We start from the raw sequence: 40,817 nt of genomic DNA on the forward strand, positions 1-40,817 counted from the left end.
CAGTTTTGGTGCGCGCGTTGGCCGACCAAGCGCAAGCGCTGATCAACCCCGGCAACGGGCTGCACAACCGCAGCCAACTGAACCTGGTGGACCGCCTGTGCCACAGCACCGGCAGCGACCAGGCCTACCTGCTCAACAGCGGTACGGAAGCCTGCGAGGCGGCGATCAAGCTGGCGCGCAAGTGGGGCCAGCTGCACCGTGGTGGCGCCTATCGCATCATTACCGCTGGCAACGCCAGCCACGGGCGCAGCCTGGCGACGCTGGCGGCCTCTGGCGACAATCGCTTCGAGCCACAACTGCCAGGCTTCTGCCACGTACCGTTCAATGACCTGCCCGCCCTGCATGCCGCGGTCGACGCACAAACCGTCGCGATCATGCTGGAACCGATCCAGGGCGAAGCCGGCGTCATCCCGGCCACCGAGCATTACCTCAAGGGTGTGGAGCGGTTGTGCCGGGAGTTGGGCATTCTGCTGATTCTTGATGAAGTACAGACGGGGATGGGCCGTTGCGGCACCTTGCTGGCCGAACAGCGCTACGGCGTGCGCGCCGATATCGTCGCCTTGGGTAAAGGCCTGGGTGGCGGAGTGCCATTGGCTGCGCTGCTGGCTCGCGGCAAAGCCTGCTGTTTTGAAATCGGTGAGTTGGAAGGCACCCATCACGGCAATGCCCTGATGGCGGCCGCCGGCGTCGCTGTGCTCGATAACGTGCTGGGGCACGGCTTTCTCGAACACGTACGTGATACCAGCCAGTACCTGGGCGAAGGCCTGGCGCGGCTTGCCCACCGCTATGGCCAGGGCGAACTGCGGGGCCAGGGCCTGTTGTTGGGCCTGAGCTTGTCAGAAGATTCGGCAGATGCAGTGGTAAAAGCGGCGCTTTATGAGGGCCTGATCCTCAATGCCCCACAACCCAACTGCCTGCGCTTTACCCCGGCGTTGACGGTAAGCAAGAGCAATATCGACGAAATGCTACTGCGCCTGGCCCGTGCGTTTTCCCGTGTGCACACCGCCCAACTGCAATGCCGCAAGGGCATCGCTGTTTAACCCCCTATTCCTGAACCGTCTCGCGGTATACGCAGCGCCTCCAGCTTGATTCTTTTGGCTGGGGGCGTTTTTTTGTGTGTAATTTCTGGATTGAAAAGGACGCTTGAGGCTCATCGAGAAAAATGGCTTTTTAGCGGGCACCGGCAGGGAGTGCCGGAAGGGCGCAAAGATTTTTTGTGACCCCTATTTTTAATCTGTACCACCAGGTGGTATGTTTATGGGGAAGGGATGCCTATGAAGCTGCGACTGTTCAAAAGCCGGCATTTTGCTGATGCCGCCAGCAAGGCCTGGATCTGCGATTCGCAATTAAGAGAGGCATTTGGTGAGATGCTCAGGGGCCAGGCGGACAATCTGGGTGGTGGAGTCTGGAAGAAACGCCTCAATCACAACCGGCATCGCTCCATCGTCCTGGCGAAGGGCAGGCATTACTGGGTTTATCAGTTTCTGTTCGCCAAGCAAGAACAAAGCAATATCAGTCACAAGGAATTGACTGGGTTTCGGGCGTTGGCAAAGGCCTATGAAGGCTTAAACGAAATACAGATCCAGCAGTTGCTGGATCTCAGGGAGTTTGTGGAGATACATCATGACCAAAAAATATGAAAGCCAAGCGCTGGAGTCCATTCACCAATCGGCCAGCGCGCTGCATTCGATTGGCGCCATCAGCAAGACCACCCTTCGTGAATTCGATGAGCTGTGCATTGCGCCTGTGCCGGCACAGATACCTGCCGACCAGATCAAGCAACTGCGCGAGCGCAGTCATGTCAGCCAACCGGTGTTCGCCCGCTACCTGAACACCAGTGCGTCGACAATCAAGCAATGGGAGTCCGGCGAGAAGCAACCCAGCGGCATGGCGCTCAAGCTGCTGAGCATCGTGCAAAAGCACGGATTGGAGATCCTTGCCTGAGGAGGATGGCCCGGTGCCAGATTCCACTGAACCCTCACGCGCGGCCAGGGTCGATTAGCTGTACGGCTCACACGAGCCGATTATTCGGAGCTGACCCATGGATTTCATTCGTATCATCATCGCCATTCTGCTGCCGCCACTGGGTGTGTTCCTGCAAGTGGGTTTCGCCGGCGCGTTCTGGCTGAATATCCTGTTGACCCTGTGCGGCTACATCCCTGGCATCGTGCATGCGGTCTACATCATCGCCAAGCGTTGATCGGTCAGCCTTTGGCGATCAGCCTGGAGTTTCGCTCATTGCGAAAAGCCAGGTGCTCGATGGTCTGCGTCGCGTGCTCGGCTTCGAGCCGGGCATTGAGGATGATGCCGTGATCGGCGGACTTGCTGCACACCGGGTCAGCATTGCTGGCGTCGCCGGTTAGCATGAACGCCTGGCAGCGGCAGCCGCCGAAGTCCTTTTCCTTCTCGTCGCACGAGCGGCATGGCTCTGGCATCCAGTCGTAACCACGAAAGCGGTTGAAGCCAAACGAGTCGTACCAGATGTGCTGCATGCTGTGGTCGCGCACATTGGGAAACTGCACCGGCATCTGTCGGGCGCCGTGACAAGGTAGGGCAGTGCCGTCTGGTGTCACTGTCAGAAAGATACTGCCCCAGCCATTCATACAGGCCTTAGGGCGTTCCTCGTAGTAGTCCGGCGTGACAAAGATCAGCTTGCACGGATGCCCTTCGGCTTCCAGCTTGGCGCGGTATTCGTTGGTGATGCGTTCGGCACGGGTCAGTTGTTCCTGGGTCGGCAGCAGGCCAACACGGTTGAGCTGGGCCCAGCCATAGAACTGGCAGGTGGCGAGTTCGACAAAGTCTGCCTCCAGCGCAATGCACAGTTCGATGATGCGGTCGATCTTGTCGATATTGTGCCGATGGGTGACGAAGTTCAGCACCATCGGATAGCCATGGGCTTTGACCGCCCGGGCCATTTCCAGCTTCTGCGCGAAAGCCTTTTTGGACCCGGCCAGCAGGTTGTTCACCTGTTCATCGCTGGCCTGGAAGCTGATCTGGATATGGTCCAGGCCGGCTTTCTTGAAGTCGCTGATCTTCTGCTCGGTCAAGCCGATGCCGGAGGTGATCAGGTTGGTATAAAACCCCAGCTTGCGCGCCTCGGCGATCAGCTCGGCGAGATCCTGGCGCACCAGTGGCTCACCGCCGGAAAACCCCAGTTGTGCCGCGCCCATTTCCCGGGCTTCGCGAAACACCTTGATCCATTGCTCGGTACTCAACTCCTTGCCCTGCTCGGCGAAATCCAGCGGGTTGGAGCAGTACGGGCACTGCAGCGGGCAGCGATAGGTCAGCTCGGCGAGCAACCATAGCGGCAGGCCGATCTCGGGCTTTTCAGGCAAGTTCGATCCAGTGCTGTGCACGCGCCACCTCCATGAATTGCTCGATGTCTTCACCGAGTTCGGGTACGCCGGGGAATTGCTGCTCCAGCTCGCCAATGATGGCCGCCACACTGCGCTCGCCGTCGATCAAACCGCCAATCAAGGCGGCGCTGTCGTTGAGCTTGATCATGCCTTCGGGGTACAGCAACACATGGCCCTTCTGCGCTGGCTCGTACTGGTAGCGGTAACCCTGGCGCCAGGTCGGCTTTTTGCTGCGGTCGAAACTCATAGCGTGATCCCTTTATGCCAGACCCGTTGCGCGGTCACGCTGTGATAAGGCGGGCGGTTCAGTTCGTAGGCCATGCTCATGGCATCGAGCATGCTCCAAAGGATGTCGAGTTTGAACTGGAGAATCTCCAGCATCCGCTCCTGACCGGCGCGGCTGGTGTAGTGCGCAAGCGTGATCGCCAGTCCGTGCTCGACATCACGCCGGGCCTGGCCCAGGCGGGTACGGAAATACTCGTAGCCGGCAGGGTCGATCCATGGGTAATGCTGGGGCCAGCTGTCGAGGCGCGACTGGTGGATCTGCGGGGCGAACAACTCGGTCAGCGAGCTGCTGGCGGCTTCCTGCCAACTGGCCCGGCGGGCGAAATTGACGTAGGCATCCACGGCAAACCGCACGCCGGGCAACACCAGTTCCTGGGAACGCAGTTGATCCGGGTCCAGGCCCACCGCCTGGCCCAGGCGCAGCCAGGCTTCGATGCCGCCGTCTTCGCCGGGTGCGCCGTCATGATCGAGCAGGCGCTGGATCCACTCGCGACGGATTTCCCGGTCCGGGCAGTTGGCCAGGATCGCGGCGTCCTTCAGCGGGATGTTCACCTGGTAGTAGAACCGGTTGGCGACCCAGCCCTGGATCTGCTCGCGGGTGGCCCGGCCTTCATACATCGCCACGTGGTACGGGTGATGGATATGGTAGAACGCGCCCTTGGCCCGCAAGGCCTGTTCAAATTCGGCGGGGGTCAGCGGTGTGTCGGTCATTGGGGCTCTCCTACAATTCAATGCTCATGCCGTCGTAGGCTACTTCTACATTGCGCCGCGCCAACTCGGCCCGTTCAGGCGAGTCTTCGTCGAGGATCGGGTTGGTGTTGTTGATATGGATAAGTACCTTGCGCTGCTTGGGCAATTGCTCCAGCACTTGCAGCATGCCGCCGGGGCCGTTCTGCGCCAGGTGGCCCATTTCGCGGCCCGTGCGGGTGCCGACGCCACGGCGCTGCATTTCGTCGTCATCCCACATCGTGCCGTCCACCAGCAGGCAGTCGCTTTGCGCCATGATTTGAAGCAGCGGCGCGTCGACTTTGCCCAGCCCGGGGGCGTAGAACAGTTTGCCGCCGGTGCGCAGGTCTTCGACGATCAAGCCGATATTGTCACCCGGGTGCGGGTCGAACCGATGGGGCGAGTAGGGCGGCGCGGCGCTGCGCAGGGGCAACGGGGTAAAGCGCAGGTTGGAGCAGGCAGGAATGCTGAAACTGGCGTCCAGCTCGATACGGTTCCACGCCAGGCCGCCATTCCAGTGGGTCAACATGGTGAACAGCGGGAAGCCGGTGCTCAGGTCTTCATGGACCATGTCGGTGCACCACACCTGGTGCGGGCAGCCCTCGCGCAGGCTGAGCAGGCCGGTGGTGTGGTCGATCTGGCTGTCCATCAGGATGATTGCGCTGATACCGGTATCGCGTAGCGCGCGGCCAGGTTGCATCGGCGCAAAATTTTGCAGTTGGGCGCGGATATCCGGCGAGGCGTTGCACAGCACCCAGTTCACGCCATCGTCGGACAGGGCGATGGACGATTGGGTGCGCGCCTGGGCCCGCAGGCTGCCGTCGCGAAAACCGGCGCAGTTCACGCAGTTGCAGTTCCACTGCGGGAAACCGCCACCGGCCGCCGAACCTAGAATCTGGACGAACATCGCTGCTCCTTTACACAAGACTCAAAATAAAAACGCCCCGGCGAGCCGAGGCGTTGCATTGCAATACAAAAGCAATCAGCGGCTGGCGAAGTACATGGTGACTTCAAAACCAATACGCAGATCAGTGTAAGCAGGTTTGGACCAAGTCATATTCATACTCCTACGAAGGGATGGGACGTTTACTACCAAGTAATACATATAGTCCACCTCCAGTCGGAGATGTTCAGATGCGTGGCGCGATTTTACTCATTTCTGGTCAAGCTAGCGCTGTCTTGGTGGAAAAAGCCTGTTGCAGCATCGGCAACGATCAACGTCATATCTGCCAGTGATCGCCCGCTGCCGCGCCATTGGCCAGGCAGCGCCAGCCGCCTGCGGCTTGGCTGAGTTGCGCCGCCGCCTCCACCAGATGCTGGCGTGTACGGGTCTGGATCAACTCGCGTAATTGTTCAAGATAGTTCGCGCCATGCCCGGCCAACCTGGCCTGCCAGAGCAGCTCGGCGGCTTGGGATGTGGGCAGCGCCTGCGGCGAAAATTGCCGGGCCAGGGCCGCGTTGCCCAGCTCGTCGCTCCCATTGATCAAGGCCGGCAATTGCTTGATGAAGGCCTGGATGTGGTCGAGCAGGTCCGCCAGCGCCACATCGGGCGACTGCACGCCAAACAACAGACCGGTTTGCCCATTGAACTGTCGGATACCGCTGAATACGGCGTAGCCCACCTGCAATTCGCCCCGTAGACGCTGGTAGAACGGAGTCTGGGCCAAGTGAGCGAGCAATCGCCAGTCGGCCTCGTCGGCCAGGGATTGGCTCGGGGCCGGGCACAGCAGCAGCAAGGCGGCTTCGGTGGAAGCGGTGTCTAGCTGATGCCAGCGATACAGTCCATTGATGGGGTGAGCGATGCGTGCAATCTCGGCACATTGCCCGGGCAGGCGTGCGGCCGCATGTTTGATCGCCGTTTCGCACGCAGCCGGCAGACCCATGCCCAGGCCTTGCCACGTGGCAGTGGTCCATCCGTTGGGCAATGGATGGAGGTGCCCAGTGGAGGCAATGTCGGCAGCGCAGGCTGGCAATGCCTTGAGCAGTTCGCGGATGGCCATCTGTGGCGTCGGGCTGGCGGGCGCGTCTTGTTCAAGGTTGGCGTCGGCCTGGGTCAGTTCGCGAGCCAGTTGCTCGACGATAGCGGGCATGGGGTCATGCAGCCCGCTCATTTTCAGCAGCCAACAATTGCCTACAGCTTCGCAGGACATTTCCACGCCGGCCTGGCGGGCGTTGGTCTGCAAAGTTTGCAGGCTGTTGCCTATGCCATGGGCGGCCGAATCCAGTTGCCAGCACAAGTAAAGGGCGCCCTCATCGTAATCGGCGGGCAACGCTTGGCTGAATGAAAGGCCTGGCAGTTCGCGCCGGCCACGGGAGCGATCCTGGGCAAAGGTGCGCAAGCCACGATGGGCGCTGGTCTGGCCGCGAATCAGTCCGGGGCGTGGTTCTTGGGTTTGCGGTCGCAAGAATGGGTTGCCCGGCGGCAACTGCCAGGCCTGTTGCGCAGGAGCCGATTGCAGCAGGTTCAGCAGGGTCTTGAGCGCTTGGCAATGCTGCTCGGACAACGGCGCTTCGCGGTTCTCACTGTGATGGCGGGCCAGGGCCAAGGCGCCATTGATCTGCTGTTGGCGGCTGATTAGCAGCGCGTACTCTTCGCGCAACGCAGTCCAATCGCTGTGGGCGAAAAAGCTCAACCAGTCGTTCAACAGGGCTTCGATTGCCAGGGACTGTTGTGAGCCCTGTGGCCCCAGGGTGAATTCGATATCCAGCAGCGCCTGCCCGGCGAACGAGTACAGCACCCTGGCGTGCAGCGCGCTTGCCCAGCCCCGGGTTTTCAATTCTGCCAGCAGACCACCGGGTGCCGTGGCATTCAGCCAGGTGCAGAGGAAATCCAGGGCTTCGCGGGGCGCGTTACAGGCGATGAGGTGATGCAGGTGCTGGTTGTCGAGGTATTGATAGCGATATTTATCGCCGTCCATCAAGGCCGGTGGTGGCTGCTGCGGTCGTAGCGGGCCCGGGCGCAGGCACTCGCCAAAGCGCTCGGCCAAGGCTTGCAGTTCTTCCAGCGATTGCGGGCCGGCAAGGCTCAAGGTCAGCTGTCCTGCTTGATAGAAGTCTTGATAAAACCCCAGCAAGCCTTGTTGGAAATCCTCCTGTGGCACCGGCAGGCTCTCGCGGTTGCCCGCATGAAAACCCCGCAGCGGATGCCCGGCAGCGAGGCCTTCAAGGATCGCGACTTGATGCTGTGCCTCGGCATCCTGGGACCAGGCGATAAACTCGGCCTGCAGCACTTCGCGCTCGCGCAGTTGATCGTCCATGGCCAGGCGCGGATGAGCGAGCATATCGGCCAGGCGCTGCAGTGCGCCGTCAAACACCGTGGCAGGTACTTCAAAGAAGAAGTCCGTGGTGCGCTCACGGGTGCTGGCGTTGACCTGTCCGCCATGGCGCTGCACGTAGGCCATCAAACCGTCCGGTGCAGGAAAAGCCTCGGTGCCAAGAAACAGCAGGTGTTCCAGAAAGTGCGCCAGCCCCGGCCAGGCCAACGGCACGTCATGGCTGCCCGCCGCTACCCGCAGGACAGCTGCACAGCGCTTGAGACGTGGGGCATGACGCAGGGAAACCCGCAGGCCATTGGCCAGGGTCAGTTGCAGGTGATGAGGGTGGGCCGGCACAGGCATGAGCACTTCCAGAACGTAGGAAGTGCCTATGCTAGCGCAAAGCGCAGTGGTCAGTGTTTATGCAGCGCGGCATAGAGTTCGGGGCGACGGTCCGCCAGGTAGTGGTTGGCCGCTTGCGCGGCGTGTATCACCTGGCGGTCGAGGGTCGCGACGATCAGCGCCTCATCCAGCCCCGCCAGGGCAACGCGTTGCCCATCCGGCGCGGCGATGCTGCTTTGCCCACAATAGTGGATCTGGTCTTCATGCCCGCAATAGTTGGCGTAGGCCACATAGCACTGGTTTTCAAAGGCCCGGGCGCGCACGGTGACGTCCGCGACGAAGTCGAAGGGCACCATGTTGGCCGTCGGTACCAGGATCAACTCGGCACCTGCCAGGGCCAGGCGCCGAGTGTTTTCCGGGAACTCCAGGTCGTAGCAGATGAGAAACCCCAGCTTCCAGCCGTTCAGTTCGACGACAGGGAACTCGTCGCCGCCTGGGCTGAACATCGAGTGATCGAGGTCGCCGAACAGATGGGTCTTGCGGTAGTTGCACAGGCGCTGGCCATTGGCGTCGATCAGCTGCACGGCATTGTAGATCTGGCCGTCCTCGGCCCGTTCCGGATAGCCATAGAGAATCGCCAGGCCCGTGTTGCGCGCCAGTTCGGCAATGGTCTGGGCCGACTGCCCGTCCTGCGCTTCGGCCAGGGCGCCGACTGCTTCAGCACCGATGTTGTAGCCGGTGAGGAACATCTCCGGCAGCACCAGCACGTCGGCATCGCATGCTTCATGCGCAACGCTGTGCAGACGCTTGAGATTGCCAGCGACATCCAGCGGCAATGGTGGGCATTGGTACAGGGCAACACGCATGGCTTGGCTCCTTATTCGGCCAGGGCGATAGGGCCGATCTCGTCGAACACATCCCCCGGCCCCGGGTTTTGTGGGTGGGTACTGCCACCGAAGTGGGTCATGATGCCCCAAACCGCGTTCAACGAGGTCTGCACTGCGCCTTCGACCCAGGCTGGGGTCCAGGACACATCGTCGCCGGCGATGAAAATCCCGCGCTGCTCGGCCGGCATATCCTTTTGCATGAAGTGCGCGTACATGCGCTGGTTGTAGCGGTAGTGGCCCGGCAAAGCGCCCTTGAACGCGCCGAGGAAGTGCGGATCGGCTTCCCAGGAAACGGTGATCGGGTCGCCAATGATGCGCGCCTTGATATCGAATTTCGGGTAGATTTTTTTCAGCGCATCGAGGGCCAGCTTCACCCGTTTATCGATGGGCTGCGGGAGCATTTTCAGGGCGTCGCTCATCCACGAGTAAGACAGGCAAATAACCCCCGGCTTGTCGTCGCCATTGTCGAACAGGTAGGTGCCACGGGTCAGGCGATCAGTGAGGGTCATGCTCATCAGGTCGCGGCCGGTCTCCGGGTCCTTGTCCTTCCAGAAAGGCCGGTCGACCATGACAAAGGTTTTCGACGACTGCATATAGCGCGTGCGGTCCAGGGCCATCCACATTTTTTGCGAGAACAGGCTTTCGTCGCATTCGATCTGGGTGGTCAGCAGCCAGCTCTGGCAAGTGGTCAGCACGGCGGCGTATTCCCGGGTGTCGCCATAGTTGTCGGTTACCGCAAAACGCCCATCGGCGGCGTGGGCAATGCGCTTGACCCCTGCCCGTGGCGCGCCGTGATGCAGGGAGCTGAGGCTGGTGCCGGCCGGCCAATGGGCGCATCGCTCTGGCACATGGCGCCAGATCCCCATGGGCACTTGCGCCACGCCACCGACCACCAGGTGTTGGTGATCGTCGCAGTTGGTCATCACCACGCGGAAGATTTCCAGCATCGAGTTGGGGAAGTCCGAGTCCCAGCCACCGGTGCCGAAACCTACCTGGCCAAACACTTCGCGGTGATGGAACGACAACTTGGCGAATGCCTTGGACGTGGCGACGAAGTCGTAGAACGTGCGGTCGTCCCACAGCGGCACCAGCTTGTTCCACAGCTCCTTGAGCCGTGGCACGTCACGGTCGCGAATCGCTTGCTGGATATCACCGAACTGCGAGCCGGCCTCCAGGGCGTCGGCCCAGGCGTCAGCCACTTCCTGGAATAGCGCAGGAAGGTCGGAGATTTTCTGTGCGTAGTGAGTCTGGCCTTCCAGGTCGATCACGGTGCTGCCCGAGGCCGGTGTCAGCGGGTTGGGGAATGGCTTGGTTTCAAGGCCCAGCTTGTCCACATAGTGGTAGAACGCCGTCGATGACACCGGGAAGCGCATCCCGCCCAGCTCCGCGATGATGCCTTCGGCCCCTTCAAAAGCCTGGGAACGCAGGCGCCCGCCCATTTTCGAGGCTTCGTACACCACCGGCTTGAGGCCCAGCTTCATCAACTCGTAGGCGGCTACCAGGCCGGCGATACCCGCACCGACAATCGCCACTTCGGCGCCATGGTTGGCGGCGGGAATACTGCCCAGCCCGGCGGGGTGTTCGATCCAGTCATCAAAGGCGAACGGAAAATCCGGGCCAAAGATAGTGATGGGTTTTTTACCGTCTGCAGGGTGGCGATTGTTCTTGTAGGTGGCGTTCATGGCTGACCTTGCTGGCACTCGACGGGGCACGACCCGTGAAGTATAGGAAAAGATGGCAGCCATTCTAGGGAGCGTAGCGCTCGTTAATAAGACGCAATGTGTCGTCGTATTGAATTGTTTTTAGTCGAAGTGACGAGGTTGGCGGTCAGATTGGCTGGCCGCGATCCAATTTGTTACTGAGGATGATCGAGGTGGTGGTCTTTTCTACCCCGTCGACACTGCCGATCTGGTCCAGCAGTTGATCCAACTGCTCCGGCGAATCGGTACGCAGCCAGGCCACATAATCAAACTCACCACTGACCGCACACAACTGCTGAACCTGGGCCATGGCGCTGAGGCGACGCAGCACTTCCTTGCCGGAGCGCGGTTGCACGGTAATCCCCACATACGCCTGCAACCCACCATCCACCACGCGCTGGCCAAGGCGCACGCCATAGCCGGTAATCACCTGGGTCTTTTCCAGGCGCGCCAGGCGCGAGGTCACGGTGGTGCGGGCAATCCCCAGCTGGCGAGCGAGCATGGCCACGCTTTCACGGGCATTGATCTGCAAGGCGGCGATCAACTTGCGGTCGATCTCATCGAGAACGGGAGGGCGGGGGGCGGACAAGATGGGCTCCGGCGTGGGTGGCAATGGGGGAGCATGTTACAGGCTCGTGTTCGCGGGTGGCGATTGCGGTGACCTTTCATGTGCGCTAGATCCGGACTGCCTAGGATCAGAATTAGGCCGCGCCCGCAGAGTTGGCGAGGCTGGTCAATGTGGCATTACACATTTGCGATGCACCTGGCCTGCGTGACAGCCGCCACCCGTCATTTAGCAGTGATTTTGGCGGCATCTAACCTACGTTAGGCGTTACCAGTATGTTCAAAGTAACCCCCCAGTCCGCCGGCAAGGTCCAACGCTAAGATCATCGAGCAACGCGCTGTTGATCGACTGTTGTCCCATCTGATTTTGGGGCAGAGACGGCACCGAGAAATCGTGCCAGGGCTTCAGTCCCCCTCCGTGAACCGCCGCCGCGTCAGGAAAAGTACCACGCCCAGCGGCACGGCCAGCAGTGCTAGCAGCTCCAGGTCAAAGCCCAGCACCTGCTGCTCACCCACCTTGAAGAGGCTGACCAAGCCCGTTGCCAGCAGCGCCAAACCCAGCCACTTGCGCAACGGGTATGGTTTCAGAAACTGAACGAGAATCGCGCCCAGCACCAGAAGGACGACAGTTTGCATGATGTAGGGCATGTGCAGTTCCTCAGACCTTGATGACAAGCGTCACGACAGAGCGCTGTGGGCCAATCCCGCCATGGACCTCTCCCTCGATGCTGACCAGCACGTCACCTGCATGCAGGGTCGGCAGGGCTCCTTTGAGGTACCAGTTGACACCTGTCGTCACGACTGCACCTGAAGCCCAGCCAATGAGCGGCCCGCCCAACGCACCTACCCTCCCGGCAACACCACCTGAGGCCGCAGCAATTCCCTTGGCGACGTTGCCACGCATAGTGTTGATAGCATCGGCCTGCTGACGGGTGAGGGGATTGGAAATGCAGACTGTCAGCAGGCATGGCAGGTTTCGAGCCTGCATTCGGTCGTACATATCGACGACCATGCTGTTGACTTGGTAATGGGCGCGTTTCGCTTCGCCAAAGTGCAGCTCGCGCAGGCGACCTCGGTCGTTTTCCATGAGGGTGATTTGAGACAGATTGAAGACGATCCCTTCCTCGGACCTGTACTGCGTGGTCTTCTCGAACTTCATGCGCGTATCCATTCGTGCAAAAAGACGACGATTTTCTACAAGCGGTGACTAAGATGCAAACAGTCTTTGATGTGAGGCCCCGGGGAATTTGACGTCTGCATGGGTCTCATCGCCAGCAAGCCAACTCCCCGATAACAACACATCGAATGCGTCGGTTTTGGAGACGTTAGGCCCAGGCGCCTGCGCACGAGGCACTGGCCGGGGCGATTCAGACTGTATCTGCGGTGGTCCATCCAGAAACACGAAAGCCGCGCAATGCGCGGCTTTGAGTATGGTGGGCCCAGTAGGACTCGAACCTACGACCAAGGGATTATGAGTCCCCTGCTCTAACCAACTGAGCTATAGGCCCTCAGTAGGTCGCGGATTATAACGATGGTTTCTCCACTGTGCTATCCGAAAAATCTGAATGGGTCATGTGAAGGAAGGTCGCGGCGAAGATGTCGGCGGGTAGGGGCAGGCTGACGATGTAGCCTTGCATTTGTTCGCAGCCCTCGTCGGCAAGGAAGGCTTGCTGGGCGGGGGTTTCGACGCCTTCGGCGATGATGGTGAATTGCATGCTGTGGCCCAGGGCGATGATGGCGCGCACGATGGCGGCATCGTGGGGGTCGTCTGGCAGGCCGCGGACGAAGGACTGGTCGATTTTCAGGAAGTCCAGGGGCAGGCGCTTGAGGTAACTCAAGGACGAGTAGCCGGTACCAAAGTCGTCGATGGCCAGTTGGACGCCCAGGCGTTTGAGTTTATGCAGCACTTCAAGAGCCTCTTCGGCCTGGCTCATGATGAAGTTTTCGGTGATCTCCAGTTGCAGGCAGTCCGGCTCCAGGCGGTTGTCCCGCAGCAGTTGCTCGATGCGCCCCAGCAGGTTGGGGTGGCGCAGTTGGGCACCGGCAAGGTTGACGGAGAGCGGGCCAAAGTCGTCATAGGTTTTGCGCCACAGGTGCAGTTGGCGGCAAGCCTGTTCCAGGACCCAGTCGCCGATTTGCAGGATCATGCCGTTCTCTTCGGCCAGGGCGATGAAGTGCTCAGGTGGCACGTCGCCAAAGGTGGGGTGGCGCCAGCGGATCAGGGCTTCGGCGCCGATCAGTTGCTGGGTTTCCAGGCTCAGCTTTGGCTGGTAATACAGAAACAGTTCGTCGCGCTCTATGGCGCGGCGTAGTTCGTGTTCGAGGGCAACGCGCTCGTTGGCCTGGGCGGTGAGGTCCTGGGTGTAACGTTCGACCCGATTGCGGCCCTTGGCTTTGGAACGGTACATGGCGGCATCGGCGTTTTTGACCAGGGTGGCGACGTCGATGCCGTCCTGCGGGTAGAGGCTGGTGCCGATGCTGGCGCTGATAAAAAACTCGTGCTCGCCCGCCTGAAAGGGCAGGGTGAAGCAGGCCAGCAGTTTATTGGCCAGGTGCTGCGCGTCGCTGGCTTGTTGCAGGCCGGGCAGCAGGATGATGAATTCGTCACCGCCCAGGCGGGCCACGGTGTCGATGTCGCGCAGTTGCTCCTTGAGGCGCACCGCGATGTCCTTGAGCAGCAGGTCGCCAATCGGGTGGCCGAGGCTGTCGTTGATGTGTTTGAAGCGGTCGAGGTCGAGAAACAGCACCGCACCCTGGCTGCCGGTTTCCTGTTGGCCGGTGAGGGCTGTCTGCAGGCGGCTCTCAAACAGGGTGCGGTTGGGCAGCCCGGTAAGCGGATCGTGATGCGCCTGGTAGTCGAGCCGCGCCTGGGCGTGCTTGAGGCTGGAGATGTCGGCAAATACCGCCACGAAGTGGGTGATTGACTGCTCGTGGTTGCGCACGGCACTGATGGTCAGCCAACTGGGGTACAACTCGCCGTTCTTGCGTCGGTTGGAGATCTCGCCTTGCCAATGGCCGTTGGCGGTCAGTTGATGCCACATGGCGGCGTAGAACGCGCTGTCATGCAGGCCGGAGGCCAGCAGGCGCGGGGTGTGGCCGAGGGCTTCGGCTTCGCTGTAGCCGGTGATTTCGCTGAAGGCACGGTTGACGGCGCTGATGTTTTGCCGGGTATCGGTGATCAGTACGCCTTCGGCCGTGCTTTCAAAAACCGTCGCGGCCTGTTGCAGTTTTTCCTGCATCAACTGGCGTTCGGTAATGTCGCGGGCGATGGTCAGCATACAGTCGTCATCCCCGATCGGCAGTGGACGACTGGACACTTCGCACAGGCGAATCTGGCCGTCACTGCGCCGGATATGACAGACAAAATCACGCACCAGGCCGTCGCGGTGCAGCAGGTCGAGCATGTGTCTGCGTTCGTTCAAGTCCACCCAGATGCCCAGGTCCAGGGTCGACTGGTCCAGGGACATTGCACTGTTGAAACCGGTGATACGGCTGAAGCCTTCATTGACCTCCAGCAGCAGGCCATCATGCTGGCGTGTCAGCAGCAAGCCGTCGGGCGAGGCATGGAAGGCCTTGGCGAATTTTTCTTCGGAAGTCTGCAGTAGTTGCTGGGTTTCCTTCAGTTGGGTGATGTCCCGCACCACCACGACAAGCGCTTCGGTTGCATCGAGCTGGAAGGGTTCGGCGGAGATCAGCCCGGTAAACGCCTGGCCATTACTGCGCAGGAACGGCATCTCCAGGTTGCGGATGCTGGTGGTCTGCACGCGCTTGAGCAGGTTGGGGCCTACGCCCTGGATGCCCCAGATGTTCAGCTCGGTGGCGGTCTTGCCGATGACGTCTGCAGCACTTAGGCCTATCTGGTCCTCGAATGCCTTGTTGACCTCCAGCAGGCAACCATCGGACAGGCGAGCGATCACCAGTATGTCCGGGCATTGCTGGAACACCGAGGCGAACTTCTCCTCTGAGAGCTGCAATGCTTCCTCGGTGCGCTTGGCCTCGCTGATATCGATCATCAGGCCTCGCATGACGGGCTCATGCCCATGCTTGATCAGGCTGACAATGTCCCTGACCCATAGGCAGCGGCCGTCGGCGGTGATTACCCGGTAATCGATGCTGTGGTCGCGGTTGGCGCGGGTTTCCCGTTGGCAGAAGGTGTCGGCGCGGGTCAGGTCGGCGGGGTGGATGATATTGCGCCAGAAGCCTGGGATCAGCCAGTGCGCCCTTGGATAGCCCAGCAGTTCCTCGGCGTGGGGCGACACATAGCTGTAGGTGAAGTCATGGATGTCAGCTTCCCAGGCGATGGCTGACAGGCTTTCTACCAGCCCGCGGTAATGGTATTCGCTGCTGCGCAACTCCTGCTCCAAGGCCACCCTGCGGGAAATCTCCGAACTGAGCCGACGATTGATCCGAATCACGATGGCCAGCACGGTACTCAACAGCAGCACCGCAGGCAGGCCGTAGAGCAGCAAGTCGGTCCAGAAGGCGCGGTGATCGATGACATTGCCGACCCAATGTTCCTGGATCTCGTCAATTTCCCGGGGGCTGAGGTCGGCGAGGACTTTATCCAGGATGCCGATCAGCATTTTGTTTTCGCGGGGCACGCCCATCGCCAGTTGATAGCGATAAGGCGTTTCGCCACTGACATATAAACCATCGAGCTTGAGTTGGCGCAGGCTCCAGACACTGGAGGCCAGGTCCCCGACGACGGCGTCCACCTCATCGGTGGCCAGGGCCTGTAACGTCGAGCTGACGTTGGGCATCGCCACCAGGTTCAAGTCGGGATGGTGGGTGCGCAGCAACTCGTGGGGGGCATAGTTCTCCACCACGGCAATCTTCAACCCGTACAGGTCCTTGAGGGAGCGGGGTTGGGCGCCGCCTTCGTGGGCGAGGATGACTATCGGGAAGTCGAGGTAAGGCCGGGAAAATGCCAGGAAACCCTGACGCTCCGGGGTGGACATAATGCCCGGCAAGAGGTCGAGCTGGTTGTTCCTGGCCTGCTCCAGCAGTGCGCTCCAGTTGGCGGGCTCGATCAACTTGACCTTGATACCCAGGCGATCCTGGATCAGTCGAACATAGTCAGCCGCCAGGCCCTGGTAGCGGCCTTCTTCATCGCGATATTCAAATGGCGGCCACGACGCATCAACGCCCAGGCGCAGCTCCGGGTGGTCCGCCAACCAGCCATGCTCTTCATCAGTGAGAGTCAACGCGCCAGCCGTTGCGGTCCAGGTCAGCAGCGACAGCAGTAGCACGGTCGGCAGTCTGGGCATAACGGTCTCGTTATGGCACGGGGAATATTTCGAGTGTAGACGGGCATTGCGAGGGGAGGTAAAGCGGGGGGAGATTTAATCTGCACAAAGCAAAACCCCCAGGCCTGGGCCTGGGGGTTTTGTGATCACTCGTCGAGGAAGGAGCGCAAATGCTCGCTTCTCGTCGGGTGGCGCAACTTGCGCAGCGCCTTGGCTTCGATCTGACGGATCCGCTCGCGGGTCACGTCAAACTGCTTACCGACTTCCTCAAGGGTGTGGTCGGTATTCATGTCGATGCCGAAACGCATGCGCAGTACCTTGGCTTCACGGGCAGTGAGGCCGGACAGTACGTCGCGTGTCGCTTCTTTGAGGCTCTCAACGGTGGCGACATCGATTGGCGACTGCATGGTCGAGTCTTCGATGAAGTCACCCAGGTGGGAGTCTTCGTCATCACCAATCGGGGTTTCCATGGAGATCGGCTCTTTAGCGATCTTCAATACCTTGCGGATTTTATCCTCAGGCATTTCCATGCGTTCACCCAGCTCTTCCGGGGTCGGTTCGCGACCCATTTCCTGCAACATCTGCCGGGAAATACGGTTGAGCTTGTTGATGGTCTCGATCATGTGCACCGGAATACGGATGGTGCGGGCCTGGTCGGCGATCGAGCGAGTGATCGCCTGACGGATCCACCAGGTGGCATAAGTCGAGAACTTGTAGCCGCGACGGTATTCGAACTTGTCCACAGCCTTCATCAAGCCGATGTTGCCTTCCTGGATCAGGTCGAGGAATTGCAAGCCACGGTTGGTGTACTTCTTGGCGATGGAGATCACCAGACGCAAGTTCGCTTCAACCATCTCTTTCTTCGCGCGACGGGCCTTGGCCTCGCCGATCGACATGCGACGGTTGATGTCCTTGATCTCGGCAATCGTCAGACCGGTTTCGGTCTGCAATGCAGTCAGCTTCTGCTGGCAACGAACGATGTCGGCCTGGAAGCGACCAATGGCTTCAGCGTATTTGCTTTTGCCCTTGGCCAGTGCATCGGTCCAGCTTTCGTCAACTTCATTGCCCGGAAACTGGCGCAGGAAGTCGGTACGCGGCATGCGCGCATCACGGACACAGAGCTGCATGATCGCACGCTCTTGTGCACGCAGACGCTCAAGGGCGCTACGAACCCGCTCAACCAGGCCTTCGAATTGCTTCGGCACCAGTTTGATCGGCATGAACAGCTCAGCCAGGGCCAGCAGCTCGGCGGTTGCCTGCTTGCTGCCACGACCGTGCTTCTTCAGGGCCTTGCGCGCCAGTTCCATCTGATCGGAGACCGCGCCAAAGCGCTGGGCTGCGATGATCGGATCCGGGCCGCTTTCGACTTCTTCTTCGTCGTCGGTGCTGGCTTCAGCCTCGTCGTCGTCGGTTTCGTCGTCCGCTTTCACGGCCTTCGGGTCGACAGGCGGCGGAATTTCGGCGGCAGGCGGCGTAATGCCGTCGTCCGGGTCGATATAACCGCTCAGGACGTCGGACAGGCGGCCACCTTCGGTGGTAACGCGGGTGTACTCGGAGAGAATGTGGTCAACCGTGCCAGGGAAGTGCGCAATTGCGCCCATCACTTCGCGGATGCCCTCTTCGATACGCTTGGCGATTTCGATTTCGCCTTCGCGTGTCAGCAGCTCGACGGTACCCATTTCGCGCATATACATGCGCACAGGGTCCGTCGTGCGGCCTATATCGGTCTCGACTGCAGCCAGCGCGGCAGCAGCTTCTTCAGCGGCGGCCTCGTCGGTATCAGCGTCGGCCAGCATAAGGGAATCCTTATCTGGCGCGACTTCGAATACGTTGATCCCCATGTCGTTAATCATGCGGATGATGTCTTCCACCTGCTCTGGATCTGAAATATCTTCAGGCAGGTGGTCGTTGACCTCCGCGTAAGTCAGGTAACCCTGCTCACGACCGAGTGTGATCAACTCTTTGATACGAGACTGCTGTTGCGCTTTTCCGGACATAACACCCTATCCACTGAAGGTCTTGGCGGGCAAAAAACAAGCCGAGGATTATACCCGAGCTATGACCTCACACGCCAGCTGAGGTCGGGTTTGATGCGGAAACATTCTGTTTTAAGAGGTCGCGCATCTGCTTTGCTATCTGAATTTGCTCTTCAGCCGACAATCCTGGCTGCCTTGCTTTCTTGATAAGTTCATCGAGGGTCTGCGTGTGCTGACCCGCGGATAACCTAGTAATGGTGTCTAAAAACTGTTGTTCAAGGTTATCGCCGTCAATTAACCACTCCTTTTCTGCGAGCGCTTTCAACAAACGTCCTTGCTCCGTGCCATGCCAGCGGGCCATCAACTGGATTGAGTTTAGCTTAGGATTTTTCTGCACGGCCTCGATCAGGGCAATCAGCACCTGGGCGTAGGTGTTGCTTTCGTTGGCAAAATGTTCGGCGCTTTCCACCCGGCCCGCCAGTTGCGGGTGGTGGATCAGGGTGCGCAGGGCAATCAGCGTCGGCGCTTCTACGGCCACCGGCGTGCGCGGGGCGTACGGTTCGTCGCGGTCGCCGCGCTTGCCGTTTTTGTTCCAGGGCTTCTTGTCCCATTTCTTGCCGCCGGCGCCGGGTTTTTTCGGTGTCCAGTCCTGTTGCGGCACAAAGGCTTCTTGAGGCTGGTGAAAATCCCCATAGTCCGGCATGGCGTCGTAGTCGAAGCCCGGGTCGTAGGCCGGTGGCGCATCCTGGGGTGCGCTGTGCACCAGCTGGCTGACCGCCTCGCCGCTCAGCCCGGTGATTTCCAGCAAGCGCTGGCGCATCAGGGCCTTGAGGTTGGCGCCGGGAACCTTGTCGATCAGCGGTGCCGCGAGGGTGGCCATGTGGGCCTTGCCTTCGAGGGAGCGCGGGTCGGCTTCTTCGGTCAATTGCTGGAAGAAATAATCGGCCAGCGGCTGTGCGTGCTGATGAATGCGCGCGCGAAACGCATCGGTACCTTCGGAGCGCACCAGGGTATCCGGGTCTTCACCTTCGGGCAGGAACAGAAAGCGCGCGCGGCGCCCGTCCTGCAGGCTCGACAGGGTGGCTTCGAGGGCGCGCCAGGCGGCATTGCGGCCGGCCTGGTCACCGTCGAAGCAGAACAGCACGCTGGGCACCACGCGAAACAGGCGTTTCATGTGTTCTTCGCTGGTGGCGGTGCCGAGGGTGGCCACGGCATTGCGCAAGCCTTGCTGGGCCAGGGCGATAACGTCCATATAGCCTTCAACCACGATGATTTCATCGAGGTTGCGGTTGTTCTTGCGCGCTTCGAACAGGCCGTAGAGTTCCTGGCCCTTGTGAAACACCGGGGTTTCCGGGGAGTTCAGGTATTTGGGCTTGTCGTCGCCCAATACCCGGCCGCCGAAGGCGATGATGCGGCCACGGCTGTCGCGGATCGGGAACATCACTCGGTCGCGGAAGCGGTCATAACGCTTGCCGGTCTCGGCATTTTCCACCAGCAAGCCAGCGTCGATCATGGCTTTTTGCTGCAGGGTATCGCTGCTCAGATGCTTGTACAGGTTGTCCCAACCCGGCGGGGCGAAGCCCAGGCCGAAGTCGCGGGCGATTTCCCCGGTCAGGCCGCGGCCCTTGAGGTAATCCACGGCGGCTTTGCGCTGTGGATGGCTTTTAAGGGCCTGGCGGTAGAACTCGGCGGCGGCGGTGAGCAGCGGATACAGCGGCGAATCCGTGGGCTGGCGTGGTTTGTGCGGTCGGCCACTTTCTTCGCGGGGGATTTCCATGCCGGCGGCTTTTGCCAGTTCCTCGACGGCCTGGGGGAAGTCCAGGTTGTCGTGGTCCATGATAAAGCCAAGGGCATTGCCGCCCGCGCCGCAACCGAAGCAGTAGTAGAACTGCTTGTCGGGGCTGACGCTGAACGATGGAGTCTTTTCTTTGTGGAACGGGCAGCAGGCGGTGTAGTTCTTGCCGGCTTTTTTCATTTGCACGCGCGAGCTGACAACATCGACGATGTCGGTGCGGTTCAGAAGGTCGTCAATAAAGCTCTGGGGAATTAGCCCGGCCATGGCGTTCTCGTCATCACTGCGTGTAAATGAGGGCCCGTGACGCACTCAAGTCGCGCATGTCGGCGGCTTGATCATCGATTGTCTGTTTGGGCTGTCAGGAAGTCTATCTGTCGAGCGTTCACTGACGTTAGTTCCAATCAGTCTTCGACGTATCTGAAAGTGTTGCCCTGGAGTCCGGTCACGGCCAATGGCGGCCTCGGAAGCTCATCGTGGGGCACAGCCGACCTATTGATCGCCTGTTTGGAAAATAAGTGTGCTCGTCAGTAGCCTTGTTAGGCTCGTCAGAAGAGACGTGCACCGCTGGCAAAAGAGCCAGTCCTGACGTTTGAAACAGTGAAGCTTTGTCTCGGTCGCATGGGCGGCGTCGACGGTGAAGCATCAAGCGATATCCGCAAATGCCAACAGCCCGGCTGAGGGCCGGGCTTGGCAGAAGCTTGCTACGAACGTCTGTGTATTAGTACAGACGAACGGCGCGGCGCTGTTCGCGCTGAACTTTCTTGGCGTGACGCTTAACAGCGGCTGCTGCTTTACGTTTACGCTCAGAAGTTGGCTTCTCATAAAATTCGCGGCTACGAACTTCAGCCAGAACACCGGCTTTTTCGCAGGAGCGCTTGAAACGACGCAGAGCTACGTCGAAGGGTTCGTTCTCTTTTACTTTGACGGCTGGCATCCAGAGCTACCTTCTTTCATTACCGGGAATCAACGTTCTCGTCGCAAAAAATTCGCGGCTGAGGTCGTCGGTTTTTAAGGGTTGCGGATGTTAACCCCTCATTGCCCGGAATGCAAAGCCTCTGATCGAAAACCGCTAGTCGGGAGGGGGCATGGCGACTATTATGCGCGCCTTCGAATTCAGCCTCTACAAGGCGCAAACCCATGTTAGTACTGGGCTTAGAAACCTCCTGCGACGAGACCGGCGTCGCGCTTTACGACAGTGAACGCGGGCTTTTGGCCGATGCACTGTTCAGTCAGATAGACCTGCATCGCGCCTATGGTGGCGTGGTGCCGGAGCTGGCCAGCCGTGATCACGTCAAACGCATGTTGCCATTGATCCGCCAGGTGTTGGACGAGGCCGATTGTGTCGCGACCGAGATCGATGCCATTGCCTACACCGCCGGCCCTGGATTGGTCGGGGCCCTGCTGGTTGGGGCTTCCTGCGCCCAGGCGCTGGCATTTGCCTGGGGTATTCCAGCCCTTGGCGTGCACCACATGGAAGGCCATTTACTGGCGCCCATGCTGGAAGAAAACCCACCCGAGTTCCCGTTCGTCGCTTTGTTGGTTTCGGGCGGCCATACGCAGCTGGTTCAGGTCGATGCAATCGGTCAGTACACGCTTCTGGGGGAAACCCTGGACGATGCCGCCGGTGAAGCGTTCGACAAGACCGCCAAGATGATGGGCCTCAATTACCCCGGCGGTCCGGAAATTGCGCGCCTGGCGCAAAAAGGTGTGGCTGGGCGCTATACCTTCCCCCGCCCCATGTGTGATCGCCCAGGCTTGATGTTCAGCTTCAGTGGCTTGAAAACCTCGGCCTTGAACACCTGGCAGCAAAGCGTCAGCGCCGGGGACGACAGTGAGCAAGCCCGTTGCGACATCTCTCTGGCGTTCCAGCAGGCGGTGGTGGAGACTTTGACCATCAAGTGCAAGCGCGCCTTGAAGCAGGCCGGGATGAAGCGCCTGGTGATTGCGGGCGGCGTCAGCGCCAACAAGGCCTTGCGTCTGTCCCTGGAGAAAATGCTCGGCGACATGAAGGGCAATGTGTTTTACGCGCGCCCCGAGTTCTGTACCGATAACGGCGCGATGATTGCCTTTGCCGGGTGCCAGCGCTTGCAGGCAGGCCAGCACGAGAGCCTGGCCATCAGCGTGCAGGCGCGCTGGCCGATGGAGCAGTTGCCGCCCTTGTGAGCAGACGAACATGAGCCGGGCTCACCGGGCATATTTAAAAATGCCGTTCGCGCCCGGCAAACAGGTCGCGTAAATTGCCGCGATGGCGCCAGACGATCAGCAGGGTGAGCACGCTCATCGGCAGCAGCGCTGCCGGCTCCTGCCAGGCCAGTAGTGGCAGGGTCAGGGGGGTGGCGATCAACGCTGCGAGGGAGCTGGTGCGGGTCAGGTAGAACGTCAGCAACCAGGCGGCAATGGCCAGCAACGCCGCTGGCGGGTAGATTCCCAGCAGCATGCCGGCCGCCGTCGCGACGCCCTTGCCGCCGCGAAAGCGAAAGTACAGTGGGAACAGATGGCCGAGCACGGCGCATACGCCAATCCAGGCCTGTTGTTGCAAGGGGAGGCCAGCCAGATCGGCTATCAGTACCGGCAGCAGGCCTTTGCAGACGTCGCCGAACAAAGTCAGCACGGCGAGTTTTTTGCCGGCCAGGCGCAACATATTGGTGGCGCCGGCATTGCCTGAGCCACTCATTCGCGGGTCGGGATTTCCCGTCAGGCGGCTGAGCAAGATGGCAAAGGACAGCGAGCCGAGCAGGTAGGCGAGGGTCGCCAGTAACCAAGACATGCTAACTATTCCGGGCGAGGACGCCTTGATTCTAACGGGGCATTGCGCCCTTGTCGTGCTGTGGAGAAGAGTGCTTGGACAGAGTGTTTATCGAAGGCCTGGAAGTCGACACCGTGATCGGGGCCTACGACTGGGAGCGAGGTATCCGTCAGTGCCTGCGCCTGGACCTGAGTTTCGCCTGGGACAATCGCCCCGCCGCGGCCGGTGATGACCTGACCCTGGCGCTCGATTACGCCAGTGTTTCCGCACGTATCCAGGCCTTCGCTGCGCAGGCGCAATTCCAACTGGTGGAAACGTTTGCCGAGCGCCTGGCGCAAGTCCTGATGGAAGAATTCCAGATTCCCTGGCTGCACCTCAAGTTGACCAAGCCCGGTGCCGTCCCGGCCGCCAAGGGTGTGGGCGTGGAGATCGAGCGCGGATGTCGCTAACTCAGGTTTACCTTGGTCTTGGTAGCAATATCGAGCGCGAGTCCCATCTGTGTGCGGGCCTCGACGCGTTGGCGGGCTTTTTGACGGACTTGCGCTGTTCGGCGGTGTTCGAAAGCCAGCCAGTGGGAATCAAGAGCGGGCCGTTTTTCAACCTAGTGGTGTCGGCATACACCGATTTGCCCCTGATGGAATTGGATCGCCGCTTGAAGTTCATCGAGGCCGAAAATGGTCGCTATGCGCCGGATCGCAAGGGTCTGCCTTTGGATATCGATGTGCTGCTGTATGGCGACCTGAGCGGTAACTTCGATGGATTGGTGTTGCCGCGGGCAGAAATCCTGAAGAACGCCTTTGTGTTGTGGCCGCTGTCGTTGATGGCGCCAGAGCGCGTGCATCCGGAGGTGGGCAAAACGTTCGCCGCGTTGTGGCGCGACGCGCAGATCGATCAGGTGCTGGCCCCTGTTGCCTTCAAGTGGCGCGACCAGCAGCTCACCCAGGGCCTGTAGGGGGCGGCCTGCCGGCGACGGCGCCCTCTGGTTTGAGGGGATGCAGCTGACGCCATCGCGGGCAAGCCCGCTCCTACACTGAATGCTGTTCTTTGTAGGCTTTCAGGGCATTGAGCCGTTCACGCTTGAGTGCCTCGCCCAGTTGCGGGCCCTTGAAGCCTTTCTCCAGCAGTGGCGCCACTGCAACACCTCGCGCCACCTGCGCAGCACCCCGTAGATAATCCGCCTGTGGATAACTTCTCTGCTCAAGGCCCTTGCGGCCCCGCGCGTCCATTTCGCAGGCGACGACAAACTCCTCAAAGCGCTGTGGCCGGCGGAACACGTCAAAACTCTGCAACAACTCCAGCAGGGTCGAGGCCTTGAGCTCCAGTGCCCGATGCCCATGGGTGTGATACTCGCCGACCAGCAGCGCCAATTCCTGGCAGTCCTTTGGCACTTTGAAGCGCTCATTGACCGCTTTGATTAGCTTCAGGCCTCTCTGCTCGTGAGCGATATGCCTGGGTAACTTATCCACAGGTGTCAGGCCCTTGCCCAAGTCGTGCAGCAGGCAGGCCCAGCGCACAGTCAGGGGTTGGGCGTGCAGGGCGGCTTGCTCCAGCACGCTCAGGGTATGGATGCCGGTATCGATCTCGGGGTGGTGGGCCTCGGGCTGGGGCACACCGAACAGCGCATCCACTTCTGGCAGCAGGGTTTTCAAGGCGTGGCAGTCGCGCAGTACCTGGATAAACACCTGTGGCTGATCTTCCATCAGGGCTCGGGAGATTTCCTTCCAGCTGCGCTCTGGCGTCAGGGCTTCCAGTTCACCGGAGTCACTGAGTTGGCGCATCAATTCCAGGGTTTCGGGGGCGATAGTAAAACCGAGGCCGGCATAACGGGCGGCAAACCGTGCGACGCGTAGCACGCGCAGCGGGTCTTCGGCGAACGCCGGGGAGACGTGGCGCAATACCCGCGCTTGCAGGTCGCGCTGGCCGTTATACGGGTCGGTCAGGTTGCCGTCGTCGTCTTCGGCCATGGCATTGATGGTCAGGTCGCGGCGGATCAAGTCTTGTTCGAGCGTGACTTCGGGGCTGGCATGAAACACAAAGCCGCCATAGCCCCGGCCACTTTTGCGCTCTGTACGGGCGAGGGCGTACTCCTCGTTGTTCTTCGGATCAAGGAACACCGGAAAGTCAGAGCCTACGGGCCGATAGCCCTTGGCGAGCATTTGTTCGGTGGTGGCGCCAACAACGACCCGATCTATATCGGTAACGGCAATGCCCAGCAAGCGATCACGCACTGCTCCGCCGACTTTGTAGATTTGCATGAAAAAGCCTCCATTAGCCCTACAGGATAACGCCTGTGCCAGGCCAATGGAGGCATTGCTGCGTCAAAGGTGAACCACGGCCAGGTCCAGGCGGCCGTAGTCGTTGTCGTTGTGGTCGTTGCGCGGCGGAACATGGTGGGTCTTCATGACCTGATCGCCTTGCAGCGTCTCCAGATGGATGTCGAACCCCCACAGCCGGTGCAGGTGCTTGAGCACTTCATCGGTGGATTCACCCAGGGGTTTGCGATCATGCTGCTGGTGACGCAGGGTCAGGGAGCGATCACCGCGCATGTCGATGCTGTAGATCTGCACGTTGGGTTCGCGGTTGCCCAGGTTGTATTGGGCCGCCAGGGTTTCGCGGATCGTGCGGTAACCGGCCTCGTCGTGGATCGCGGGTACCAGCAGGTCGTCCTTGAGGTCGTCATCCATGATGCTGAACAGCTTGAGGTCGCGAATCACTTGGGGCGACAGGTACTGCAGGATAAAGCTCTCGTCCTTGAAGCTGCTCATGGCGAACTTGATGGTTGATAGCCAGTCACTGCCGGCGATCTCCGGGAACCAGCGGCGGTCCTCTTCGGTAGGGTGTTCGCACATGCGTCGGATATCCCGGTACATGGCGAAGCCCAGGGCATAGGGGTTGATGCCGCTGTAGTAGGGGCTGTCGAAGCCCGGTTGGAAGACCACGCTGGTGTGTGAGGTGAGGAACTCCATCATGAAGCCGTCGGTCACCAGCCCTTCGTCGTAGAGGTCGTTCATCAGCGTGTAGTGCCAGAACGTGGCCCAGCCCTCGTTCATCACCTGGGTCTGGCGCTGTGGATAGAAGTACTGCGCGATCTTGCGCACGATCCGTACGATCTCCCGTTGCCATGGCTCCAGCAGTGGCGCGTGTTTTTCCAGAAAATACAGGATGTTTTCCTGGGGTTCGACGGGGAAGCGCGCATTGTCCTTGTCGCTGTTCTTGTCGGCGCGTTTGGGGATGGTGCGCCACAGATCGTTGATCTGTTTCTGCAAATGCTCTTCACGATCCTTCTGGCGAAGCCGTTCTTCTTCGGCGGAGATAGGGTAGGGGCGTTTGTAGCGGTCCACACCGTAGTTCATCAGGGCATGGCAGGAGTCCAGCAGATCCTCCACGGCGTCGATCCCGTGGCGTTCCTCGCACTGCATGATGTACTGCTTGGCGAACACCAGGTAGTCGATGATCGAACTGGCGTCGGTCCAGGTACGGAACAGATAGTTGCCCTTGAAAAAGCTGTTGTGACCGTAGCAAGCGTGGGCAACTACCAATGCCTGCATGCAGATGGTGTTTTCTTCCATCAGGTAGGCGATGCACGGGTCGGAGTTGATCACGATCTCGTAGGCCAGGCCCATCTGGCCACGGGTGTAGGATTTCTCTGTGCTGAGGAAGTGCTTGCCGTAGGACCAGTGGTGATAGCCCAGGGGCATGCCCACCGAGGCATACGCGTCCATCATCTGCTCGGCGGTGATCACTTCGATCTGGTTGGGGTAGGTGTCCAGGGCATATCCGGCCGCAATACGGCTGATTTCCCGGTCATAGGCCTGGATCAGTTCGAAGGTCCATTCGGACCCCGTGGAAATGGGTTGGCGCTTATGCTCTTTGGCGGTCATGTCACTAACCTGCGCTGGAAGAGTTCACGGAAGACCGGATAGATATCGCCGGCCGAGACCAGTTGTTGCTGGGCGAAGGTATCGGCGAAGGCTTCACCGATGCGCTCGTATTCGAACCACAGGGCCTGGTGCTCGCGGGGGGTAATCTCCACATAAGTGTAGTACTGCACGAACGGCATGATCTGGTTGACCAGGATGTCGCGGCAGATGGGCGAGTCGTCGTTCCAGTTGTCGCCGTCGGAAGCCTGGGCGGCGTAGATGTTCCACTCGTTGGCCGGGTAGCGCTCGGCCATGATTTCCTGCATCAATTTCAGCGCGCTGGACACGATGGTGCCGCCGGTCTCCCGTGAATAGAAAAACTCTTCTTCGTCGACCTCACGGGCACTGGTGTGATGGCGGATAAACACCACGTCGATCTTGTCGTAGTTACGCTTGAGAAACAGGTACAGCAAGATAAAAAAGCGCTTGGCGATGTCCTTGGTCGCCTGGGTCATCGAGCCGGAAACGTCCATCAGGCAAAACATCACTGCCTTGGAACTGGGGTTGGGTTGCTTGACCAACAGGTTGTACTTCAAGTCGAAGGTATCGAGGAATGGCACGCGGTGAATGCGCGCGCTGAGTTTTTCGATTTCTGCCTCGATTTCCTGGATATCGCCGAAGTTGTCCGGTTCTTCGCGCTTCAAGCGCGCCAACTCTTCCTTGGCCTCCTTGAGTTTGGCGCGGCTGCTGCCGGACAGGGCAATACGCCGGGCATGGGCCGAGCGCAGGGTGCGGATGATATTGATGCGTGAGGGGTTACCCTCGTTGCTGATGCCCGCGCGTACGGTCTTGAACGTGTCGGTGCCGGTCAGGTTGCGCTTGACCAGGTTGGGCAGTTCCAGGTCTTCGAACATGAACTCGAGGAATTCTTCCTGGGTAATCTGGAACACGAACTCGTCCATGCCTTCGCCGGAATTGCCGGCCTTGCCTGGACCTTTACCACCGCCACCGCCTTGAGGGCGCTGGATATGCTCGCCGGTGGTGAATTCCTTGTTTCCCGGGTGAACCACAGTCTGTTTGCCGCCACGGCCGTGATGCAGCACCGGTTCGTCGATATCCCGGCCGGGGATGCTGATCTGCTCGCCGTGTTCCATATCGGTGATGGAACGACGACTCACCGCCTCTTCGACGGCCTTTTTGATGTGGTCACGGTAGCGCCGCAGGAAACGCTGGCGGTTTACCGTGCTCTTGTTCTTGCCATTGAGGCGTCGGTCGATCACATAGCTCATAGGGAGCCCTCCGGGCAGCTTCACGTTACAAGCTTCAAGCCGCGAGCTGGAAGCTTAGAGACAAGCGGTCAGCTGCCAGGCCTGGGGCCCGGCAGCGCGCGCCTGTCGCTGCCTTACTGCGATTTGCGAACCCGCAGGTACCACTCGGAAAGCAGCCGTACCTGTTTGTCGGTGTAGCCACGCTCGACCATTCGTGTGACGAAGTCGTTGTGTTTTTGCTGGTCCTCCTTGCTGGCCTTGGCGTTGAAGCTGATGACTGGCAGCAGGTCCTCGGTGTTGGAGAACATTTTCTTCTCGATGACCACCCGCAGCTTCTCGTAGCTGAGCCAGGTAGGGTTCTTGCCGTTGTTGTTGGCCCGGGCGCGCAGTACGAAGTTGACGATTTCGTTGCGGAAATCCTTCGGATTGCTGATGCCGGCCGGTTTTTCGATCTTCTCCAGTTCCTCGTTGAGGGCTACGCGGTTGAGGATCTCGCCGGTTTCCGGGTCGCGGTATTCCTGGTCCTGGATCCAGAAATCTGCGTAAAGCACATAGCGATCGAAGATGTTCTGCCCATATTCGCTGTAGGACTCCAGGTAAGCAGTCTGGATTTCCTTGCCGATGAACTCGATATAACGCGGCGCCAGGTACTCCTTGAGGAAGCGCAGGTAGCGCTCGCGGGTTTCGGCCTGGAATTGCTCCTGTTCGATCTGCTGCTCCAGTACATAGAGCAGGTGTACCGGGTTGGCAGCGATCTCATGGGGGTCGAAGTTGAAGACTTTGGACAGGATCTTGAACGCGAAGCGGGTCGACAGGCCGTTCATGCCTTCATCCACGCCCGCCGTATCGCGGTATTCCTGGATCGACTTGGCCTTGGGGTCGGTGTCCTTGAGGTTTTCCCCGTCGTAGACGCGCATTTTCGAGTAGATATTCGAGTTTTCCGGCTCCTTGAGGCGCGACAGCACGGTGAACTGGGCGAGCATCTTCAGGGTGTCTGGCGCGCAATGGGCCTTGGCCAGGGAGCTGTTGAACAGCAGCTTGTCGTAGATCTTGATTTCATCGCTGACCCGCAGGCAGTACGGCACCTTGACGATATAGATCCGGTCGATGAAGGCTTCGTTGTTCTTGTTGTTGCGGAACGTGTGCCATTCCGATTCGTTGGAGTGGGCCAGCAGGATACCGGTGAACGGAATCGCCCCCAGGCCTTCGGTGCTGTTGTAGTTGCCTTCCTGGGTCGCGGTGAGCAGTGGGTGCAGCACCTTGATCGGCGCCTTGAACATCTCCACGAACTCCATCAGGCCCTGGTTCGCCCGGCACAGTGCGCCTGAGTAGCTGTAGGCATCGGCGTCGTTCTGCGGGAATTCTTCCAGCTTGCGGATATCGACCTTGCCCACCAGCGCCGAAATGTCCTGGTTGTTTTCATCCCCTGGTTCGGTCTTGGCCACGCCGATCTGGTTGAGGATCGACGGATAGAGTTTGACCACCCGGAACTGGCTGATATCGCCGCCAAACTCGGCCAGGCGCTTGGTGGCCCAGGGCGACATGATGGTATTGAGATAGCGGCGCGGGATGCCGAAGTCTTCCTCGAGGATCGCGCCATCTTCCGTGGCGTTGAACAGGCCCAGGGGTGACTCGAACACCGGGGAGCCCTTGATCGCGTAGAACGGCACCTTTTCGATCAGTTGCTTGAGTTTTTCGGCCAGGGAAGATTTACCGCCGCCCACCGGGCCGAGCAGGTAGAGGATCTGTTTCTTCTCTTCCAGGCCTTGGGCGGCATGGCGGAAGTAGGAGACGATCTGGTCGATGCATTCTTCCATGCCATGGAAGTCTTCAAAGGCCGGGTAGCGGCGGATCACCTTGTTGGAAAATATTCGCGACAGTCGCGAATTGTTGGAGGTGTCTACCAGCTCCGGCTCGCCAATCGCCAGTAGCAGGCGTTCGGCGGCAGACGCGTAGGTGCTGCGGTCCTTTTTGCACAGCTCAAGATACTCTTGCAGCGTGAGCTCTTCCTGCTGTGTGGACTCGAAGCGTTGTTGGAAGTGGCTAAAAATACTCATGACGTCGTCACCTCGCTCGATACGTGGAGCCGACGCCGGATCAATCAGTCGATGCTGGCAGCCAGTGGCGCTTGCCGTGGCCATTTCCCCCCAGAACACCCTGAAACGCTACCGATGACCCGCACGCCGGTGTACCGGCTCTCCCCTGTTTTGGATGGCCTGCGCTTAATGATAGTTGGGAATCCGGGAGGTCAAGGCGAGATGCCGAATTAGTTTGGGCGCACCGTTCGTCAGAATCGGCGCGAGCCCAAGCGTCACGCGGGGTAGCGGGGTTTGAAAAAAATTATTGCGAATCGCCTGTGACAATTTCCGCAGGATACGTCGCACGCCATAGCTCAAAGCCACCGTCCAGGCTGTAGACATCGGAGAAGCCCTGGCTGACCAGATAGGCGGCAGCACTCTGGCTGGAGTTACCGTGATAACAGGCCACTATCAGCGGCGCGTCGAGGTCGGCTGCGCGGATGAAGTCGGCGATATTGACGTTGTCCAAATGCTTGGCCCCGCTGATGTGGGCAGCAGCGTAAGTAGGCTGGTCACGGATATCCACCACCACGGCGCCCTGCTCGCGCAGGGCCTGGGCTTGTTCGGGGGGGATACGTTTGAATTCGGTCATGGCGGGCTCCTTGGGCGGGCGGCAAGCGGCGTCTAGCGCTTGGCGGCAGCCGGCTGTGTTACGGGAAGGGGAGATTCACACTGGCAGCTCAGACGCTCGCCGGTGTCGATGTTCATCAAGGTCATGGCCCCGCCCCACACACACCCGGTGTCGAGGGCGAAGACGCCGGGCTCGTCGCAATGGCCTTCAAGGGCGGCCCAGTGACCGAAGATGATCTTCGTGTCGCGGGTCTTGCGCTCCTTGTGGGCGAACCAGGGTTTGTAGCCGGGCAGGGCGGTTTCGGCGCCTTCCTTGCTCTTGAGGTCGAGTTTGCCTTCGGCGGTGCAGAAGCGCATGCGCGTGAAGTAGTTGGTAATGACCCGCAGGCGGGTGATGCCGGTCAGGTCGTTATCCCACTTCACTGGCTCATTGCCGTACATGCCGTCCAGATAGGTGGCGAACAGGGTGTCATCGGCCAGGACGGTTTCGACTTCGGCGGCACATTTGAGGGCTTTTTTCAGGGTCCACTGCGGCGGGATGCCAGCATGCACCAGGGCGGTATTTCGGCTTTCATCGTAATGGACGAGCTTTTGCCTGCGCAGCCAGTCGAGCAGTTCGGCGCGATCCGGGGCTTCGAGGATTTCCCGCAGGGTGTCGCCCTTTTTCAGACGCTCGATGTTATTGCCGGCCGCCAGTAAGTGCAGGTCGTGGTTGCCCAGCACGCAGACCAGGGAATCGCGCAGGCGATACAGGTAGCGCAGGGTCTCCAGGGATTGCGGCCCACGGTTGACCAAGTCGCCCACCAGCCACAGCCGATCTTCGGCCGGGTCGAAGGCTACGCGTTCAAGCAGGCATTTAAGCGGCTCCAGGCAACCTTGCAGGTCGCCGACAGCATAGGCTGCCATCAGTGCAGGGCTCCCGGCACCGCCAGGCGGAAGGGAGCAATGATGGCGTCGAAATGTTCGCCGTCTTCGGCCAGCATCTGGTAGCTGCCCTGCATCGTGCCGACCTTGGAGGTCATCACGGTGCCGCTGCTGTAGGTGTGGCTGGCGCCGCTGTCGATCAGTGGCTGTTGGCCGATGACGCCGGCACCGCGCACTTCTTCGACATGGCCGTCACCGTCGGTGATCACCCAATGACGCGACAGCAGCTTGGCGGGCACTTGGCCGTTGTTCTTCACCGTGACGGTGTAGGCAAAGGCGTAGCGGTTCTGTTCGGGTTGCGATTGTTCCGCCAGGAAGCGGGTGACGACGCTGACGTCGATCTGATAGCGAGGATCGGACATGCAAGAGGCCTTAAGAGCAAAAGCGGAGGACAGCAGATGCGGATCAGTCTAGGCCATGAGGTGGGCACTAGGCCAGACATGCTGTCTGACCGGGTGTCCACCCTTGTAGGAGCCGGCTTGCCGGCGATGGCGCTGGGTCAGTCGGCAGTGGGTGCCGGCTGAATCGCTAGCTGGTCGGCCAAGCGTACGAACGCGGCCAGGTCCAACTGCTCCGGGCGCAGGCTGCCGTCAACACCGGCAGCTTCGATCTCGGCGTTGCTCAGCAGCGCCTTGAGCGTATTGCGCAAGGTCTTGCGCCGCTGGTTGAACGCTTCGCGCACCACTCGCTCCAGCAGGCGATGATCCTTGGCCGGATGCGGCAGCACGGCGTGTGGCACCAGGCGCACAATCGCCGAATCAACTTTTGGCGGTGGATTGAACGCGCCCGGCCCCACATTGAACAGGTGCTCGACCCGGCAGTGGTACTGAACCATGATCGACAGACGACCCCAATCACTGCCGCCAGGACCGGCCGCAAGACGTTCGACCACTTCTTTCTGCAACATGAAATGCATGTCGCGGATGATCCCGGCGTTGTTCAGCAGGTGGAAGATCAGCGGCGTGGAGATGTTGTATGGCAGGTTGCCGACCACTCGCAGGCTGTGGGGGGCGGCATTGAGGCTGTTGAAGTCGAACTTCAACGCGTCGCCTTGGTACAGGTTGAAGTTGGACTTGCCGGCAAACTGCTGGTTGAGGATCGGAACCAGGTCCTTGTCCAGCTCAATCACATCCAGCTGGCCGCCACTATTGAGCAGGCCCTGGGTGAGTGCGCCCTGGCCCGGGCCGATTTCCAGCAGGCGGTCTTCGGGCTTGGCATGGATGGAGCGCAGGATACGGTCGATAACGCCAGCATCGTGCAGGAAGTTTTGCCCGAAGCGCTTGCGCGCCCGGTGTTGGTAATGCTCGGTCATATACGGGTCTCGGCCATCTGATAGGCGGTTTCCAGGGCCACGTGCAGGCTGCCGGTATCGATCTTGCCGCTGCCCGCCAGGTCCAGGGCGGTGCCATGGTCGACGGAGGTGCGGATGATCGGCAGGCCCAGTGTCACGTTGACTGCGGCGCCGAAACCTTTGTATTTCAGCACGGGCAGCCCCTGGTCATGGTACATCGCCAGCACTGCGTCGCAGTGCTCCAGATATTTGGGGGTAAACAGAGTGTCCGCAGGCAGTGGGCCACGCAGGTCCATGCCTTCTTGGCGCAGACGCTCCAGGGTTGGTTCGATGATGTCGATTTCTTCATGGCCCAGGTGGCCGCCTTCACCCGCGTGGGGGTTGAGGCCGCACACCAGGATCCGTGGCTGGGCGATGCCGAACTTGTGTTGCAAGTCAGCGTGCAGGATGCGCGTTACGCGCTCCAGGCGTTCAGGGGTGATGGCATCGGCAATCTGGCGCAAGGGCAGGTGAGTGGTCACCAGTGCCACGCGCAGGCCGCGGGTTGCCAGCATCATCACCACTTGTTCGGTGTGGGTCAGCTCGGCAAGAAACTCCGTGTGACCGGAAAAGGCGATGCCGGCTTCGTTGATCACGCCTTTATGCACCGGCGCTGTGATCATCCCGGCGAAGTCGCCGTCGATGCAGCCTTGCCCGGCACGGGTCAGGGTCTCCAGCACAAAGGCCGCATTGGCCTTGTCCAGATGCCCGGCGACCACCTTGGCTTGCAGCGGGGTATCCCACACATACAGGCTGCCCGCGGGTGCCGGCAGGTTGGGCCAGTTGCCCGGTGCGGCGTCCAGCAGGTTGACAGCCACGCCCAACTGCGCGGCCCGCTCAAGGAGCAGGTCGCGGCTGGTAATGGCAATCAGGGGGTGGGGCTGAGCTTGCGAGGCGAGCAGCAGGCACAGGTCTGGACCTATGCCGGCCGGCTCGCCGGGTGTCAATGCGAAACGCTGGGGTTTCACTGGGCTGCCTGGTCGGTGCCTGTTGTGTCGGCGCCAGGAAGCTTGTTTTCCACGTAGGCTTCGTCACGGATCTGACGCAACCAGGTTTGCAGCTCTTCGTCGTACTTGCGGTTACGCAGTACGGTCAGCGCTTGTTGCTCACGGGCCTGGGTGGTGTTGTCGGTGGCGCGGCGGCCAAGGACTTCCAGGACGTGCCAGCCATATTGGGTCTTGAACGGCTTGGACAGCACGCCTTGCGGCGTATCGTTCATGACTTGCTGGAACTCGGGCACCAGGGCACGTGGGTCGATCCAGTTAAGGTCGCCGCCGTTGAGGGCAGAACCCGGGTCTTCCGAGAAGCTTTTGGCCAAGGTGGCGAAGTCTTCACCGCCTTCGATGCGCTCATAGATCTTTTGCGCCAGTTCCTTGGTTTGAGCCTCGGTGCGAATCTCGCTTGGCTTGACCAGGATGTGGCGGACATGCACTTCGTCTTTCAACGAAGCCTCACCGCCGCGACGCTCCAGCAATTTCAGAATGATGAAACCACCCGGCGTACGCGCAGGTTGGGTGATGCCACCCACTTCCATGGCGCTCAGCTCACGGTCAAACGGTGGTGGCAATTGAGCAGCTTTACGCCAGCCCATATCACCGCCTTCGAGGGCGTTATCGCTGCCGGACTGGGCAATGGCCATCTGGGCAAAGTCAGCACCGGCCTTGAGGCGGTCGTAGATCGCCTGGGTCTTGGCCGCTGCGGCATTGAGTTGCTCGGCGTTGGCGCTGTCTGGCGTCGGGATCAGGATATTGGCCAGGTGCAGTTCTTCGGAGAGCTGCATCTTGCCCAGGTCCGAGGCCAGGAAGTTCTTCACTTCCTGCTCAGAGACCTGCACGCGTTCGGCCACACGGCGCTGGCGCACACGGCTGATGATCATTTCGCGGCGGATCTGGTCACGGGCGTCCTCATAGGAGAGGCCGTCACGAGCCAGGGCTGCACGGAACTGATCAATGCTCATGTTGTTGCGTTGAGCGATGGTGCCGACGGCCTGGTTCAGCTCTTCGTCGGTGATGCGGATGCCGGAGCGGTCGCCAATCTGCAGTTGCAGGTTTTCGACGATCAGGCGTTCCAGCACCTGTTGGTCCAGGACGCTGGTCGGCGGCACGCCACCGCCACGCTTGGCGATGGTTTGCTGAACTTCCTTGACCCGTTGGTCGAGTTGGCTCTGCATGATCACGTCGTTATCGACGATGGCCACTACTTTGTCCAACGGTTGCACTGCAGCGTGCGCCGCTGCAGTACCCAGGAACAACGCGCCCAGCATCAGCGGGCGCAGACAATCAGAAAGCTTGATCTTCACGTTCACGATAACCTTGGATGCCTTTGTCGAGGAAGCTCTCTACCTTGGCGCCAGTCAGGCCGCCGAGTCCCTTGAGGACGATTTGGAGGAAGAGCCCGTGGTCGCCTTTTTCGTTCTGTGGGGCGATCTGGGTGTATTCGTCGTTGGAAACCCAATAACGGTTGATCACACGCAGTTTCCAGCAGCAGTTGTCGTACTCGAAACCACCGAAGGCTTCCAGGGTACGGTTGCGTGCATAGTCATACTGCCAGCGGGTGATCAGGTTCCACTGTGGAACGATCGGCCACATCATCGAGAAGTCGTGTTGCTGGATTTTGTAGTAATCCTTCACGAAGTTCGGTTGCCCTGCTGTCCCGTAGTCGCCGCCAAACTGCCATTTACCAGTCAGTTGGTTGTAGACCACCTGGTCATTGCGATAGCGATAACCGACGTTGATCACCTTGTTCAGGTTGTCTTCCGGCTGGTAGTGGAACATCGCGCTGCCGGAGCGTGCGGAGTGCTCCTCGGTGTCCCAGTTGTAGTCGGCGGTCGCGCGCCAGTCGCGGTTGAAGCGGAACTCGTAGTCCAGGGCGATTGGCGAGACGTCCGACCGGGAGTCGGCGCGATCGGCAGCCACGATGCCAGGCAGTTGAACCTCACGGTCCTTGAAGTACAACGCTTGGCCGATGGCGACACGCTGACGCTCAAAGCCGTTGTCTTCGATCCAGCGGCTGGTCAGGCCCAGCGACAGTTTGTTTTCGTCACCGATCCGGTCAGTGCCCGAGAAGCGGTTGTCGCGGAACAGCGAGTTGTAGTTGAACGTGGTTTCGCTGCTATCGAACACCGGGATATCGGACTGGTCTTTCTCTGGAACATAGAGATAGAACAGGCGCGGCTCCAGGGTTTGGGTGTAGTCCTTGCCAAACCATTGGGTGCTGCGGTCGAAAAACAGCCCGCTATCGACACTGGCGATCGGAATGGAGCGATCTTGAGAACTCTTGAAGTCCTGGCCCGCGCGAGCCATATCGGCCTTGCCAGTGCCGTCAAGGTCCAGGTCATACTTGGTATAGGCGTATTTGAGCTTTGGCGTGATGAAGCCGTAACTCGAGGTCATCGGTAGCGAAATGCTTGGTGCTACGTTCAATCGAGTGCCGTTGGCACGGGTCAACCCAGTTACATATGTATCCAGACGGCGTTCGCCGTCAGGGAACGGGCCTCCGTCTTTATTGAAGATATTGCCAGTCCTCAGATCCCGATCAAACCGGACGGCCTCGGCGTCATAAGCAAAGTACAGCCCGCCAGGACGGTAAGGCAGTGCACCATTGATGGTTAACTGCGGCAACCGGTTGTATGGAGTGATCTGCGAGATCGTCGCCAGTTCGTAGGCTTGAAGATTCAGTTGAGCCGTATAGGTATCGCCACGGTAGCTAGCGGCACCTTGCTGGTTAACGAATTCACGAGATTCAACGCCGATCTGATTGGACTTCAAATCCTGGAAGTAGAACGGGTCGCTGATCTTGGTGTAGTCGATCTCAGTCAACAGCCGCGAATCCAACCCGCCCTTGTGTTGCCAATTGAGCATGTAGCGGGTTTTGTTGTAGTCGCTCTGTTTCTTCCGTTCGTCGCTGTCATCGTTCAGATACGCGCCGCCGAACTGACCTTCGCTGGACTTGGTGAGGTAGCGGAACTCGCCTTCCATCAACATGCCGCGCTTGGTCATGTATTGCGGGTACAACGTGGCATCGTAGTTCGGCGCCAGGTTGAAGTAGTAAGGCGTTACCAGGGTAAAGCCGCTTTCCCCACCCGAGCTGAAGCTCGGCGGCAGGAAGCCGGATTGACGACGATCGTCAATCGGGAAGTAGATGTACGGGGTGTACAGGATCGGGATGTTCTTGACCCGCAACGTCGCGTTGGTCGCCGTACCGAAGCCGGTGGCCGGGTTCAACGTGATGTTGTTGCCACGCAGTTGCCAGGCATTGCTGTCTGGTTCGCAGGTGGTGTACGTACCATCCTTGAGGCGGATGATCGCGTTTTCGGCACGCTTGGCGTACAGCGCGTTACCGCGGATGCGCGATTTGTGCATCACGTATTCGGCGTTGTCGATCTGGGCCGCACCGGTGTCCAGCTGGACCTGGGCGTGGTCGCCGACGATCAGCGCGCCGTTATCGCGCATACGCACGTTGCCGTTCAGCTCGCCACGGTTCTCGGCCTGGTACAGGCTGGCCTCTTGGGCCTCGACCTGCATGCTGCCCTGGCGCATGACTACGTCACCGGCCAGGGTTGCGACTTGGGTTTCCTGCTCGTAACGAGAGGCTTTGGCACCGATGAAGGTCGGCGCGTCGCTCTTGTCCGTCTTGTCGTTCATGCCAGGACGGATCGGCTCGATGTACGCACCGGCGCAATAAGGACCGGTTTCGGCCAGTTGCGCGGCGGTGAGTTTCTCGCGAGGGACCCAGTCCAGGTGGCTGTAGTCGGCGCTGCGCGAGCGCAGGCCACGGCCCTTGGATTCGGTGACCAGCGTGGTCTGCGGCACGGCTTCGGTACCAGCAGCTTCGCCTTGCGGCGTGCCGTTGGCCGAGCTGACGGCACTGCCGTCATGCACCGGACGCGGTGGCAAAGGGGCTGCGCTGGCTTTCGGCGCGCAATCCCAGGCACCCGAAGCAGAGACTGAGCAGTCATACTGTTCCGCGGCGACCACGAATGAGGTGGCGAAAGGTTGCATGGCCAGCAGACTGCCGGTTACCAGCAACGGAAATTTTCTACGAAACGCGGGGGATTTCAATGCCATCTTATTAGTCCGGGCTTCCTGCGTGCCATCTGCCCGCGGTGTGGGCCGCACGCCTCTCGATGGTCTGAAAAAGATGCGTGATAATAAAGCATGACCCGCTTGACGGCTAGCGCCGTCGGAGACCCTTGTAATGCCCGACCAAGATCTACGTTTGCAACACCTGAAAGTCTGGCTTGATCAGCAGTTACCCGAGCTTTTCCATGCCCAGGGTTGGGGGCCCGTCCCCCCGGCTACATTGACTGCGGCCAGCAGCGACGCGAGTTTCAGACGGTACTTCCGTTGGGAAGGCGAAGGTCGCACATTCGTCGTGATGGATGCCCCACCCCCCCAGGAAAACTGCAAACCTTTCGTCGATATCGCACGAATGTTGGCCAAATCGGGAATAAATGTTCCACAAATTTATGCCGAAGATCTGTCCCAAGGCTTTCTTTTGCTCAATGACCTGGGCAAAAACACCTACCTGGATGTGATTGACGGTGAAAATGCCGACCAATTATTTGCCGAGGCCATCGACGCGTTGCTGGCTTTCCAGCAATTGCCGATGGACGCCGGGTTGCCCAGCTACGACGTGCCGTTGTTGCGCCGGGAGTTGGAGTTGTTCCCCGAATGGTACGTGCGCCGGCACCTGGGCATTGAGTTCGATGAGCAACAGGCGGCGTTATGGCAGCGGGTCAGCCAATTGCTGATCGAGAGCGCCCTGGCCCAGCCCAAGGTCCTGGTGCATCGCGACTATATGCCGCGCAACCTGATGATCAGCGTGCCGAACCCTGGCGTGCTGGACTTCCAGGATGCGGTCTACGGCCCCGTGACCTACGACATTACCTGCCTGTTCAAGGACGCCTTCCTCAGTTGGCCCCAAGCGCGGGTGCGTGAATGGCAGCGTGGTTACTGGGAACGTGCTGGCCAGTTGGGTATCCCGGTACAGGCGGATGTTGAAGACTTCCTGCGTGCCAGCGACTTGATGGGGGTGCAGCGTCACCTCAAGGTGATCGGGATCTTCGCGCGTATCTGCCACCGTGACGGCAAGCCGCGCTACCTGGCGGACGTGCCGCGCTTCTTTGCCTATATAGACGCGGTGCTGGCTGATCGCCCGGAACTGGCCGACCTGGGCGAGTTGCTGTCCAGCCTGCGGCAACCGGTCGAGGCCCACGTATGAAGGCCATGATCCTGGCGGCCGGCAAGGGCGAGCGGATGCGTCCGCTTACCCTGCACACCCCCAAGCCACTGGTCCAGGCCGGTGGCAAGCGCCTGATCGAGTATCACCTGGAGGCGCTGGCGAAAGCCGGATTCACCGAAATCGTCATCAACCATGCCTGGCTGGGCCAGCAAATCGAGAGTTACCTGGGCAATGGCGCTCAATACGGCGTGCGCATCCAGTATTCGCCCGAAGGCGAACCGCTGGAAACCGGCGGCGGGATTTTCCAGGCCCTGCCCCTGCTGGGGGACCAGCCGTTCCTGGTGGTCAATGGCGATATCTGGACCGACTACGACTTCGCCCGCCTCAAGCAGCCCTTGAGCGGCCTCGCGCACTTGGTGATGGTCGACAACCCGCCTCATCACCCCACTGGTGGCGATTTCTATATCAAGGACGGTTTGCTTCATGATGCCGCGCCCGATGCCGATAACCTGACCTTCAGTGGCATTTCGCTGCTGCATCCCAAGCTGTTCGCGGGTTGCAGCGCCGGTGCCTTCAAGCTGGCGCCCTTGTTGCGCACGGCGATGGCTCAAGGCTTGGTTTCGGGGGAACACATGGATGGACGCTGGATTGACGTCGGTACGCTGGAGCGCCTGGCGCAGGTTGAAAGTCTGCTGACCGTGGGCCAGTAAGATGCTGTGGCCAGGGACTCTGATCGGAGCCGGGGCGGGGTTTGCCATCGCCAGTATTCCGGGGGCCATGTTGGGCGCGCTATTGGGCCAGGCGCTGGATCGGCGCCTGCAATTGCGCAGTTGGGCGCATCTGCGCGAGCGCCTGGGTGGCCGACCGGCGCTACGCAATGACGAATTGCTGTTTGTGTTGCTCGGCCGCCTGGCCAAGAGCAACGGGCGGGTGGTGGACGGGCATATCCAGCAGGCGCGGGTGGAGATGCGCTCGCTGGATATGACCGAGCCGGCGCAGCGCCGGGCGATCGCGGCGTTCAATCGGGGCAAGTCGGGGACCGATCGTGTGCGCAGTTACCTGCGTGTGCTCAAGTCCCAGCCCCATGCGGCCGAAGGTGTGCTGCGTGCTTGCTGGCGCATGGTCTGGGCTGACGGCAAGGCCAGCCTCGCCGAGCGCGACCTGATCGCGCTATGGGGCAAATGGCTGGGGTGGACGCCACAACAGATCCAGGCACTGGCCCATGATTACGAGCCGGAGCGTAAACCCTTGGCCACTCGCGGCGGCACTTACCAGGATGCGCTTCGGATTCTCGGGGTCAGCGCGACTACTGAGCCGGCGGTCATCAAGCGTGCCTATCGACGGCTGCTCAGCCGTCATCACCCGGACAAGATTGCCGGCAGCGGCGCCAGCCCCGCGCAGGTACGCGAGGCCACGGAACGTACGCGGGAACTGCATAGTGCCTACACGATCATTCGCGAGCAGCGCAATTTCCGCTGAGCCGACGGCCTGTGGCTAGGGGGCTTGTCCCCCGTTGGGCTGCGCAGCAGCCCCAAAACCTGCTATCTCGGTTTATCTGATAGACCGGGGGGAGGCTTATTGGGGCTGCTGTGCAGCCCAACGGGGGTGTAGAACCGTAGACATCCTTTACATCTGAAACCGGGGACATCGTTTACACATTTGAAGCTTGGATGCGGCTCTTGCCGCGTCCAAGTCTGCCCAAGGGATAGTCACATAGGTACAGATCC

The 40,817-nt window shown here is 60.3% G+C and carries 37 protein-coding genes and 1 tRNA gene (1 of these 38 only partly in view); 10 read left to right on the forward strand and 28 right to left on the reverse strand.

Annotated features, from left to right (window positions below; genetic code table 11):
• From FIV38_RS03900 to FIV38_RS03915, 4 genes are all read left to right on the forward strand, one after another.
• On the forward strand, positions 1 to 1,040 hold the 3' portion of the coding sequence (locus FIV38_RS03900) for an aspartate aminotransferase family protein (RefSeq protein WP_092230907.1). It extends 232 nt beyond the left edge of the window; 1,040 of the gene's 1,272 nt are visible here — the last part of the coding sequence; the start codon falls outside the window, past its left edge; it ends in the stop codon at positions 1,038 to 1,040.
• A 234-nt stretch (positions 1,041 to 1,274) separates the two neighbouring features.
• Positions 1,275 to 1,640: a type II toxin-antitoxin system RelE/ParE family toxin gene (locus FIV38_RS03905; RefSeq protein ID WP_029296890.1), complete on the forward strand. Its 366-nt coding sequence runs from the start codon at positions 1,275 to 1,277 to the stop codon at positions 1,638 to 1,640.
• Complete coding sequence (locus FIV38_RS03910) at positions 1,624 to 1,944, forward strand: helix-turn-helix domain-containing protein (protein ID WP_029296888.1); 321 nt, start codon at positions 1,624 to 1,626, stop codon at positions 1,942 to 1,944. Before FIV38_RS03905 ends, FIV38_RS03910 begins: the two co-directional genes overlap by 17 nt.
• A gap of 97 nt (positions 1,945 to 2,041) precedes the next feature.
• On the forward strand, positions 2,042 to 2,200 hold the full coding sequence (locus FIV38_RS03915) for a YqaE/Pmp3 family membrane protein (RefSeq protein WP_007904205.1): 159 nt from the start codon (positions 2,042 to 2,044) through the stop codon (positions 2,198 to 2,200).
• A gap of 4 nt (positions 2,201 to 2,204) precedes the next feature.
• On the opposite strand, the gene pqqE is transcribed toward FIV38_RS03915, so the two are convergent.
• The 16 genes from pqqE to rpsU all read right to left on the reverse strand — a co-directional run bounded on the left by pqqE (position 2,205) and on the right by rpsU (position 21,065).
• Positions 2,205 to 3,335: a pyrroloquinoline quinone biosynthesis protein PqqE gene (gene pqqE, locus FIV38_RS03920; RefSeq protein ID WP_268969271.1), complete on the reverse strand. Its 1,131-nt coding sequence runs from the start codon at positions 3,333 to 3,335 to the stop codon at positions 2,205 to 2,207.
• Entirely contained in the window at positions 3,328 to 3,603 is a 276-nt protein-coding gene (gene pqqD, locus FIV38_RS03925; RefSeq protein ID WP_070994502.1) for a pyrroloquinoline quinone biosynthesis peptide chaperone PqqD, read from the reverse strand. Before pqqD ends, pqqE begins: the two co-directional genes overlap by 8 nt.
• Entirely contained in the window at positions 3,600 to 4,352 is a 753-nt protein-coding gene (pqqC, locus tag FIV38_RS03930; protein ID WP_092230901.1) for a pyrroloquinoline-quinone synthase PqqC, read from the reverse strand. Before pqqC ends, pqqD begins: the two co-directional genes overlap by 4 nt.
• 10 nt (positions 4,353 to 4,362) lie before the next feature.
• Positions 4,363 to 5,274 carry a pyrroloquinoline quinone biosynthesis protein PqqB gene (gene pqqB / locus FIV38_RS03935; protein WP_092230900.1) on the reverse strand — a complete coding sequence of 304 codons (912 nt, stop codon included), beginning with the start codon at positions 5,272 to 5,274 and terminating at the stop codon, positions 4,363 to 4,365.
• Positions 5,275 to 5,349: 75 nt separating this feature from the next.
• Positions 5,350 to 5,424 carry a pyrroloquinoline quinone precursor peptide PqqA gene (gene pqqA, locus FIV38_RS03940; protein WP_003194766.1) on the reverse strand — a complete coding sequence of 25 codons (75 nt, stop codon included), beginning with the start codon at positions 5,422 to 5,424 and terminating at the stop codon, positions 5,350 to 5,352.
• A 163-nt stretch (positions 5,425 to 5,587) separates the two neighbouring features.
• Positions 5,588 to 7,984 (reverse strand): pyrroloquinoline quinone biosynthesis protein PqqF, encoded by a 2,397-nt coding sequence (gene pqqF, locus FIV38_RS03945; protein ID WP_092230897.1) that lies wholly within the window; start codon positions 7,982 to 7,984, stop codon positions 5,588 to 5,590.
• Positions 7,985 to 8,034: 50 nt separating this feature from the next.
• On the reverse strand, positions 8,035 to 8,829 hold the full coding sequence (locus tag FIV38_RS03950; RefSeq protein ID WP_070994506.1) for a carbon-nitrogen hydrolase family protein: 795 nt from the start codon (positions 8,827 to 8,829) through the stop codon (positions 8,035 to 8,037).
• Positions 8,830 to 8,840: 11 nt separating this feature from the next.
• Positions 8,841 to 10,532, reverse strand: coding sequence for a flavin monoamine oxidase family protein (locus tag FIV38_RS03955; RefSeq protein WP_092230895.1), 1,692 nt, complete (start codon positions 10,530 to 10,532; stop codon positions 8,841 to 8,843).
• 145 nt (positions 10,533 to 10,677) lie between these two features.
• Complete coding sequence (locus FIV38_RS03960) at positions 10,678 to 11,139, reverse strand: Lrp/AsnC family transcriptional regulator (RefSeq protein WP_092230893.1); 462 nt, start codon at positions 11,137 to 11,139, stop codon at positions 10,678 to 10,680.
• A gap of 380 nt (positions 11,140 to 11,519) precedes the next feature.
• Positions 11,520 to 11,762 carry a hypothetical protein gene (locus FIV38_RS03965; protein ID WP_070994508.1) on the reverse strand — a complete coding sequence of 81 codons (243 nt, stop codon included), beginning with the start codon at positions 11,760 to 11,762 and terminating at the stop codon, positions 11,520 to 11,522.
• 10 nt (positions 11,763 to 11,772) lie between these two features.
• On the reverse strand, positions 11,773 to 12,273 hold the full coding sequence (locus tag FIV38_RS03970; protein ID WP_170228387.1) for a hypothetical protein: 501 nt from the start codon (positions 12,271 to 12,273) through the stop codon (positions 11,773 to 11,775).
• Between the two features lie 272 nt (positions 12,274 to 12,545).
• A tRNA-Ile gene (locus tag FIV38_RS03975) sits at positions 12,546 to 12,622 on the reverse strand.
• A gap of 15 nt (positions 12,623 to 12,637) precedes the next feature.
• Positions 12,638 to 16,381 carry a bifunctional diguanylate cyclase/phosphodiesterase gene (locus FIV38_RS03980; protein WP_092230891.1) on the reverse strand — a complete coding sequence of 1,248 codons (3,744 nt, stop codon included), beginning with the start codon at positions 16,379 to 16,381 and terminating at the stop codon, positions 12,638 to 12,640.
• A gap of 125 nt (positions 16,382 to 16,506) precedes the next feature.
• Complete coding sequence (gene rpoD, locus FIV38_RS03985; RefSeq protein WP_092230888.1) at positions 16,507 to 18,357, reverse strand: RNA polymerase sigma factor RpoD; 1,851 nt, start codon at positions 18,355 to 18,357, stop codon at positions 16,507 to 16,509.
• Between the two features lie 67 nt (positions 18,358 to 18,424).
• Positions 18,425 to 20,395 (reverse strand): DNA primase, encoded by a 1,971-nt coding sequence (gene dnaG / locus FIV38_RS03990; protein WP_029296866.1) that lies wholly within the window; start codon positions 20,393 to 20,395, stop codon positions 18,425 to 18,427.
• 454 nt (positions 20,396 to 20,849) lie between these two features.
• Entirely contained in the window at positions 20,850 to 21,065 is a 216-nt protein-coding gene (rpsU, locus tag FIV38_RS03995) for a 30S ribosomal protein S21 (protein ID WP_002551877.1), read from the reverse strand.
• Between the two features lie 203 nt (positions 21,066 to 21,268).
• Between rpsU and tsaD the strand changes: the two genes are divergently transcribed.
• On the forward strand, positions 21,269 to 22,294 hold the full coding sequence (gene tsaD / locus FIV38_RS04000; protein ID WP_029296833.1) for a tRNA (adenosine(37)-N6)-threonylcarbamoyltransferase complex transferase subunit TsaD: 1,026 nt from the start codon (positions 21,269 to 21,271) through the stop codon (positions 22,292 to 22,294).
• Between the two features lie 34 nt (positions 22,295 to 22,328).
• Here the strand turns inward: tsaD and plsY are convergent, their stop codons facing one another.
• On the reverse strand, positions 22,329 to 22,898 hold the full coding sequence (gene plsY, locus FIV38_RS04005; RefSeq protein ID WP_092230885.1) for a glycerol-3-phosphate 1-O-acyltransferase PlsY: 570 nt from the start codon (positions 22,896 to 22,898) through the stop codon (positions 22,329 to 22,331).
• Between the two features lie 74 nt (positions 22,899 to 22,972).
• Between plsY and folB the strand changes: the two genes are divergently transcribed.
• Both folB and folK read left to right on the forward strand, forming a co-directional pair.
• A complete protein-coding gene (gene folB, locus FIV38_RS04010) occupies positions 22,973 to 23,326 on the forward strand; it encodes a dihydroneopterin aldolase (RefSeq protein ID WP_092230882.1) in 354 nt (117 codons plus the stop codon).
• The gene (folK, locus tag FIV38_RS04015) at positions 23,317 to 23,829 is read left to right on the forward strand and encodes a 2-amino-4-hydroxy-6-hydroxymethyldihydropteridine diphosphokinase (RefSeq protein ID WP_092230879.1); all 513 of its coding nucleotides are present in this window, start codon (positions 23,317 to 23,319) and stop codon (positions 23,827 to 23,829) included. The genes folB and folK overlap by 10 nt, the downstream gene beginning before the upstream one ends.
• A 73-nt stretch (positions 23,830 to 23,902) precedes the next feature.
• Here the strand turns inward: folK and FIV38_RS04020 are convergent, their stop codons facing one another.
• From FIV38_RS04020 to FIV38_RS04070, 11 genes are all read right to left on the reverse strand, one after another.
• Positions 23,903 to 25,132, reverse strand: coding sequence for a multifunctional CCA addition/repair protein (locus FIV38_RS04020; protein ID WP_092230876.1), 1,230 nt, complete (start codon positions 25,130 to 25,132; stop codon positions 23,903 to 23,905).
• Between the two features lie 63 nt (positions 25,133 to 25,195).
• Positions 25,196 to 26,758 carry a SpoVR family protein gene (locus FIV38_RS04025; RefSeq protein ID WP_029296823.1) on the reverse strand — a complete coding sequence of 521 codons (1,563 nt, stop codon included), beginning with the start codon at positions 26,756 to 26,758 and terminating at the stop codon, positions 25,196 to 25,198.
• Positions 26,755 to 28,026 carry a YeaH/YhbH family protein gene (locus FIV38_RS04030; RefSeq protein ID WP_029296821.1) on the reverse strand — a complete coding sequence of 424 codons (1,272 nt, stop codon included), beginning with the start codon at positions 28,024 to 28,026 and terminating at the stop codon, positions 26,755 to 26,757. The genes FIV38_RS04025 and FIV38_RS04030 overlap by 4 nt, the downstream gene beginning before the upstream one ends.
• Before the next feature lie 113 nt (positions 28,027 to 28,139).
• The gene (locus FIV38_RS04035) at positions 28,140 to 30,062 is read right to left on the reverse strand and encodes a PrkA family serine protein kinase (protein ID WP_017739508.1); all 1,923 of its coding nucleotides are present in this window, start codon (positions 30,060 to 30,062) and stop codon (positions 28,140 to 28,142) included.
• A gap of 283 nt (positions 30,063 to 30,345) precedes the next feature.
• A complete protein-coding gene (gene glpE / locus FIV38_RS04040) occupies positions 30,346 to 30,675 on the reverse strand; it encodes a thiosulfate sulfurtransferase GlpE (RefSeq protein ID WP_092230873.1) in 330 nt (109 codons plus the stop codon).
• 32 nt (positions 30,676 to 30,707) lie between these two features.
• Positions 30,708 to 31,559, reverse strand: a complete 852-nt coding sequence (locus tag FIV38_RS04045) for a symmetrical bis(5'-nucleosyl)-tetraphosphatase (RefSeq protein ID WP_029296816.1) — start codon at positions 31,557 to 31,559, stop codon at positions 30,708 to 30,710.
• Complete coding sequence (gene apaG / locus FIV38_RS04050; protein WP_029296814.1) at positions 31,559 to 31,939, reverse strand: Co2+/Mg2+ efflux protein ApaG; 381 nt, start codon at positions 31,937 to 31,939, stop codon at positions 31,559 to 31,561. The genes FIV38_RS04045 and apaG overlap by 1 nt, the downstream gene beginning before the upstream one ends.
• 137 nt (positions 31,940 to 32,076) lie before the next feature.
• Positions 32,077 to 32,889 carry a 16S rRNA (adenine(1518)-N(6)/adenine(1519)-N(6))-dimethyltransferase RsmA gene (gene rsmA, locus FIV38_RS04055; RefSeq protein WP_092230870.1) on the reverse strand — a complete coding sequence of 271 codons (813 nt, stop codon included), beginning with the start codon at positions 32,887 to 32,889 and terminating at the stop codon, positions 32,077 to 32,079.
• Entirely contained in the window at positions 32,886 to 33,875 is a 990-nt protein-coding gene (pdxA, locus tag FIV38_RS04060; RefSeq protein ID WP_029296810.1) for a 4-hydroxythreonine-4-phosphate dehydrogenase PdxA, read from the reverse strand. Before pdxA ends, rsmA begins: the two co-directional genes overlap by 4 nt.
• A complete protein-coding gene (locus FIV38_RS04065; RefSeq protein WP_169851218.1) occupies positions 33,872 to 35,206 on the reverse strand; it encodes a peptidylprolyl isomerase in 1,335 nt (444 codons plus the stop codon). The genes pdxA and FIV38_RS04065 overlap by 4 nt, the downstream gene beginning before the upstream one ends.
• Positions 35,187 to 37,973, reverse strand: a complete 2,787-nt coding sequence (locus FIV38_RS04070; protein WP_092239461.1) for an LPS-assembly protein LptD — start codon at positions 37,971 to 37,973, stop codon at positions 35,187 to 35,189. The genes FIV38_RS04065 and FIV38_RS04070 overlap by 20 nt, the downstream gene beginning before the upstream one ends.
• A 130-nt stretch (positions 37,974 to 38,103) precedes the next feature.
• Between FIV38_RS04070 and FIV38_RS04075 the strand changes: the two genes are divergently transcribed.
• Genes FIV38_RS04075 through FIV38_RS04085 form a run of 3 tightly spaced genes read left to right on the forward strand, consistent with a single transcriptional unit; the run spans position 38,104 to position 40,569 of the window.
• Positions 38,104 to 39,129 (forward strand): aminoglycoside phosphotransferase family protein, encoded by a 1,026-nt coding sequence (locus FIV38_RS04075; RefSeq protein WP_070994517.1) that lies wholly within the window; start codon positions 38,104 to 38,106, stop codon positions 39,127 to 39,129.
• Positions 39,126 to 39,800 (forward strand): N-acetylmuramate alpha-1-phosphate uridylyltransferase MurU, encoded by a 675-nt coding sequence (gene murU, locus FIV38_RS04080; RefSeq protein WP_092239459.1) that lies wholly within the window; start codon positions 39,126 to 39,128, stop codon positions 39,798 to 39,800. The genes FIV38_RS04075 and murU overlap by 4 nt, the downstream gene beginning before the upstream one ends.
• A 1-nt stretch (position 39,801) precedes the next feature.
• Positions 39,802 to 40,569, forward strand: a complete 768-nt coding sequence (locus FIV38_RS04085) for a DnaJ domain-containing protein (RefSeq protein ID WP_029296800.1) — start codon at positions 39,802 to 39,804, stop codon at positions 40,567 to 40,569.
• The last annotated feature ends 248 nt before the right edge of the window (positions 40,570 to 40,817 follow it).

The organism is Pseudomonas proteolytica (assembly GCF_007858275.1).
Lineage (GTDB): Bacteria > Pseudomonadota > Gammaproteobacteria > Pseudomonadales > Pseudomonadaceae > Aquipseudomonas > Aquipseudomonas proteolytica.

What these genes read in the sequence shown, in the direction of transcription:
- FIV38_RS03905 (WP_029296890.1), top strand. Translation starts at nt 1,275, where the DNA reads ATGAAGCTGCGACTGTTCAAAAGCCGGCATTTTGCTGATGCCGCCAGC.
- FIV38_RS03910 (WP_029296888.1), top strand. Translation starts at nt 1,624, where the DNA reads ATGACCAAAAAATATGAAAGCCAAGCGCTGGAGTCCATTCACCAATCG.
- FIV38_RS03915 (WP_007904205.1), top strand. Translation starts at nt 2,042, where the DNA reads ATGGATTTCATTCGTATCATCATCGCCATTCTGCTGCCGCCACTGGGT.
- pqqD (WP_070994502.1), bottom strand. Translation starts at nt 3,603, where the DNA reads ATGAGTTTCGACCGCAGCAAAAAGCCGACCTGGCGCCAGGGTTACCGC.
- pqqC (WP_092230901.1), bottom strand. Translation starts at nt 4,352, where the DNA reads ATGACCGACACACCGCTGACCCCCGCCGAATTTGAACAGGCCTTGCGG.
- pqqB (WP_092230900.1), bottom strand. Translation starts at nt 5,274, where the DNA reads ATGTTCGTCCAGATTCTAGGTTCGGCGGCCGGTGGCGGTTTCCCGCAG.
- pqqF (WP_092230897.1), bottom strand. Translation starts at nt 7,984, where the DNA reads ATGCCTGTGCCGGCCCACCCTCATCACCTGCAACTGACCCTGGCCAAT.
- FIV38_RS03950 (WP_070994506.1), bottom strand. Translation starts at nt 8,829, where the DNA reads ATGCGTGTTGCCCTGTACCAATGCCCACCATTGCCGCTGGATGTCGCT.
- FIV38_RS03955 (WP_092230895.1), bottom strand. Translation starts at nt 10,532, where the DNA reads ATGAACGCCACCTACAAGAACAATCGCCACCCTGCAGACGGTAAAAAA.
- FIV38_RS03965 (WP_070994508.1), bottom strand. Translation starts at nt 11,762, where the DNA reads ATGCCCTACATCATGCAAACTGTCGTCCTTCTGGTGCTGGGCGCGATT.
- FIV38_RS03970 (WP_170228387.1), bottom strand. Translation starts at nt 12,273, where the DNA reads ATGAAGTTCGAGAAGACCACGCAGTACAGGTCCGAGGAAGGGATCGTC.
- FIV38_RS03980 (WP_092230891.1), bottom strand. Translation starts at nt 16,381, where the DNA reads ATGCCCAGACTGCCGACCGTGCTACTGCTGTCGCTGCTGACCTGGACC.
- rpoD (WP_092230888.1), bottom strand. Translation starts at nt 18,357, where the DNA reads ATGTCCGGAAAAGCGCAACAGCAGTCTCGTATCAAAGAGTTGATCACA.
- dnaG (WP_029296866.1), bottom strand. Translation starts at nt 20,395, where the DNA reads ATGGCCGGGCTAATTCCCCAGAGCTTTATTGACGACCTTCTGAACCGC.
- rpsU (WP_002551877.1), bottom strand. Translation starts at nt 21,065, where the DNA reads ATGCCAGCCGTCAAAGTAAAAGAGAACGAACCCTTCGACGTAGCTCTG.
- tsaD (WP_029296833.1), top strand. Translation starts at nt 21,269, where the DNA reads ATGTTAGTACTGGGCTTAGAAACCTCCTGCGACGAGACCGGCGTCGCG.
- plsY (WP_092230885.1), bottom strand. Translation starts at nt 22,898, where the DNA reads ATGTCTTGGTTACTGGCGACCCTCGCCTACCTGCTCGGCTCGCTGTCC.
- folK (WP_092230879.1), top strand. Translation starts at nt 23,317, where the DNA reads ATGTCGCTAACTCAGGTTTACCTTGGTCTTGGTAGCAATATCGAGCGC.
- FIV38_RS04020 (WP_092230876.1), bottom strand. Translation starts at nt 25,132, where the DNA reads ATGCAAATCTACAAAGTCGGCGGAGCAGTGCGTGATCGCTTGCTGGGC.
- FIV38_RS04025 (WP_029296823.1), bottom strand. Translation starts at nt 26,758, where the DNA reads ATGACCGCCAAAGAGCATAAGCGCCAACCCATTTCCACGGGGTCCGAA.
- FIV38_RS04030 (WP_029296821.1), bottom strand. Translation starts at nt 28,026, where the DNA reads ATGAGCTATGTGATCGACCGACGCCTCAATGGCAAGAACAAGAGCACG.
- FIV38_RS04035 (WP_017739508.1), bottom strand. Translation starts at nt 30,062, where the DNA reads ATGAGTATTTTTAGCCACTTCCAACAACGCTTCGAGTCCACACAGCAG.
- glpE (WP_092230873.1), bottom strand. Translation starts at nt 30,675, where the DNA reads ATGACCGAATTCAAACGTATCCCCCCCGAACAAGCCCAGGCCCTGCGC.
- FIV38_RS04045 (WP_029296816.1), bottom strand. Translation starts at nt 31,559, where the DNA reads ATGGCAGCCTATGCTGTCGGCGACCTGCAAGGTTGCCTGGAGCCGCTT.
- apaG (WP_029296814.1), bottom strand. Translation starts at nt 31,939, where the DNA reads ATGTCCGATCCTCGCTATCAGATCGACGTCAGCGTCGTCACCCGCTTC.
- rsmA (WP_092230870.1), bottom strand. Translation starts at nt 32,889, where the DNA reads ATGACCGAGCATTACCAACACCGGGCGCGCAAGCGCTTCGGGCAAAAC.
- FIV38_RS04070 (WP_092239461.1), bottom strand. Translation starts at nt 37,973, where the DNA reads ATGGCATTGAAATCCCCCGCGTTTCGTAGAAAATTTCCGTTGCTGGTA.
- FIV38_RS04075 (WP_070994517.1), top strand. Translation starts at nt 38,104, where the DNA reads ATGCCCGACCAAGATCTACGTTTGCAACACCTGAAAGTCTGGCTTGAT.
- murU (WP_092239459.1), top strand. Translation starts at nt 39,126, where the DNA reads ATGAAGGCCATGATCCTGGCGGCCGGCAAGGGCGAGCGGATGCGTCCG.
- FIV38_RS04085 (WP_029296800.1), top strand. Translation starts at nt 39,802, where the DNA reads ATGCTGTGGCCAGGGACTCTGATCGGAGCCGGGGCGGGGTTTGCCATC.